This is a genomic window from Vibrio sp. TRT 21S02 (assembly GCF_050113675.1).
Taxonomy (GTDB): Bacteria; Pseudomonadota; Gammaproteobacteria; order Enterobacterales; family Vibrionaceae; genus Vibrio.
Window position 1 is genome coordinate 230,686 of sequence record NZ_JBNJOI010000004.1, and the last position, 57,671, is coordinate 288,356.

General features: G+C 43.4%; 52 protein-coding genes (2 of these 52 only partly in view). 16 read left to right on the forward strand and 36 right to left on the reverse strand.

What is annotated here, in order from left to right:
* The 7 genes from hrpA to ACQEXU_RS07110 all read right to left on the reverse strand — a co-directional run.
* Positions 1-507: the start of an ATP-dependent RNA helicase HrpA gene (gene hrpA, locus ACQEXU_RS07080; RefSeq protein ID WP_427010230.1), read on the reverse strand. Its footprint begins 3,423 nt before the window's first position; only the first 507 of its 3,930 coding nucleotides appear in the window; the start codon lies at positions 505-507; its stop codon lies off the left edge, out of view.
* A 141-nt stretch (positions 508-648) separates the two neighbouring features.
* Positions 649-1,146, reverse strand: a complete 498-nt coding sequence (locus ACQEXU_RS07085) for a 4Fe-4S binding protein (RefSeq protein WP_427010231.1) — start codon at positions 1,144-1,146, stop codon at positions 649-651.
* Positions 1,133-1,744 carry a TorD/DmsD family molecular chaperone gene (locus ACQEXU_RS07090; RefSeq protein ID WP_427010232.1) on the reverse strand — a complete coding sequence of 204 codons (612 nt, stop codon included), beginning with the start codon at positions 1,742-1,744 and terminating at the stop codon, positions 1,133-1,135. The genes ACQEXU_RS07085 and ACQEXU_RS07090 overlap by 14 nt, the downstream gene beginning before the upstream one ends.
* A 130-nt stretch (positions 1,745-1,874) precedes the next feature.
* On the reverse strand, positions 1,875-2,726 hold the full coding sequence (locus tag ACQEXU_RS07095; protein ID WP_427010233.1) for a dimethyl sulfoxide reductase anchor subunit family protein: 852 nt from the start codon (positions 2,724-2,726) through the stop codon (positions 1,875-1,877).
* Complete coding sequence (locus tag ACQEXU_RS07100) at positions 2,726-3,355, reverse strand: DMSO/selenate family reductase complex B subunit (RefSeq protein WP_005483443.1); 630 nt, start codon at positions 3,353-3,355, stop codon at positions 2,726-2,728. The genes ACQEXU_RS07095 and ACQEXU_RS07100 overlap by 1 nt, the downstream gene beginning before the upstream one ends.
* Complete coding sequence (locus ACQEXU_RS07105; protein WP_427010234.1) at positions 3,355-5,802, reverse strand: DmsA/YnfE/YnfF family dimethyl sulfoxide reductase; 2,448 nt, start codon at positions 5,800-5,802, stop codon at positions 3,355-3,357. Before ACQEXU_RS07105 ends, ACQEXU_RS07100 begins: the two co-directional genes overlap by 1 nt.
* A gap of 427 nt (positions 5,803-6,229) precedes the next feature.
* The gene (locus ACQEXU_RS07110; protein ID WP_427010235.1) at positions 6,230-7,561 is read right to left on the reverse strand and encodes a MipA/OmpV family protein; all 1,332 of its coding nucleotides are present in this window, start codon (positions 7,559-7,561) and stop codon (positions 6,230-6,232) included.
* Positions 7,562-7,681: 120 nt separating this feature from the next.
* On the opposite strand from ACQEXU_RS07110, the gene ACQEXU_RS07115 reads away from it, so the two are divergent.
* Positions 7,682-8,050, forward strand: coding sequence for a hypothetical protein (locus tag ACQEXU_RS07115; RefSeq protein ID WP_427010236.1), 369 nt, complete (start codon positions 7,682-7,684; stop codon positions 8,048-8,050).
* On the forward strand, positions 8,050-9,960 hold the full coding sequence (locus ACQEXU_RS07120) for an alkaline phosphatase D family protein (RefSeq protein WP_427010237.1): 1,911 nt from the start codon (positions 8,050-8,052) through the stop codon (positions 9,958-9,960). The genes ACQEXU_RS07115 and ACQEXU_RS07120 overlap by 1 nt, the downstream gene beginning before the upstream one ends.
* 22 nt (positions 9,961-9,982) lie before the next feature.
* On the opposite strand, the gene manA is transcribed toward ACQEXU_RS07120, so the two are convergent.
* Genes manA through ACQEXU_RS07140 form a run of 4 tightly spaced genes read right to left on the reverse strand, consistent with a single transcriptional unit; the run spans position 9,983 to position 15,410 of the window.
* Complete coding sequence (gene manA, locus ACQEXU_RS07125) at positions 9,983-11,170, reverse strand: mannose-6-phosphate isomerase, class I (protein WP_427010238.1); 1,188 nt, start codon at positions 11,168-11,170, stop codon at positions 9,983-9,985.
* Positions 11,171-11,172: 2 nt separating this feature from the next.
* A complete protein-coding gene (locus ACQEXU_RS07130) occupies positions 11,173-12,165 on the reverse strand; it encodes a Gfo/Idh/MocA family protein (RefSeq protein WP_427010239.1) in 993 nt (330 codons plus the stop codon).
* Positions 12,166-12,179: 14 nt separating this feature from the next.
* Positions 12,180-13,082 carry a glycyl-radical enzyme activating protein gene (locus tag ACQEXU_RS07135; protein WP_427010240.1) on the reverse strand — a complete coding sequence of 301 codons (903 nt, stop codon included), beginning with the start codon at positions 13,080-13,082 and terminating at the stop codon, positions 12,180-12,182.
* Positions 13,083-13,118: 36 nt separating this feature from the next.
* Positions 13,119-15,410 carry a pyruvate formate lyase family protein gene (locus tag ACQEXU_RS07140; protein ID WP_427010241.1) on the reverse strand — a complete coding sequence of 764 codons (2,292 nt, stop codon included), beginning with the start codon at positions 15,408-15,410 and terminating at the stop codon, positions 13,119-13,121.
* A gap of 240 nt (positions 15,411-15,650) precedes the next feature.
* On the opposite strand from ACQEXU_RS07140, the gene ACQEXU_RS07145 reads away from it, so the two are divergent.
* Positions 15,651-16,337, forward strand: coding sequence for a GntR family transcriptional regulator (locus ACQEXU_RS07145; RefSeq protein WP_367988820.1), 687 nt, complete (start codon positions 15,651-15,653; stop codon positions 16,335-16,337).
* A 53-nt stretch (positions 16,338-16,390) separates the two neighbouring features.
* Here ACQEXU_RS07145 and ACQEXU_RS07150 read toward each other — a convergent pair whose 3' ends face one another.
* Positions 16,391-17,173 carry a phytanoyl-CoA dioxygenase family protein gene (locus ACQEXU_RS07150; protein ID WP_427010242.1) on the reverse strand — a complete coding sequence of 261 codons (783 nt, stop codon included), beginning with the start codon at positions 17,171-17,173 and terminating at the stop codon, positions 16,391-16,393.
* Positions 17,174-17,286: 113 nt separating this feature from the next.
* Here ACQEXU_RS07150 and ACQEXU_RS07155 point away from each other — a divergent pair, with 113 nt between their 5' ends.
* From ACQEXU_RS07155 to ACQEXU_RS07165, 3 genes are all read left to right on the forward strand, one after another.
* Positions 17,287-18,345, forward strand: coding sequence for a hypothetical protein (locus ACQEXU_RS07155; protein WP_427010243.1), 1,059 nt, complete (start codon positions 17,287-17,289; stop codon positions 18,343-18,345).
* A gap of 190 nt (positions 18,346-18,535) precedes the next feature.
* Positions 18,536-20,458 (forward strand): PTS fructose transporter subunit IIABC, encoded by a 1,923-nt coding sequence (locus tag ACQEXU_RS07160; RefSeq protein WP_427010244.1) that lies wholly within the window; start codon positions 18,536-18,538, stop codon positions 20,456-20,458.
* 172 nt (positions 20,459-20,630) lie between these two features.
* Positions 20,631-21,083 carry a TerB family tellurite resistance protein gene (locus ACQEXU_RS07165; RefSeq protein WP_427010245.1) on the forward strand — a complete coding sequence of 151 codons (453 nt, stop codon included), beginning with the start codon at positions 20,631-20,633 and terminating at the stop codon, positions 21,081-21,083.
* 39 nt (positions 21,084-21,122) lie between these two features.
* Here ACQEXU_RS07165 and ACQEXU_RS07170 read toward each other — a convergent pair whose 3' ends face one another.
* Positions 21,123-21,653, reverse strand: coding sequence for an exonuclease domain-containing protein (locus ACQEXU_RS07170; protein ID WP_367988815.1), 531 nt, complete (start codon positions 21,651-21,653; stop codon positions 21,123-21,125).
* Between the two features lie 88 nt (positions 21,654-21,741).
* Complete coding sequence (locus ACQEXU_RS07175; protein WP_427010246.1) at positions 21,742-23,271, reverse strand: sensor domain-containing diguanylate cyclase; 1,530 nt, start codon at positions 23,269-23,271, stop codon at positions 21,742-21,744.
* A 302-nt stretch (positions 23,272-23,573) separates the two neighbouring features.
* Here ACQEXU_RS07175 and ACQEXU_RS07180 point away from each other — a divergent pair, with 302 nt between their 5' ends.
* The 5 genes from ACQEXU_RS07180 (at position 23,574) to ACQEXU_RS07200 (ending at position 30,226) form a co-directional block, all read left to right on the forward strand.
* A complete protein-coding gene (locus ACQEXU_RS07180) occupies positions 23,574-24,206 on the forward strand; it encodes a DUF2760 domain-containing protein (RefSeq protein ID WP_427010247.1) in 633 nt (210 codons plus the stop codon).
* The gene (locus ACQEXU_RS07185) at positions 24,206-26,170 is read left to right on the forward strand and encodes an Hsp70 family protein (protein WP_427010248.1); all 1,965 of its coding nucleotides are present in this window, start codon (positions 24,206-24,208) and stop codon (positions 26,168-26,170) included. Before ACQEXU_RS07180 ends, ACQEXU_RS07185 begins: the two co-directional genes overlap by 1 nt.
* Before the next feature lie 56 nt (positions 26,171-26,226).
* Complete coding sequence (locus ACQEXU_RS07190) at positions 26,227-29,037, forward strand: Hsp70 family protein (RefSeq protein WP_427010249.1); 2,811 nt, start codon at positions 26,227-26,229, stop codon at positions 29,035-29,037.
* 164 nt (positions 29,038-29,201) lie between these two features.
* Positions 29,202-29,540, forward strand: a complete 339-nt coding sequence (locus ACQEXU_RS07195) for a hypothetical protein (RefSeq protein ID WP_427010250.1) — start codon at positions 29,202-29,204, stop codon at positions 29,538-29,540.
* Between the two features lie 86 nt (positions 29,541-29,626).
* Positions 29,627-30,226 (forward strand): thiol:disulfide interchange protein DsbA/DsbL, encoded by a 600-nt coding sequence (locus ACQEXU_RS07200; RefSeq protein WP_427010251.1) that lies wholly within the window; start codon positions 29,627-29,629, stop codon positions 30,224-30,226.
* A 37-nt stretch (positions 30,227-30,263) separates the two neighbouring features.
* On the opposite strand, the gene ACQEXU_RS07205 is transcribed toward ACQEXU_RS07200, so the two are convergent.
* Positions 30,264-30,437, reverse strand: a complete 174-nt coding sequence (locus tag ACQEXU_RS07205) for a hypothetical protein (RefSeq protein WP_427010252.1) — start codon at positions 30,435-30,437, stop codon at positions 30,264-30,266.
* Between the two features lie 109 nt (positions 30,438-30,546).
* Here ACQEXU_RS07205 and ACQEXU_RS07210 point away from each other — a divergent pair, with 109 nt between their 5' ends.
* Positions 30,547-31,233, forward strand: a complete 687-nt coding sequence (locus ACQEXU_RS07210; RefSeq protein ID WP_427010253.1) for a DNA-3-methyladenine glycosylase I — start codon at positions 30,547-30,549, stop codon at positions 31,231-31,233.
* Positions 31,234-31,290: 57 nt separating this feature from the next.
* Here ACQEXU_RS07210 and ACQEXU_RS07215 read toward each other — a convergent pair whose 3' ends face one another.
* The 4 genes from ACQEXU_RS07215 to ACQEXU_RS07230 form a co-directional block, all read right to left on the reverse strand.
* A complete protein-coding gene (locus ACQEXU_RS07215; protein ID WP_367988806.1) occupies positions 31,291-31,659 on the reverse strand; it encodes a ribbon-helix-helix domain-containing protein in 369 nt (122 codons plus the stop codon).
* 21 nt (positions 31,660-31,680) lie between these two features.
* Complete coding sequence (locus ACQEXU_RS07220; protein WP_367988805.1) at positions 31,681-32,238, reverse strand: DJ-1/PfpI family protein; 558 nt, start codon at positions 32,236-32,238, stop codon at positions 31,681-31,683.
* Positions 32,239-33,095: 857 nt separating this feature from the next.
* A complete protein-coding gene (locus ACQEXU_RS07225) occupies positions 33,096-34,421 on the reverse strand; it encodes a diguanylate cyclase (protein ID WP_427010254.1) in 1,326 nt (441 codons plus the stop codon).
* Entirely contained in the window at positions 34,418-35,416 is a 999-nt protein-coding gene (locus ACQEXU_RS07230; RefSeq protein ID WP_427010255.1) for an ABC transporter substrate-binding protein, read from the reverse strand. The genes ACQEXU_RS07225 and ACQEXU_RS07230 overlap by 4 nt, the downstream gene beginning before the upstream one ends.
* Positions 35,417-36,112: 696 nt before the next feature.
* On the opposite strand from ACQEXU_RS07230, the gene ACQEXU_RS07235 reads away from it, so the two are divergent.
* A complete protein-coding gene (locus ACQEXU_RS07235; protein ID WP_427010338.1) occupies positions 36,113-37,648 on the forward strand; it encodes an alanine/glycine:cation symporter family protein in 1,536 nt (511 codons plus the stop codon).
* Between the two features lie 90 nt (positions 37,649-37,738).
* Here ACQEXU_RS07235 and ACQEXU_RS07240 read toward each other — a convergent pair whose 3' ends face one another.
* Complete coding sequence (locus tag ACQEXU_RS07240) at positions 37,739-38,503, reverse strand: nuclear transport factor 2 family protein (RefSeq protein WP_427010256.1); 765 nt, start codon at positions 38,501-38,503, stop codon at positions 37,739-37,741.
* A 224-nt stretch (positions 38,504-38,727) separates the two neighbouring features.
* Here ACQEXU_RS07240 and ACQEXU_RS07245 point away from each other — a divergent pair, with 224 nt between their 5' ends.
* Positions 38,728-39,093: a winged helix-turn-helix transcriptional regulator gene (locus ACQEXU_RS07245; RefSeq protein WP_427010257.1), complete on the forward strand. Its 366-nt coding sequence runs from the start codon at positions 38,728-38,730 to the stop codon at positions 39,091-39,093.
* A gap of 51 nt (positions 39,094-39,144) precedes the next feature.
* On the opposite strand, the gene ACQEXU_RS07250 is transcribed toward ACQEXU_RS07245, so the two are convergent.
* From ACQEXU_RS07250 to ACQEXU_RS07265, 4 genes are all read right to left on the reverse strand, one after another.
* Positions 39,145-40,563 carry a basic amino acid/polyamine antiporter gene (locus tag ACQEXU_RS07250; protein ID WP_367988800.1) on the reverse strand — a complete coding sequence of 473 codons (1,419 nt, stop codon included), beginning with the start codon at positions 40,561-40,563 and terminating at the stop codon, positions 39,145-39,147.
* A 458-nt stretch (positions 40,564-41,021) separates the two neighbouring features.
* Positions 41,022-41,243 carry a hypothetical protein gene (locus ACQEXU_RS07255; RefSeq protein WP_427010258.1) on the reverse strand — a complete coding sequence of 74 codons (222 nt, stop codon included), beginning with the start codon at positions 41,241-41,243 and terminating at the stop codon, positions 41,022-41,024.
* A gap of 84 nt (positions 41,244-41,327) precedes the next feature.
* Positions 41,328-41,804, reverse strand: a complete 477-nt coding sequence (locus ACQEXU_RS07260; protein ID WP_367988798.1) for a Dps family protein — start codon at positions 41,802-41,804, stop codon at positions 41,328-41,330.
* 121 nt (positions 41,805-41,925) lie between these two features.
* Positions 41,926-43,071, reverse strand: a complete 1,146-nt coding sequence (locus ACQEXU_RS07265; protein ID WP_427010259.1) for an HD domain-containing phosphohydrolase — start codon at positions 43,069-43,071, stop codon at positions 41,926-41,928.
* Between the two features lie 232 nt (positions 43,072-43,303).
* On the opposite strand from ACQEXU_RS07265, the gene ACQEXU_RS07270 reads away from it, so the two are divergent.
* Positions 43,304-44,170: a patatin-like phospholipase family protein gene (locus ACQEXU_RS07270; RefSeq protein ID WP_427010260.1), complete on the forward strand. Its 867-nt coding sequence runs from the start codon at positions 43,304-43,306 to the stop codon at positions 44,168-44,170.
* Positions 44,171-44,203: 33 nt separating this feature from the next.
* Here the strand turns inward: ACQEXU_RS07270 and ACQEXU_RS07275 are convergent, their stop codons facing one another.
* The 9 genes from ACQEXU_RS07275 to ACQEXU_RS07315 all read right to left on the reverse strand — a co-directional run bounded on the left by ACQEXU_RS07275 (position 44,204) and on the right by ACQEXU_RS07315 (position 54,342).
* Positions 44,204-44,806 carry a 2OG-Fe(II) oxygenase gene (locus ACQEXU_RS07275; protein ID WP_427010261.1) on the reverse strand — a complete coding sequence of 201 codons (603 nt, stop codon included), beginning with the start codon at positions 44,804-44,806 and terminating at the stop codon, positions 44,204-44,206.
* Between the two features lie 88 nt (positions 44,807-44,894).
* Positions 44,895-45,236, reverse strand: coding sequence for a DOPA 4,5-dioxygenase family protein (locus ACQEXU_RS07280; RefSeq protein ID WP_427010262.1), 342 nt, complete (start codon positions 45,234-45,236; stop codon positions 44,895-44,897).
* Between the two features lie 86 nt (positions 45,237-45,322).
* A complete protein-coding gene (locus tag ACQEXU_RS07285) occupies positions 45,323-48,070 on the reverse strand; it encodes a bifunctional diguanylate cyclase/phosphodiesterase (RefSeq protein ID WP_427010263.1) in 2,748 nt (915 codons plus the stop codon).
* A 390-nt stretch (positions 48,071-48,460) separates the two neighbouring features.
* A complete protein-coding gene (locus ACQEXU_RS07290) occupies positions 48,461-49,099 on the reverse strand; it encodes a response regulator (RefSeq protein ID WP_427010264.1) in 639 nt (212 codons plus the stop codon).
* Positions 49,092-50,447 (reverse strand): cache domain-containing protein, encoded by a 1,356-nt coding sequence (locus ACQEXU_RS07295; RefSeq protein ID WP_427010265.1) that lies wholly within the window; start codon positions 50,445-50,447, stop codon positions 49,092-49,094. The genes ACQEXU_RS07290 and ACQEXU_RS07295 overlap by 8 nt, the downstream gene beginning before the upstream one ends.
* Positions 50,448-50,534: 87 nt before the next feature.
* Positions 50,535-51,818 (reverse strand): TRAP transporter large permease, encoded by a 1,284-nt coding sequence (locus ACQEXU_RS07300; protein WP_427010266.1) that lies wholly within the window; start codon positions 51,816-51,818, stop codon positions 50,535-50,537.
* Between the two features lie 12 nt (positions 51,819-51,830).
* Entirely contained in the window at positions 51,831-52,370 is a 540-nt protein-coding gene (locus ACQEXU_RS07305; RefSeq protein ID WP_367988789.1) for a TRAP transporter small permease subunit, read from the reverse strand.
* 124 nt (positions 52,371-52,494) lie between these two features.
* Positions 52,495-53,586, reverse strand: coding sequence for a TRAP transporter substrate-binding protein (locus tag ACQEXU_RS07310; RefSeq protein ID WP_427010267.1), 1,092 nt, complete (start codon positions 53,584-53,586; stop codon positions 52,495-52,497).
* A 381-nt stretch (positions 53,587-53,967) separates the two neighbouring features.
* Positions 53,968-54,342, reverse strand: coding sequence for a MarR family transcriptional regulator (locus ACQEXU_RS07315; RefSeq protein ID WP_367988786.1), 375 nt, complete (start codon positions 54,340-54,342; stop codon positions 53,968-53,970).
* A 218-nt stretch (positions 54,343-54,560) separates the two neighbouring features.
* Between ACQEXU_RS07315 and ACQEXU_RS07320 the strand changes: the two genes are divergently transcribed.
* Positions 54,561-55,241 carry a DUF2982 domain-containing protein gene (locus ACQEXU_RS07320; protein WP_367988785.1) on the forward strand — a complete coding sequence of 227 codons (681 nt, stop codon included), beginning with the start codon at positions 54,561-54,563 and terminating at the stop codon, positions 55,239-55,241.
* 49 nt (positions 55,242-55,290) lie between these two features.
* Here the strand turns inward: ACQEXU_RS07320 and ACQEXU_RS07325 are convergent, their stop codons facing one another.
* The 3 genes from ACQEXU_RS07325 to ACQEXU_RS07335 form a co-directional block, all read right to left on the reverse strand.
* Complete coding sequence (locus ACQEXU_RS07325; RefSeq protein WP_427010268.1) at positions 55,291-55,947, reverse strand: MBL fold metallo-hydrolase; 657 nt, start codon at positions 55,945-55,947, stop codon at positions 55,291-55,293.
* A 71-nt stretch (positions 55,948-56,018) separates the two neighbouring features.
* A complete protein-coding gene (locus tag ACQEXU_RS07330) occupies positions 56,019-56,561 on the reverse strand; it encodes a DUF882 domain-containing protein (protein WP_427010269.1) in 543 nt (180 codons plus the stop codon).
* 181 nt (positions 56,562-56,742) lie between these two features.
* A protein-coding gene (locus ACQEXU_RS07335; RefSeq protein WP_427010270.1) for a L,D-transpeptidase family protein crosses the window boundary here: on the reverse strand, positions 56,743-57,671 show its 3' portion. It continues 625 nt past the right edge of the window; only the last 929 of its 1,554 coding nucleotides appear in the window; its start codon lies beyond the right edge, outside the window — the gene reads right to left on this strand; its stop codon occupies positions 56,743-56,745.

The following is a 57,671-nucleotide window of genomic DNA, read 5'->3' on the forward strand; positions in this document are numbered from 1 at the left end:
CTTGTAACCAACAAATTCACCAAGCTTGGTTTCCATCTCTTCGGCAATACGGTTCGCAACCGAACGCGCCGCAAGACGACGAGGCTGAGTATGACCAATCAGACCGAACTTACCACGACCAAGCTCAGCACAGATTTTTGGCAGCTGAGTGGTTTTACCCGAACCAGTCTCACCCGCAACGATAACTACTTGGTTTTCTTCAATTGCTTTGGCAATGTCGTCGCGTTTCTGGCTGACTGGCAGGATTTCTGGGTATTCAATCGTTGGTTGTTGGCTGCCACGTTGCTCGGCAACCATCATAGATTTGGCAATATCCAGTGCAATTTCATCGAACACAACGTTACGCGCTGCATCTTTCTTAATTTTGTTCGCACCGGAAATACGTTTGCTTAAGCGGAAGCGGTCACGCATCATGCACTGATTCAGTGCCTTGCGTAGTGATGCCGCACTATTCGCTTGAGCTTTCTGTTCTGTTTCGACAGATTTATTGGGCTGTGACGAAGTCAAAGCGTTTCCTATTTCTTTTCATTACATAAAACTGCGCGGATTGTATCACAGCTCTATGACTCCAAGTAACTTAGGGAAACGTAATATTAAAGGCGAGAATCACAAGGTAGATGCCTTCAAACAGGCTTCTAACACAATGAGCTAGCTTCGAAGTTTGAAGTGGATGGTTCCTGTATAACAAGCACTGGCACATTGCCCGCAACCTTTGCATTTGGCAGCGTCAATTTTAGGTTTGGCGTCGTCTTGCCATTGCAAAGCATCGTATGGGCAGCTGTCCTCGCAACTGCCGCAATAACCGTATAAGTTTTCGCAGCTGTTTGAGATAGTTGCAATCAAGCCTGTAGACTCTGTTTGGTTAGAAAGCGCCAATGTAGGACACGCCGACTTACATGCGCCGCATAAATCGCATGCCGAGTAACTAATGTCTAACGCGGCAACGCCATCAACCATTTCTATGATTTGGTTCGGACATGCAGAAGCGCACGTTCCACATCCATCACATAGCCTTGTAAACATCGACTCTTCCACCGCATACGGCGGTCTCGCTTTTACACGAGGCTCTTGAGCTTGCTCTACTGGCGCGCGACGAAACGAAAACAGACGTCGCTTACTTAGATCAACCGATTCAGACTGGCGCATCCGAGTAATCTCTCTTTGTTGGCACAACGACTTGGTATTGCTCACTCAAGGATTGAAGCAATTCTTCAGTAAGGTTCGACAGTTTTGAGTAAGGTGTGAGAGTCACCGCTTTTTTGAAGCGCTTGTTGAAAAAACCAAACCACGTCATCAAGTGCTCGCGCAGCATTTCAGCCGCCAGTTTTTGTTGATCAGTTTCTATCAACATGCCTAACACCATCAGCATCAAGCCGATCTGGTCTTCTGGTTCACGTTGGTCCGATTCCAAAGCAAAGCCACAATGCTGCAAGAAGTAACGATATTCAATAGTTGATTCACCAAACAACACCGCTTCTTTATCTAGATAAGCCGAGCCCCAAGGTGGCGCTGGCATCTCACCAATACCGGCAAACATGCGATCGTGCTCCATTTGCAATGCCTCTTCGCTCTCGTTTTGAAAGCTGTGCAGCATGTCATTAAGCGCTTCGATTGGTGTATCTGTATTGCTCAGCAACGTATCGAGATTTGCCGCTGGGTAATCTTTTGGCTGGTAGTAAAACAGTGCACCAAACAGCTTAAGAACGATGCTGGTATCTTGTGGTTCAAGTTGAGAAATTTGCATGAAGTACCTTTGATGACTGGTGTTTTTATTCTTCGATTAAATGAAACGGAATAGAGGTGGGACGAACACTCGCCCCACTCTGCTAATTGTTATCAGTACAAATAATGGTTATCAGTACAAATAACGATTATTAGTACAAACCAGATGTAAAGTGCATGCCGTAGAACACGTTGCGACCTAGAATCTCTGCAACGAACAAGGCAACGAATGCCACGATAACCAGCAAATTCTTCTGACGACCTTCTATGGTAAACAACTCAGCGAATACCCAAAGAGCAGCAGCAACCACAAGCAACAACACATGACCAGCAACATAGCCAGATAACATGGTGATTTGATCCAAGCCACTGTGAATCGCCGTTGAGATGCCTGCGAAGTGAATCGTATGCATTACTGAGAATGCTAGGTTCAGTGCAATCAAGCTCACACCAGCCCACATTAGGCGACGATTGGTTTTCTCAGCCGTCACGTCCAATACGTTGATCAGCGTGTAACCAAACATCAGACCCGAAGTCACGACCGTGAACCAAAACGCAACCGTTGTCATTGGTGAGTACCATGCTGGCACTGTCTCGATTTGGTAAACATTCGCCATCGCGAACATGAAAATCACGCCAACCGCGATAGACAGCCAGTTCACGATTTTACGAACGCCTTCGCTGCCCATTTTTAGAATCGTTAGCAACCAGTACAAACCCGCTAGAGACAGAAAGCTTGCACCCGTTAAGATCTCGTTAGATAGCGCTGCACTACCAACACGGTTCAATGCGTTGAAGGCACGAAGCGGGCTACCTAAGTGAGTGGTTGAGAACAAGAAACCCAATCCCATTACAACCAAAATAGCGAAACGAGCGATGTTCATACGAGGTTCTGTCACGCGTGGTGGCTTACCGAATTTCTCGAACGCGTTAACCGTTAAGTGCGCGCCAACCGCGGTTTGAGCAAGAACCGTAAAGGCAACTAATGGTGCTTCGTATAACATTATTTCACCTCTCTTGGATTCTGTAGGAAACCAGTGCGGTCATTGGTTGGACGACCATTTGGATTTAGCTTCACGATCAGGTTCGGGCTGGTAATGCGAGAATCTGGCAGTGGTGCCACATCCGCATTTGAACCGTATTTCGCGCGTAGCTCATCAATTGGACCAAACTCAATCGCACGCAATGGACAGCTGTCCACACAGATTGGCATTAAACCCTCTGCGACACGTTCGTAACAGCCATCACACTTGGTCATGTGACCTTTTTCTTCACTGTATTGAGGTGCGCCGTAAGGGCATGCCATGTGACAAGATTTACAGCCGATACACACGCTTTCATCAACAACAACAAAGCCGTCTTCTTCACGCTTGTGCATGGCACCTGATGGACAAACCTTGGTACACGCTGGGTTAGTACAGTGGTTACAAGAGATTGATAGGTAGTACGCGAACACGTTTTGACGGAACGCACCGTTTTCTTCAGTCCAGTTGCCGCCTACGTATTCGTAAACACGACGGAAGTTACGGTCGATACCCAGATCTTTGTTGTCTTTACAAGAGAGCTGACATGTTTTGCAGCCAGTACATTTGCTTGAATCAATGTAAAAGCCATACTGCTTCGCTGTGCTCATTATTTAGCCCCCATTTTCTTAATTAGCGTCACTTCAACGAGGTTGGTATGGCTCGGGTTTGATTTTGCCAACGGGCTTGGACGTTGTGTTGTCAGCACGTTGATTGAACCCGCTTGGTCAACACCTTTACCATTTGGTGAGTACCATGCGCCCTCACCTAAACCAACCACATGCGGCATGATGCGTGGAGTCACTTTTACGCGAACGTTCATTTCACCGAACTTGCTGCGCACGCTGACCAAATCACCGTTATCAATGTTGCGAGAAGCGGCATCGACTGGGTTGATCCAAAGCTCTTGTGGTGCCGCTGCTTTTAGGATGTCGACGTTGCCGTACGTAGAGTGCGCACGTGCTTTGTAGTGGAAACCCGTCAACTGAAGCGGGAACTCTTTACGATCTGGTGAATCCCATCCGTTGAACGTCGAAACGTATTCAGGCAATGGCTTGATGGATTCATCTTCATCCAACTCCCATTCTTCGTTGATCTTCGCTAACGTCTCTGAGTAGATCTCAATCTTACCTGACGGTGAAGGCAACGGATTCGCTTCTGGGTCACGACGGAAATCTTCAAACGCCACATATGGACGGTCGAATTGCTTCTTGTAGATGCCCTGCTTTCTCATCTCATCGTAAGACGGTAGGTTTGGATCGTTGTTTTGTTTAACGGTCTCAGCATACATCCACTGTAGCCACTCTTCTTGAGTGCGACCTTCAGTAAATTCATCAAACACGCCCATGCGCTTCGCCACACCAGACATGATGTCGTAGATTGGCTTACATTCGAAACGAGGTTGAATCGCTTGGCTTGCAAAGATGAAGTAAGGCATTGATGCAGCAGCACCATCCATACAGAAATCCGATTGCTCTGACGTTGTACAGTCTGGCAGTACGATATCGGCATACTTCGCAGAAGACGTCATGTGGTTATCGATCACGACAATCATTTCGCACGCTTTTTCATCTTGAAGAATTTCGTGTGTGCGGTTGATGTCTGAGTGTTGGTTAATCAGACAGTTACCTGCGTAGTTCCAGATAAACTTGATGTTGTTTTGTAGCTTTTGAACGCCTTTAATGCCGTCGGTCAGGTCTGTCATTTCCGTACCGCGGTAAATCGCGTCAGTCCAAAGGAACATAGGAATTGAAGCACTGATCGGGTTTGGCACTTTCGGGAAGCGTTGGAATGGGTAAGAATGGTTACCCTCACGAGCACCAGTACCACCACCTTGTAGACCAACCTGACCACGAAGCAGAGACAGCATCATGATCGCTTTACACGCTTGCTCACCATTTGCTGAGCGTTGTAGACCCCAACCTTGGGTGATGTAAATGCGTTTTGCATCGCCGATTTCACGCGCAAGTTTCAAAATCACATCAGCCGGAATACCTGTGATTGGCTGTGCCCACTCTGGTGTTTTCTCGATACCATCTGGACCTGTGCCCATGATGTAATCTTTGTAGCTGCCGTTTTCTGGCGCTGACGCAGGCAGTGTTTTGCGATCGTAACCCACACAGTAACGGTCGAGGAAGTCTTGGTCGACTTTATCTTCGCTGATCAATACATGTGCGATAGCAGCGATCAGTGCAGCGTCAGTACCATGCTTGATTGGTACCCATTGGTCTTCACGACCCGCGGCAGTATCGGTGTAACGAGGGTCGATACAGATCGTACGTGTGTGGCTGATGTTTTTTGCGTCCACGTAGTTGTGAACCTGACCACCGCCCGACATACGAGTTTCTGCAGGGTTGTTACCAAACATCAGACATAGGTCTGCGTTTTGAACATCGTCAATCGAGTTGTTGTCTACCCAAGTGCCGTAGAAGTACTCAGACATACATTCAATGTTCGCTGCTGAGTAGTCACCATAGTGGTTCAGGTAGCCACCACACAGGTTCATCATCCGGGCAACCAACGTCGCGCTTGGATCCCAACTCTTAGTTACCGTACCACCCAAGGTACCCGTACCGTAGTTTAGGTAAACCGCGTCATTACCGTAGTCTTTAATGATGCGTTTTAAATTGTCACCAATGAGGTCAAAGGCTTCATCCCAAGTGATGCGTTTGAACTTACCTTCACCACGTTTACCAACACGAAGAAGTGGGTATTTCAAACGGTCTGGCGAGTAAACACGGCGACGCATAGAGCGACCACGCAAACAAGCACGTACTTGATGGTTGTGGTTATACACATCATCACCCGTGTTATCGGTTTCTACCCATTTGATTTCACCGTCGACCACGTGCATACGAAGCGGACAACGCGAACCACAGTTAACGGTACATGCCGACCAGACAATTTTTTCATTTGGTTTCGCTGGCGTTTCTTTGGCAACCGCTTTAGTTGAAAAAGGCAGAGAAAGTGAACTTCCTGCTACCGCAAGTGCGCCCAGTGCAGACCCACCCTTTAATGCATCTCTTCGGGTGAGATTAAATTTACCATTTTTATTCATGGCTTATTCCTAATATTCAGTCACTACTAGTAAATAAGTAATAGCGACGACTTACCAAGGGGTTAATAAAAGCGATACGGATAGATAAAAATTATTTTTAATTGCTCAATATTAAATTCAAAGCAATGCTCAATGGACAACAAGACGAAGAGTAAAGCTAAGCCGCATCAACGGTGCGGCTTATCCTTGATGATCTTGTAGAGATTAAAATTGACGTTTATCAATTAATGGCAAGAGTTTTTGCAACCTTATATTCCAAAATAAATTTCATTATTGAAATAATAATTAAATTATAAATAAAAGCTAAATATATAGGTCACAGCAAAAGAATAACGAAAGAAATATATAATCAGGAAATATTGAATAATAGAAAGATAAATCGTTATCATTTAGCCCTGAATGGTTTCAGGGCTAAATTTAATAATAATTAGAAGTCAAACTGGACGTAAATCGTGTTGTAGTTACTGCCACCTTTGATCCGGCCATACTGAGAGGATTTCTCAAAGATAGCGCTTCGGTGATGGAGTGAATAACCAAACCAAACATGCTTAAAATCACTGTTATTGAACAGATCTCCAGCATTAACATCAAAGGAGAAGTCGAGGTAATTTAAGAGATTACTCGGCGTATAACCTTTTTCATCCATCTCGGTTTGTTCGATATAGGTAATGTTATCAACGTAAGACATTCCTTCCGCAACCCCGAAGCGCCATGTTGTTGGCCAATTGAAAGTGTAATAGGCCTTAATTGCTGCCACGTATTCGGTACTTGAGGATTGAACGTTCGAGCGCCAATGGTGAACAACCCCTGGCGTTAAATAAATATCGAGCGGTAAACCAAACAACTCATCAGTCAAAGGGTGTCCATAAAAGAAAGAGGTCAGTTGGTTATTATGCGGATCTTTTTCCGTGTTGAACTTCATGATATCGCCAATATTCGATGGCGTTGCCCAGCCGTGTGCCACCCGAAGGTAACGTTTGTGGCTTAGTTCAGATTTGCGTGGTTTAGATTGGTCATTAAAAAAGCCGAAACCTAAAAAGACCTCACCTTGGTAGCGATCCTCGATTGCACTAGCGCTATAGGCATTTTCGTCCAATCGAGTGACGCTCGCACCACCTAGTAGATATAAGTTCGACATCACGTGATATCGAGCATCCAAGCCGATGGTCGCATCAATCCCAGCCCCTATTTTCTGGCCGCTATAATCAGAAAGCGCGTAATACTGGCTGTTAAAGTCCGCATCTTTGTAACGTAGAGTCACTCTTGGCTTTAGTTGCCAATCTTCCATCTCCACTTCACCTCCCAGCGTGAGGTTAGCGTGGAAACGAAACTTCTTGTCACTCATGATTTCGCCATCTAAATGCCAAGAGTCATCAAGTCGATATCTCAATCGCCCACCAAAGTCTGCCGAATCCCCCTGATTTGCATTTTGTGATGATGCGGGGATATCAACAAAACGTAAGCGGGTTAACGCACTCAATTCAAACTGCTTGTCCTCTGTCGAATACAGGTAAGCACCACCTTCTAGCCCATCAATGAACACATGCTCATTTTCAAAAAACATCATCGGGACAAAGGTACTCACTGACTGGTCGCCATCCCCTGTAGCAAACGGAATAGACGCAACACGAGCAACGGCTGCAATGCCCCACTCTTGCTCTTGTACTACACGCTTAATGGCTTCCTCTGCGAATACTGAACTAGAGAATCCTGCTCCTACTAAACCACTTAATAGGATTAACTTATTGTTTGTTATCATTTTATGCTCTGAAAATATCGGCAACGCGCTCACTTTATAAATAAATGAGTCACTAATACTTAGGTTTCAGGTCGATTCGCCGTTACAATAAAAAGATATAAATACTCTTACTGAATGATCGTGAAAGCGTCTGAACTTAAAAATATCTTAAATACTTTGCCTGAAGGTATAGACCCGAACATTGTAACAGGTGATGAATGGTTACCGGAACTATTAGTTCACACACGCCTTGAGGATGAACATCTGTTTCTGGAGTTTGATAATGCACCAGAAGACATTCAAGGTGACAATGAAGGTCGGGGCTTCGTCTCACATGAAGTGGAGATGATCCGTCATCGTTTTGAACAAATTCTGGATGACTCCAGTGATACGAAAACTAAAGCAGACGCCATGCTTGCGCTTTTTTTGATGGGTCATGAGCTTTCCAGCTCTGAAATCATTGAGATTCTAGAAGACCCTGCCGTTCCAGAAGATCCAGCAGAGGAATGATGACCACCGACTCGAGCTTACCGCTATTTTTGGCAGGGCCTATTCTACGTAAAACCACAACGACAGAGCTGGTGTTCTGGGGTGTCACCTCAGAACCGATAGACGGTGCGTTTCACCTTTACCTAGAACCTGACATGGGTGAAGTTTTCTGCCAAGAGTTGGGCAACTCAGAGCCGTTTCAAGTTGGTAAGAAGGCGTATCTTTACCTATGGCAGTTTCATGGACACTTTCCAGAATACACTGCACTGAGTTACGAGTTTGTCACTCAGCGCGGCCCGTTATCTGCGCTCATCCCCTCTCTTTGTTATCAAGGGGAAAATCGACCTACTTTTGTCATCTCTTCGAAAGCTGATTACATTTTGCATGGCTCATGTCGAAATCCACATCACTCCAGTCCAGATGCTCTTGCTGCCGCAGATAAAAAAGTGGCTCAGCAACCCTTGGAGCAACGGCCTGATTTACTGATGATGAGTGGTGACCAGATCTACGCCGATCACGTCGCGCTGCCTATGTTAGATGCCATTCAGCAAGTGATTGAGTTGTTGGGATTACCAGAAGAAGCCTTTACCCAAGCTCCGATTGAAAACAGCCAAGCGCTGTATCAGCATAAACATAACTATGCAGGACGAGAGCAGCTACTGCCTCACTATGTAGATGAAGACGGTTTATTGGCAAAGCTTTTGCCAAAACGTGGTATCCCGATTTTTAGCTCACGTGACTGTGAAAACCATCTGATCACCTTCGCCGAATTCTTTGCGATGTACTTGTTAAACTGGTCACCTGAATTGTGGCACTGCATTCAAAGAGAACGCTTACTCGAACAACAGTTTACTCACGCAGAACACACGCTATCACCGAAATGGCAGCAGCAGTGGCGTGAAGAGAAGGTCAATATCGATCAGTTTGTCGAGGATTTACCTAACGTTCGCCGATTGATGGCTCATATCCCGACTTACATGATTTTTGATGATCATGACATTACGGATGACTGGAACCTCACTGTGGGCTGGGAAAAAGCTGCTTACACCAACCCGTTTTCTAAGCGAATTATTGGTAATGGACTGATCGCCTATTGGCTCTGCCAAGGTTGGGGTAATGAGCCAGCACATTTTCCTGGTGAGTTAAAAGACTTAACCGCACGTTACCTAAAGGATCCTGAGCCACAACATCAAGATGAGCTAATCCAGTATTTATTTACCTTTGAGCGTTGGCATTACACCATTCAAACCACCCCTAAGGTGGTCGTGTTGGACACGCGAACCCGTCGATGGCGCTCCGAATCCCGAATGAATAAACCTTCTGGGTTAATGGACTGGGAAGCTCTGATCGAATTTCAGCAGGAATTAATGCACCAAGATAAAGTGATCGTGGTTTCTGCTGCTCCTATGTTCGGCGTCAAATTTATAGAAGCACTACAACGGGGAATGACTTGGCTTGGCTATCCACTGCTGATTGATGCGGAAAACTGGATGGCGCATCCGGGAAGTGCAAACACCTTGATCAGTATTTTTACTCACACCAAAACGCCCACTAATTTTGTGATTCTCTCAGGTGATGTGCACTACTCTTTCGCCTACGATATCAAGCTGCGATTTCGTCGCAACAGTCCGAATATCTATCAAATCACCTGCAGTGGATTTAAGAACCAATTTCCAGAGCCCTTACTCACGCTGTGCGATTTTATGGACCGATGGCTCTATTCTCCACGCTCCCCACTGAATTTCTTCACCAAACGGAAGCGATTAAAGATTTATAAGCGCGATCCCGATTCTCCCGGGCACAAGCGACTTGTAAATAGCAGTGCCATTGGCGAACTCACATTGGATTCTCAAGGCAAACCAAAGCAGATTTCTATTCTTACTGGGCATGGTGAGACGATAGAGTTTATGCCGATTAAACAAATCGAGTAAGTGAACGTCACCAAAGACTAGGTTAGTTATAGGCGCGTGCCAAGGTTCCTGAACCGAAGTACTGATACGCTTTCGAGTCGTTTGCGACAAATACAGACTCTCCGGATGTGAGCGTCAATTGCTTTTGCCTGTCTGTTATCGTCACTTCACCTTCAACACAAAAAACAATTTCGGCGCCGCGAACATACTGTGTTTTGGGGTCTACCTCAGAAAACAGAATATCAAAACCAAAGTCATCGACGGGTATGGGGTAAGACAGTTTGCCATCCTTCATTGTGGGAGAGAGTTTCAACGTTTCTGGCGCAATGGATTTAAAAAGGGTGTTGTTGATCAACTCTGAAACGTCGATGTATTTAGGCGTCAGGCCAGCACGTAATACATTATCGGAATTAGCCATAATTTCTAAAGCTGTCCCATAAACATACGCATGAGGCGTTTCAGCATGGAGGTACATCGCTTCTCCCGGCGCTAATTCTATGGTGTTGAGCAGCAAAGGAGCAAACAGTCCAATATCGTCCTTGTAGTACGTTCGAAAGTCTGCACTATAAGCTAGCGCTTCACGGCCGATAAAAGTTTTCGCTGGACGCCCATATGCAGCATATAGCTCATTTAATGCCGCCTCTTTACGCTTCCCTTCCAGCGACATAATCGTTTTAAAAAACGTCTGCAAGCTCTGGCTGGTTTGTTCTGATTCTAATAAAGCGACGTCTATCGCTAAGGTGGGGATATCAATCTCTTTGAACAAAGCGACAATCTGCTCTATTGGGCGAAAACCGTTCATCGCCTTGAAAAACGTAAGCGCATAGACCATTTCAGGCTTATGATTTGCATCTTTGTAGTTGCGATTTGACGCGTTTAACTCAATTCCTTGATCATTTTCGCGCGCATAACCCACTTCCGATTTACGTTTATTTGGATGGACCTGAATCGACAGCGGCGTTTGAGCAGAAAGCACTTTAAATAAGTATGGCAAGTCCCCAAAACGGTAAGCCGTATATTCACCTAATAACCTTTCTATATCTTGTTGAATCAGCTCTGATAGTAGTTGACCTGATTCTGCCACTTTTGAACAGCCATTTGGATGAACTCCCATCCAAATTTCAGCTTGAGGTTCATTGTTTGGATTAGCGATACCAAACAATGAACCAATTGAGCTGTTGCTGCCCCAAGCGTAGTTTTGAATAACGTTATCAAGTTTATACAGTGTCATGTTTATTCCTTGCTGAGATTCGCCTTCGCATCAGCTGGATAGATAACCCCATTACTCCTGCGTATTTCAGTCAGGAGCCTTGAGACAATTAGAGCCCGCCGATTGTCATAATTTTTCTGTTCAATAATGTGTTCAGCAAAAGCTTTCGCTTCATAAAACATCGAGTTGTCAGATTGAGGCAGTTCGTGCTCTTCAATCAAGCCATTGCGATAGTGAACGGTAAACCGATTGAGCTCCGCGATATGGTCGATCAAGATGGCACCTTCTTCACCTTGAATTTCACTTGGCGCATAGCCGTTAGAGACTTTCGAATGAGAGACCTCAACTGAAAAGTCTGGGTACTCAAACGACGCGGAGCCATGCCCATCAACGCCCGATTCCAACAAGGTTGCCCGAGAGGAAAAACTTAAGGGCTGGCCAAACAAGGAAACCATCGCCGAGACACAATAAAACCCAATATCTACCAATGAGCCGTTAGAAAACTCAGGATTAAAAGTGTTCGGATTCTCCCCATCAAGATAGCGTTGATAACGCGATGAATACTGGCAGTATGTGAGATGCACCTTATGAATTTTTCCGATGCTATCTAATGCCTGCTTCAACACAGTGAAATTTGGCAAGTACTGTGTTTTGTAGGCTTCAAAGAGAATGACGTTATTTTCTTGTGCAACTTGGAACATTTGTTTTGCTTCATCCAAGTTAGACGCAATTGGCTTTTCACAGATGACGTGCTTACCATGAGACATCATTAAGATAGATTGAGCACAGTGGAATGAGTTTGGCGAAGCGATGTAGATAGCTTGTATATCCTTGCGCTGCGCAAGGCTGGTTAAGTCCGTTTCAATCGAATCAATATTGAATTTCTCTGCAAACTCTTGCGCTGACGTTGCCGCCCGCGAATAAACGGCGGCGAGCTTCATTAAACCAGTCTCCTGCGCCGCTTCAACGAACTTTTCCGTAATCCAGTTTGTACCTATCACTGCAAAATTAATCATGTTCCGAGCCTCTCTCAACTTAAACTAACGTCAATTACACCATAAGAGCGAACTCGTTCAAGCCATTCATTGATATCTTCTTCATCAGGCACCTTGGCATTCACGGCATAGTCTTCACCTATTGCTTCCGCCTTGCCTTTGCCAAAGTTGTGATAAGGCAAGAGTTCGACTTTTTGGATACTTGGCATCGAATGACTCAGTTGCGCAATCGCTTCTAAGTGCGTGTTGGAGAGGTTGTAACCGGGAATAATAGGACACCGAAGAATGATCTTGGCACCGACATCATTCAACACAGCCAGATTCTGCAACACGAAATGTTGTGAAAGCCCGGTAAGTTGCTTGTGTTTCTTTTCACCGGTGGCTTTGTAGTCAAAGAGAAATAAATCTACATACGGCGCAATCTCGCGGTAATGGTGCGGCTTGGATGCACCATTCGTTTCTACACAGACATGAATACCATGTGCTTTGCATTTTTTTGCTAGTGCCAAAGAGAAGTTAAACTGCTTCAGTGCTTCCCCTCCCGAAAGCGTGATCCCACCGCCGGACTTATCAAAGTAGATCTTATCCTTTATCACTTCAGCAAAAACCTCATCGACGCTTTGCTCTTTCCCATAAATCTTAAGCGCATTCTGAATGCACGCATCAACACACTGTCCGCAAGCATCACACAGAGAAAAATCGACCTGATGAAGACCTTGCTGATCGAAGGTGTGTACCCCATTGGGACACACCCTTTCACATTCACGACACCCAATGCACTTATCTTTCGAGAAAGAGAGCTGTGGCTTCACACTCAGTGATTCTGGGTTATGGCACCACACACATTTCATTTGACAGCCTTTTAAAAAAACGGCCGTCCGAACACCGGGTCCATCATTCACACTGAATTTTTGAATGTCAAAAACAATGCCGTTCATATGCTTCACTGATATGCGATAAGAAGTCGAGCAGCTTTAATCATTTAGCGTTCGATTGAGGATTTCTAGCTGAACGTCTTTATCTAAGTTGACAAACCGTGCGCTAAATCCACCCACTCGAACTACTAAGTTCGGATACTTCTCCGGGTTGTGGTAAGCATCTTCAAGCTCACCTTTACCCACAACGCTCACCATGATCTGTGGGCCACCCTGTTCAAAATAGCCATCAAGCAATGCTTCAATAATCAAGCGCTTCTCTCGGTACATGTTCTTGCTGAACTTCATATTCTGTACTGACCCGGCATGAACCTCTGCTTTTAACTTCGCCAATGAATTCAACATGGCGGTTGGGCCATTCTTATCTGCACCACTCTGTGGGTTGTTAGCATTGCTCATGTAAACACCTTGATGGCGGCCATCAGCAGACGCGCTCGTCGCTCGTCCCCATTCGGTATTCACTTGGTTATTGATGATCACAACCAGATAGCTGTCTAAACCGACCTTTGCTGCTGAATCCTTGATACCATTACAAATGTACTCATGCATCTCTATGGCAATGTCGTCGACGAAAGGGTCATCATTGCCAAATTTTGGTGCCTGAATGAGGTCATATTTCATTCTGTCGTAACCATTGAAATCGACCTGCAACGCAGCAATCAACTCTTGATAGCTGTATTTCTTCTCTTCAAAAATCACACGTTTAATGGCAGCAAGTGAATCATAGGCGTTGGTATTACCATAGGTCTCATTAGTGCCACCTAACTTGTAAACTCCGCCATCCAGCAAAGCCTTATTTCGACCAATACAGTCATCCGTTAGCATACTGGTGAACAGAAAACCCACTTCTTGATTCATCACTTCATAAGAGAAAGCTTGCGCTTTGGAGGTTATGTCAATGTAGTAATCCAAAAGATCACGATAATTTTGCATCACCTCTTCAAACGTCGTTATGTGCTCTGGTTGAATTAAAGCAATTCCACCGCTTTTGTCCTTACCGTCCCAAAAGTCTGTGCCACCTGTCAGTGATATATTCAAAATCTTCAGAATGTTAATGCATGTATTTGGCGTTCCGACACTCTTGCCTGATAACACAAACTCACCACAGCCAAATGGCACATAGTGCTTAGCATCTTCTTCGGAGATCTGCATCGACTTCATTACGGCAGGAATGTTCACGTCATCGTTATAGAGAATGGGGTAAGTCAATCCTTCACCGATGGCATCCAAAGCCTCTTGATAGACATCGTTATTCATCCCTTTGAAAAATCGCAGGGTAAACTGTGGTTCTGTATCTTGGTTCTCACGAACCGCTTGGATAGCTAAACGGCAATAAACATCGGCCGTCTCTGGATTACGGCGACCTTTCCCACCAACCACTACACGGCCATTAACCGTCGTTTTTCGAGCTTCAATCAACCGATAATGTGAGCGGATATAATCAATCGCTTGGCGTTTGGTGATGCGGCCAGTTTCTAAATCAGCAGCCAAAAGATCACCGAGGTAATCATCCATACGGCCATAGTTCACTACACCAGCACAAAGGCTAAACAGCCAAGATAACTGTATTCCTTGAAGAAAGGTTTGCGGTTTATCTCTACGAATCGCGGTTAAAGCATCGATCAGAGTGTTCATTTGGTGCTTGCGAGTTAAGCTCGTGGCAGCGCTTAACGTTTTAGCGCACAACGCAATATGGTGATCAATCACGTTTTCTAAAATATCAAGACAGCCTAAAAAAGCCTTGTGTAATGACTGTGCTTTTACATCACCAGCAGCTTTTGCGTTGACCAGCTTATCGGCAATCATGACGCGCATGCCTTGAATACCATGATCAATCAACTTGTTGTAATCAAGGTACATTCCGCTCAAACGAGCGGTGGCAATCGCTGGATAATTGACATCCACAAACTTACCTAACGTTGCATCATTTAATGTTTGGCGAAAATAAATAGAGCGCGTGTCATGAACTTTCCAGTAATCAAGAAGCACATCAACGCGCTGATGTTCGGGTGCTTCAAGCTCATGTTTAAATGCCGCGAGTTTATCAAAATTGCAGTAGTGACCAACACCGCCGACTGAAGTCACGCTACCAAAGCCAATCGCCAACGCATCTACACGCCCAACAACACAATCTTCTTCTTCAATTTGTCTAAACAAAACTGGACACAACTGCTCCAAACACTTCACTTCACGAAGATAAATGTCCTCTTCGGATTGATGTGCTTGTGTGTATGCTTCCATGATAGCTAACTGGGTTAGACTATCTTTTTCACAAGGTATTTTCTTGTTTACATCCACTTGGCTTGGGTTGTTGTCGATTTTTGATGACATAGTTAGTTCCTCTCGAGGCGATAAAGCAAAACTAAACCCACAACAAAAATATGTAAATACAAATTAACCACAAGAAAGTAAATTGATGATCTTGATCATAAATCAAGCAGTATCATGATTTGTCTACTTTATACTGAGTAACTCTGTTAGCATGTACTCAACCTAACGAGGCTTAATTTAGTTTTTCGTACAGAATATGTGTTAACAGCTTCTAGATTGAGATAAGAAAGAACATTTGATATGAAATATGTAGAGGTTTACCAAGCGATTAAATCCGATATCGTCAATAATACCTACCCTGCGTGGTCGCAATTAGACGGTGAACATGCACTTGCAAATAAGTTCGGAGTTAGTAGGCCCACACTTCGCAAGGCAATCGAGAAACTCAAGCAAGAATCGTTTGTCCATTCTCGCCAAGGTTCAGGGATGTTTGTTAATCCTCCAGAATTTTATCAAGACAATAATCTCACGAGTATTTCTGAGCGGATCAACAAAGAAACCGATCTCAAGAGTATCGTATTGGAATTTTCTCAGGTACCAGCAACAGCGGCACTGGCAGATAAATTTAAACTTGAAGTTGGTGCTGCTCTTCACCATTACAAGCGCATGCGTATTATCAATGGTGAACCTGCAATGCTTGAAGAAACGTGGATGCCTGTCAGCCTATTTCCTGACTTCAACGCGACGCATTGTGAACATTCGGTGCTGAATTATATTGAAAACGTAGCCGGGCAAAATATCAGTCACGATGCGAAAACCATATCCGGTAAGACTCTCAGTGAAAAGGAAGCGTTCTTACTAAGAACCGAGCCAAATCACGTCACATTGGTGATTGCACATAACGTATATTTGCTTCACTCCGTTCTAGCGCAATACACAATTGAAACTTTAGCCTCTAACGAGATCACAACCGTTTCTATTCGCTAACTGATCCAAATGGCTTGATGCCTCATCAAGCCACTTCTACATTCACATTTTTGCTAGAACTTTGGTGGCAAAATAACTTTATTTTTCGCCACATTCTCACCACGTAAATGATATAAACGATGCGTGTGATTGTCTGGATGATCTGGGTTGATTTTGCAGTCTAACGAAACATAACGCATGGTATAGCCACATCGCCTCAATTCACTATGATTCGGTAGAGCGCCGTGAAAAATACGACCATCGTGAATCGAGCAATGATTGGGTTCCAATTCAAAATAAACCGCATCATCCTCGTTATAGTAACGACTGTGTAGCTCGGTGGCGAAAGTATGTGACGCCTTATCCACCGCCACATATTCAAAATCTTCTTCGATAAGGTGCGTTCCCGGAATGACCCGCATGCAACCGTTCTCTTTTTTCGAGGGATCTATCGCCAGCCAAATCGTCGCAAGCTTATCCATACGATCAATACGCCCTTCCCAATATTTTGAATCTTCATGCCACGGTGTTTTTCGGCCAATATAGGGTTCTTTACAGATGAAGTGGCTACTCCAAAGACCAATATTAGGACCAATGATAGACTCCACCAACGCCAGAACTGGCTCAGCCGTCAGGAACTTAAACAGCCTCGGATCGTCGTAGTGTGGCCGGTTAAGCTCATCGGCTCGCATATCGCCTTTATTTTCTAGCAAGGATTCGAAAATACCTTTTAACTCAGCAAAGTCAGACGATTGGAATAACGGTGCTTTAGGCAGTACATAACCGTCTTTACGATATTGTTCATAGAGACGCTGTCTCTCCAGCTCTGAAATCTGCTCTAAGTTTGAAATAATCATTGAACCATCCCTTTCTTTATTTATTTGTATTTACAAATTAATGAAATTAGTGACATTATGCAAACATAGAATCATTTCATTGTGGAAAGTGTTGTCGTCAAAAGAGAGGATTTATGACAGAAGAAAAAGCTTACACAACGAATCTCACCATAAACAGAGATTGGGCACAGGTTCCGGAACACATACGAATAGAGAATTGTCATGAACTCGTCCGTAGTAAAGACGGCCGAGTTTTCCTATCAGTAGATCACCCAGCCAATAACATCCTCGTATTTTCCTCAAATGGTGAATTCATCACAGATTGGACCCTCGGCTACGACGGCTGTCACGGGTTAACCCTGTTTGAACATGATGGTGTTGAATACTTATTGATCACCCAAACGGGTGTGACTGAACATAATGGAATAGTGAAAAAAGGCCTTGGGGAAGTGGTTAAGGCCACGTTAGATGGAGAGGTACTGCACACCTTTTCCAATCCATTTGAATTAGGACTTTATCGTGACCCACTGACTTATAACCCAACCGAAACCTGTGTGGCGCCGAATGGCAATATCTATGTTGCAGATGGCTACGGTGCTAGCTACATCCATTGCTTTACCCAAGACGGGACATACCAATTTTCGTTCGGTGGAAGCGAAAACGCACCAAGTGATTCTTCACTTATCAATCCACATGGTATCGCAATCGACCCCAGGTTTACGGATACCAAGGGCGATCCGCTTCTAGTCATTTCATCTCGTAAACAGTCCCGATTTAAACACTTTACGTTGAGTGGTGAATTCGTTGATGAAACATATTTGCCGGGGATATACCCTTGCAGAGCAGCTATTTTAGGGGAGTACTTATACGCAGGCGTATGTTGGTCTGGCCCCGTTGTCAGCAATGACGCAATGACAAACTATGTTAACCGTTTAGATGAAAGTGGTTTTGTCATCATACTGAATAAGCAAGGAGAAGTCGTAACCACCATTGGCTCGGCGATGCCTGAATATACCAACAAAGACTTGCATCCAAAACAAGCTCAAGCTGACTCATTGTTTATTCACGTCCATGATGTATTACCGATTGATGAAAAAACACTTCTCATTAGCCAATGGCGTGCACATCAAAGTCTTCCATATCAAATAAAATGCCACTCAAAGAAATTTGACATAACAAAAAAAGAAAACTAGTGCTTAAGTTTTCAAACTCCTCAGCGTTACCAAACTCACACTTTAATTAAAATTGAGTAAATTATAATCTACGACAATAGAAAAATATGATTAATGTCAATTTAAGACAGAATTGGAGCACATAAGATGGATTGGAATTTGTAAATACATATAAACAATACACCCTACATATAACGATGAGATCTGCATTATGATAAAAGAGATCCTAAATGAGCAATTAATCAAACTTGATTTAGCTGCCAAAGATAAAGAGTCTGCGTTCGACGAACTTGCTGAAGTCCTAGTATCAGCAGGTAAAGTGTCAGACAAAGAACAATTCATTCAAGATTTATGGGAACGTGAACAAACGGGCAACACTGGATTTGAAGACGGTGTTGCTCTTCCTCATGCGAAAAGTTCTGCCGTTATATCACCAGCGATTGCTGTCGGAATTAGTAAGTCCGGTATTGATTATGGTGCCGAAGATGGCAAACCTTCTGAAGTGTTCTTCATGATTGCCTCTCCAGAGCAAGCTTCTGATTTTCATATTGAGGTGCTCGCAAGTCTTTCTTCAAAACTCATCGAACCCGCTTTTCTTGACAATTTGAAATCTGCGAAGACCACCGAAGCAGCACTGGCTTTAATTTCAAAAGAGAATAAAGAAGTACCCACCGAGCATGCGACCAAGAAAGGGTTTATTATCGGTGTGACTGGGTGCCCAACTGGTGTCGCTCACACTTACCTCGCAGCAGAAGCCATCGAAAAAGCCGCAACAGAGATGGGGTATGAACACTGCGTCGAAACCAACGGTTCTATAGGCGTACGCAACACCCCAACAGAAGCGGATATCGAGCGCGCAGATGCAATTGTGGTTGCTTGTGATAAACAAGTGGATCTCAATAGATTCGCGGGTAAAAAAGTCGTCATTACGGGTGTGAAAGCAGCCATCAAAGAAGCCGATAAACTGATCGAGCAAGCCTTGAATGCGCCTATTTTCGAAGGTGATAATAAACCCGCATCACAAACGGCAAGCGTTACTGGTCCGGGTGGCTCTGGAAAAGATTTATATAAGTACCTAATGAATGGTGTATCCCACATGATCCCGTTTGTGGTTGTGGGCGGTATTCTCATCGCACTTGCGCTTGCCATTGGTGGGGAACCTACACCGGGTGGCTTAGCGATTCCTGAAGGTAGTCTCTGGAATAAGATTCTTGATGTTGGTGTGGTTGGCTTTACGCTGATGATTCCAGTTTTAGCTGGTTACATTGCCTATGCAATCGCTGACCGACCAGGGTTAGCTCCGGGTTTAATTGGCGGTTGGATTGCCAACAACGGTTCGTTCTACGACGCTGGCGCTGGTACAGGTTTCATCGGTGCTATCATCGCGGGTTTGCTTGTGGGTTACTTCGTTAAATGGATTGTGAGTTTCAACTATTCGAAGATGATTCAACCACTTGTACCAATCATGATCGCTCCCATTGCTGGTTCACTTTTTATTGCCGCCGTCTTCATCTTCATCATTGGTGCCCCTATCGCCGGCATCATGGAAACCATGAATGAGGTGCTTGCAAACCTTTCTACAGGCAATGTAATTATTATTGGTATTGTTATCGGCTTGATGCAAGGCTTTGACATGGGTGGGCCTTTTGGCAAGGTCGCATTCCTCTTCAGTGTTGGGTTGATTGCAGAAGGTCAGACTCAATTTATGGGTGCACAAGCTGCTGCCATTCCTGTAGCGCCACTCGGTATGGCTCTCGCCGCCTTCATAGGCAGTAAAATGAACCTATTTGAAGGAGAAGAAGTAGAGAACGCTAAAGCAGCCACAGCGATGGGAATGGTCGGCATATCTGAAGGTGCGATTCCATTTGCCGCTCGCGACCCATTTGCAGTGATCCCAGCCAACATGATCGGCTCTGCCGTTGCGTGTGTATTAGGCTTCACATTTGGCTTAACATGTAATGTGGCTCACGGTGGTCCGATCGTTGTACTACTTGGTGCATTCAACAAACCACTGCTCGCTTTACTTGCCATGGCAATTGGCGCAATCACTACAGCCGCAATCGCTATTGCATTGAAGAAGATGCGTCTAAATCGTATCGCAGCAGCACAACAAGGACAGGTAACCGCACAATAGTAACCCGCCCACTCTTGAATTTATTAGGGGTATTAACTGATACCCCTAATTCATTGTGACCATCACACTGCAATCATTTACTCTTTCAAATCAAATTAGAAACCAAACTTGTTATTTCTCGACTTCGCCACCATCTTAATCGTATTGACTCGATTAGAGGAGAAACGTGACGATGTTTAATTCGATCACCTCTTTGTTCAAACAATTACTGGAAGGCAACGATCTTTCCCAGCAAAATACAAACGATGCTAACCTTGCTATCGCTTCATTACTTTGCGAAGTGGCAGGAGCCGATCATCAAATTGATGTGAAAGAAAAGGAAGCTAAGCATCAGTTGCTCGTCCGTCTTTTAGGCTTAACAGAAGAAGAATCAGACCGGCTATTGCAACGGGCTGAGCTACGAGTCAAAGACTCCGCTTCCCTTTACGACTTTACTTCTCAGTTACGAGAGCTTTCTCAGGAAACACGCTTTGAGCTTATCAAGGCAATGTGGGAAGTCGCACATGCCGATGGTGAGATTGATCCTCTAGAAGATGCGGTCATTCGTAAGGCGGCAGAACTACTCTATGTGGATCATAGTGAATTTATACGGGCAAAACTGTCAGTCACTGACGGCAAGCCCTAGAAACAACACGGGGGAGCATTTCGCTCCCCCCGTTGTTCTTTACAGCATAGTTAACGCTAGCTTAGCTAGGTTATAGGCATCAACATAGCCAGAATGTTGTCGCCCTTCCCATTCAATGCCCTTCGCTTCTTGAGCAGCACGATGACCGATGCGCTTATCTTTAAGGCGGTTCTGAATTCGATATAAGGTTGCTAAGTTAATGAACTCACGAAATGGCGCATCGATGCCTTTCTGCTGACACTCTTTCATCAAGACTAAGTCATCACGCCCCCAAGCCGCATAGATCTTATTGGAGCCACCAAAGTTTTTGATCATCGACTGAATAACTGACGCAAGTGGCCGTCCCTGCTTTTCAATTTTCCGAGGTGTGATTCCGGTAAGTTCAGCACAAAACAATGAAACTTCATCATGCTCAGGCTTCACATAATATTGAGCGCGCTTTACGATTTCACCTTTGGCAATATCGATCTCAGCCAAGCCAACTTCGATAATTTCTCCAGTTGTCCCTACGCCATCTTTGTTCCAGCAGCACATTTCCAAATCGAAACAAACTATGCGGTTGTGGTTCATCGCTCGCCTTTAGTGTGAAAGTCGTTAAAGCGCTGAATTTTACCCTAGCTAGAGGAAAAACTCGACTCATGCAAAGTCGTTTGCTGAGTTAATCAGCAATTGAACAGCAGTTTCGGCCTGCTTTCTTGCTTAGATACAGTTGGCTATCCGCAGCTTGTATTAATGATTCTTCATTGTGGTTATCCCGAACAACGGCACCAATACTCAATGTGCAAGATATTTGGTGCTCTGCAAACGGGTATTCAGACTGTTCAACGGCAATTCGAATTTCTTCTAGATACTCTTTCAGCAAAATAGGATTTACAACTTCGGTCAGAATACTGAATTCATCACCTCCCATCCGAACAAACATGTCACCACGCTTCAGTTTGTTGCTAATAACTTTGGAAACATGGATCAACATTTCATCACCAGCGACATGGCCGTGTTCATCATTGATTAATTTAAAGTTATCGATGTCAAAACCGATTAAGGTAAATTTTCGACCACGTGCAATGTAGTCAGCAAGCGCACTATTAAATGCACGCCGATTGTACAGCCCTGTCAAAGCATCATGACTTACAAGGAACTGTAACTCTTTGGTTCGTTCGTCGAGTAGTACTGACAATTGCTCTTTTGCACGTACCATCATAAACACGATATAGCTCACTAAGAGTGCAATCACGAGCCCCGCTATAGCAACGCCTTTCAAGACCATCCGCTCAATAGTCGACGTACTTTTCTCAAGCTTAAACTCCACCATCCATTCTCTATTTGGCAGCACCACTTTTTTAACGCTGCCCATACCTTCAATTGCATTCCATTCAGGGCTTTGAAATAAAATAGGATCGTCTTCAGCATCAAATCCTAAATCGGTTACTTTTACCAATAACCTTTGCTCTGTTGCCGTTCTTACCATCAATTGTTCAAAGTAGCGCGTAGTTCGGATCACCCCAACAACCACGCCAATCATCTGTTGATCATCAAAAAGATCAAACACTGGGTGGTAAACAAGCATCCCTTCTTTTTTCAGACTTTGATCCAGCCCATCTTGAAGCAACCGGACTTTATCCGAAACATTGGGTTTATGCGTGATGCGCATGGCATCAAGAACAAGCTGGAATCTGACACGAGATGAATAAAAACCAAGAAGATCGAGGTTGGCTTTAGTACGTGGATAGATATCGGATGCGACGAAAATAGGTTGGTCATCTTGCATGATATAACCCATGGTTTTAGGGCCATCTTTAGGAATGGTATAGATCTCAAAAGAAGGGAAGGTTTTACGTACCTCTTCTATATGCGCATCGAGATCTTGCTTCTCTACTTTTTGCATCCACTGCAAACCAATCAGCGTGTCACTGCCATCAATAAGCCGCTTAGCAAAAACATCAAACTGATCCCAGTCTTCAGGAAACGTAGCGTAGAAAAAATTAGCACCGGAGCCAATATAACTTAAGTCATGTTCAACATATTCTTGTAGCGTTTGAACCTGTCGCTGAGCAAGGTTATCCAACAATGAAGTTAAATAGCGCTGCTGTGCTGAGTAGGAAAAAAAGACGAAGAACATCGTCACTATCATCGTAAAAACGAATGCAGCCAAAGGAAGTAAGAATTTCTTATTGAAAATAAGATACATAGTCCGAATTGCTTAAGTTTAATCGATGTCATTCTAACTCTAGCAATCCCAACTCAGAAAGCACAATTATGAATTACAACTAAAAATACAACCTAGAGCACGTGCAAAAATCCATTAGGGCAAAAAAAGCGAACAAAAAGAGAGCAACTAAACCTCTTAAGCATGAGTGAGACTCGATTTGTACAAGCTGAGTCGCTTGAATATGGTACTATTCGCCCCAATTTACCGACTATTACTTGGCAATAAGCCACGGGTTACCCAAGAGTATTCCCGATACAACAACTATCTAAAGAGAATTCATCATGAACTTCGATTTACAAATGATTCCTCAAACTTTTGACATGCTGCATGCAGGCTTAACAGCTTCAAGTATTCTGCTACTTCTAGTTGCGGTATCTCGCAAATCCAAAGTCATTGAAAAAGTGGTTGAGAAACCAGTTGAAAAAATCGTCGAGGTTGAGAAGCCTGTCGAGAAGATTGTTGAAGTAGAAAAAGTAGTGGAAGTTGAGAAAGTCGTAGAACGTGTTGTAGAAGTTGAATCGAAACTTGCAACGGCATCTACAGACTCTGCAATGCAGCTACTTTCTATCATGCAGCAAGAAGCTCGTCTGATTGACTTCTTGAAAGAAGACCTAACGTCATTCTCTGATGAAGAAGTAGGCGCAGCCGCTCGCGTAATCCACACTGGTGGTCAGAAAGTGCTGAACGACTACGTGACGCTAGCGCACGTTCGTAACGAAGACGAAGAAACTCGCATTACGGTTGAAGAAGGCTTCAACCCACAAGAAATCCGCCTAACTGGCAACGTAACAGGCAGCGCGCCATTCAACGGCACGCTCGTTCACAAAGGTTGGAAAGCAACATCAATGACGTTGCCTAAACTGGCTGACAACTACGATGCATCTGTGATCGCTCCAGCTGAGGTTGAGCTGTAATGGAACACATGAACCAAGAAAACCATTCTCAAGAAGCGTCTGTTGAAACTCAACAGACGCCTAAATTCAGTGTTGGTATCGACTTAGGTACAACACACTGTGTGATGTCTTTTGTTGATACACACGACGAAGATGCTCGCGTTGAAGTTATGCCTATCCCGCAGTTGACTGCGCCGGGTACGGTAGAGACTCGCAGCCAGTTAGGCTCCTTCCTATACCAGCCGCACGAGCACGAAATGAACCCGCAATCACGCGTTCTTCCGTGGTCGAGCGAACCAAAAGCACTGGTTGGTGCGATTGCACGTAACCTAGGTTCAAAAACACCAATTCGTCTTGTTGCAAGTGCGAAATCTTGGCTTTGCCACGCAGGTGTGAACCGTCGTGATGCCTTCCTACCAGCGGGTAGCCCAGAAGAAGTGGAAAAAGTATCCCCTATTCGCGCGACAGAGCTTTACCTAGAGCATCTAAAAGACGCTTGGAATCACGCGAATCCAAATCACAACCTTGCCGATCAAGACGTAACTATTACAGTTCCTGCTTCTTTTGATCCTGCTGCTCGCGATCTAACAGCAGAAGCAGCACGCAACGTTGGTTTTGTGCACCTAACGCTTCTAGAAGAGCCACAAGCTGCGCTTTACAACTGGATCGACAACAGTAACGACAAATGGCGCGACGAAGTTGAAGTTGGCGACATCGTACTTGTAGTCGATATCGGTGGTGGTACAACCGACCTTTCTTTGGTTGAAGTAACTGAAGACGACGGCAACCTAACTCTGAACCGCATCGCGGTAGGTGAACACATCCTACTTGGCGGTGACAACATGGACCTTGCACTTGCGTACCGCTTGAAGATGAAACTAGCGCAAGAAGGCAAAGAGCTACAGCCATGGCAAGTTCAGGCAATGACGCACGCATGTCGTGACGCGAAAGAAGCGTTATTGAACGACAGCGAACTTCAGTCAGTGCCAATCGTAGTACCAAGCCGTGGTTCTAAACTGCTTGGCGCAACGCTGAAAACAGAACTGACTCAAGAAGAAGTACAACAAACACTGGTTGACGGCTTCTTCCCTCAAGTTGCGATTACTGATCACCCTGTTCAACGTAACCGTGGTGCACTTACGCAAATGGGTCTGCCTTACGCACAAGATGCAGGCATTACTCGTCACATTGCTGCGTTCTTGTCTAAGCAAGCCAATGCTCTTTCTACTTCAGGAAATGGCGCAGAAGCAGCAGCTCAAAATTTCACCCCATTCGCTAACATGCCTGGTATGCCAGGTGCGGATGCAGCGCAATCGGCTGACTTCATCAAGCCAACCGCAATCCTATTCAACGGTGGTGTTCTGAAATCGAAACTTCTAGCAACTCGTCTAGAAGACACGATCAACGAATGGCTAATTGAAGCAGATGCAGAAATGGCGAAACGCCTAACAGGTGTGGATCTAGACCTTGCAGTTGCTAGCGGTGCAGCTTACTACGGCTCTGTACGTCGTGGTCAAGGCGTTCGTATCCGTGGTGGTATTGCTTCGGCGTACTACGTGGGTATCGAAAGTGCGATGCCAGCGATTCCGGGCATGGCGCCTCCAATGGAAGCATTGTGTGTAGCACCATTTGGTATGGAAGAAGGCTCAAGTGTTGACGTACCAAGCCAAGAGTTTGGTTTGATCATCGGTCAGCCAGTTAACTTCCAGTTCTTTGGCTCAACTGTTCGTCGTGATGACCTAGCAGGTACTCACCTAGACTACTGGGCACCAGAAGAGCTTGAAGAGCTACCAGAAATCCAAGTAACGCTGCCAGTATCTGAAGGTCGTCGTGAAGGTGAAGTGGTTCCAGTAACTCTAGCCTCTCGCGTGACAGAGCTTGGTACGCTTTATTTAGAAGCCATTGCCGCTGATAACGGTCAAAAGTGGCATGTTGAGTTCGATGTGCGCGAAGACGCGAAAAGCGACTCAAACGAAGAAGAATAAATAGAAAATCAAACGGCATCCAATCGGGTGCCGTTTTTAAATACACGAAGGTTTGTATGGCATCTCCTCGTTTTCTTGTTGGTATTGACCTTGGCACCACTAACACTGTGGTGGCGTACTGTGAAATCACCGACAACCTTGAACAATCCGAAGTATCCCTATTCGACATCGACCAATTGATTGGTCCGGGTGAAGTGGTTCGTAAACCATTACTGCCCTCTTTCCGCTATCACCCTGCGGTTGGTCAAATCTCCCCTTCTGACCTAACACTCCCTTGGGAAAACGAACTTGTCTCTGGCGACATTAGTAATGTGATCGTGGGTGAATGGGCTCGTGAACTAGGCGCCAAGGTGGAAGGACGTCAGGTATCCAGTGCTAAGAGCTGGCTATCGCACCAAGCAGTGGATCGTAGCTCAGACATTCTTCCTTGGGCTGGTGCACAAGATGTAGATAAAGTCTCTCCCGTTATTGCCAGCGCAAGCTACCTCAACCACATTCGCCAAGCATGGAACTACCGTCATCCTAGCAATAAGTTAGAAGACCAAGATGTGGTTGTGACCGTTCCAGCTTCGTTCGATGAAACCGCTCGTAAACTCACGCTTGAAGCGGCTGAGCTGGCAGGTTTAAAGAAAATCGTCCTGCTCGAAGAGCCACAAGCCGTGTGTTACGACTGGTACGCGCGTCACCAGCAAACCGCAGCTGATGAGCTCAAAGAGTTGCCACTGATCCTAGTGTGCGATGTGGGTGGTGGTACCACCGACTTGAGCTTGATTGAAGCAAGTTTCTCTTCTCAAGATGAGTTAGCCCTTGATCGTATTGGTGTTGGCGAGCACTTGATGCTTGGTGGTGATAACCTCGACTTAGCATTAGCACATCTTGCAGAGAGCCGCTTCAACCAAAGTAAGAAGCTCACTGCAGCAAGCCTGACTAAGCTGATTCAGCAAACTCGCAAGGCGAAAGAAAACCTACTTTCAGCGAGTGCACCTGAAGAAGTGAAAATCACCATGCTGGGCAGCGGCTCTAAACTTCTTGGCGGAACAAAGAGTATTGGGCTGAGCAAACAAGAAGTGCACCAAATCGCTTTGGATGGCTTCTTCCCGCTTTCTGATTTCAGTGAAGTACCAGACAAACGTCGCAGCGCCGTTGTCGAGTTTGGTCTTCCATACGTTGCCGACCCGGCAGTGAGCAAACACGTTGCCGAGTTCTTAACTCAGCACCAGCAAGTTGCTCGAGCCGCTCTTGGCATTGAAGACGACAAACAAAATGCCATTCCAGTCGGTTTGCTACTCAACGGTGGTGTGTTCAACAGTGAACTTGTGACTGAGCGTGTCACTACCCTACTTTCCGATTGGCGCGGCGCACCGGTTACGGTATTAGACAACCCACATCCAGATTGGTCTGTTGCACTGGGTGCTGTTGCGTTTGGTAAAGCACGTCGTGGTGCGCAGCTTAAAATTGGTGGCGGTGCAGCGCGTTCTTACTTCTTGCACCTTCAAGAAAAGAACAAGATGGGCAAAGCGCTCTGTTTGCTTGCAAAAGGTACAGAAGAAGGTCACGAGATCCGCTTAAGTGGTCGTCGTTTCTCGCTTACCCTAGGTGAACCCGTTCGCTTTAACCTGCTGACTTCTACCCACGACACCTTAACCAATAACACTGCCATTCAAAACGGTGTGATGGTTGATGTTGATCCTGACTTGTTTGCTCCTCTGCCGCCTTATATCACTACCCTTGAAGGTGAAGGCGCTGAGCTACAAGCCAACCAGAAAGAGCGCGTAGAAGTACAACTGGCGTGTCAGTTGACTGAAGTCGGCACGATTAAGATGGAATGTGTCAGCGCAGAAGACGACAACAAACGTTGGGAGCTGGAGTTCGAAGTTCGTAACAAGCAAACTGATGACAGTGAGCAAGTTAAGCTTCATCCTAAACTGAACGAATGTAAGGAGCTGATCGCACGCCTTTACAGCGGTAATAAGAAAAGCGCAGAAAGCAAAGAGATCAAAACCTTAGCCAAAGATCTTGAGAAGAAACTTGGCAAGCGCGATGAATGGGATTTCACTACCCTACGTCAACTGTTCGATACCTTTGCACAAGGTCGTAAGCGTCGTCGCCGTTCTGAACAACACGAGAAAAACTGGCTTCGTTTAGCTGGCTTTGCACTGCGTCCGGGCTTTGGCGATCCAACCGACTCATGGCGCATTGAGCAAGTTTGGGGTCTCTACCAACAAAACATTCAGTTCAAGAACCATCAAGGTTGGACTGACTGGTGGGTATTCTGGCGTCGTATTGCCGGTGGCTTGAGCCAAGAGCAGCAAGAGACCATCTTGGCAGACATCGCGAAATACCTACACCCTGGCGCGATGAAAAACCCACAATCAGCCAAAGCGGCACAAGACATGGGTTACGAGTCAATGGTTCGATTAGCGGCATCACTTGAACACCTAGAAGTCGAAGACAAAGTTCTATTGGCAACGTGGTTCTTGAGCAAAGCCATCAACCACAATCAGTTCGAACAAGCGCACTGGTGGGCAATGGGTCGCTTGGCATCACGTACCCCTTTGTATGGCAGCCAGCACAATGTCATTCCTCGTGAACAAGCAGAACAATGGTTACCTAAGCTTTTAGAGCAGAACTGGCAGAAAGAACCAATGATCGCTTTCGCAGCTGTAATGATTTGTCGTAAAACGGGTGACCGCCTATTTGATATCTCAGACGACTACCGTGAACAAGTGCTGGCTAAGTTGAAGCAAAGCAAGGTGCCTGAATCTTGGGTATCACTGGTTGAAGAAGTTAAAGCACTATCTGAAAGCGAATCGAAGAGTATCTTTGGTGACGCATTGCCAGCAGGCCTCACTTTAGTCAATCAGTAGAGTACATTAGCCGAAGTTTACTTTCCGTAGACAAACTTCGGCTAATACTCCATGCCACGCTTTATTTAATACACTGGTACCACCTTCTCACTTCTTTGTAGTACCTCTTTGTATTAAAAAGAAAATCCAGTAAGCTGAGCACGTTTTATTGTGGGGCTGTTATCTTGCTAAACCGAACTTTTATACTCACGCTATTTGCTGTCACCGCACTGTTTTTTTCCAGTGTGGCGGTGAGTGTTCAAGCGGGTCAAGAAACCTTTTCCCACTCAGCAGCCGGTGATTTTAAGTGGCAAGTTCATCCAGTAGAGTGCCCGAAATCGGAGCATCAAAATGAAATAAACAATCATCATTGCTGCGCTTCTGTTTGCTTACTGAAAATCCCTTGCAGTCAGAACGTCAATATCATCAGTAAACTATCTGTGGCTCGTGCCTCCATCCACCCCAATAAGATTGGCGAAGCCATCAGCCGAATTCAAACCTTATTCCGCCCTCCAATCGTTTAGATTCCATTCACAAATCTATCTATCACACTGTCGTCTCGTACGAACCAGTGTGTTCACTGAATAATGAATTTATAGGAATCTAAGCCATGAAAAAACTGGTTACTTTCGTTACTACACTACTTATCGCGTTTGGCGTACAAGCTGCCCAATTTGAAGAAGGGACACATTACAAAGTACTGGATGTTGAAAAATCTAACTCTCAAAAAGTGACTGAATTTTTCTCATTCTATTGCCCACACTGCTACAAATTTGAGCCCGTCATCAACAACCTAAAAGCATCATTACCTAAAGATGCAAAATTTGAAAAAGTTCATGTGGCTTTTATGGGAAATAACATGGCAGTACCAATGGCTAAATCCTACGCAACAATGGTCGCATTAGATGTGGAGAAAACACTCGTCCCTGCCATGTTCAAACAAATACATGAACTAAAATCAGCACCGAAAAATGAGGAGGCATTGCGCCAAATATTTATAGATAATGGTGTGGATGGGAAGAAATTTGATTCTGCTTATAACAGCTTTGTTGTTAGCTCTATGCAACGTGCATTTGACAAACAGTTTGAGAAGAGCACGCTAACTGGCGTTCCAGGCGTATTGGTTAACGACAAATACATTGTGAAACCAGAGAAGATAAAAAGCTTCGAAGAATATAATCAGCTAGTCAATTACTTGCTGACACTGTAAAACTAAAAAGGCCAGAGCTAAACTCTGGCCTTTCTTGTTAACATCTGCCTTTTTTCGCTTGACCCGGTGGACAAAACTCTCCGTCAGAACCAGATTTTGAGTCTTTATTACTCACTTTCACTTCAACGTCTTTGTATTCGCCTTCTAAGCTATTGATCTGACAACCAGCTAAAAGTCCGCACATACAAAGTGCTAGATAAATTTGCTTCATCTGATGATACCCTCATGTTTGTCGCAGATTTTACGTTTCTTACATTCTAGAATGTCATTAATTAGTCAATTTGCAATTTACGGTGTCAATTCAGCCTACGGAGTAGATTTTGAAACTCGAGAAATTTGAAGACATTTACTACCGCGCAGCAGAACGCAAAGGTGGCAATGAAAACTTGGAGACATTGCTGTCTTCACCATTAACGTCTCAAGAAATCGCACAGATACCCAATGATCGGTGGCTATCTGTATTTAGTATGAAGATCTTTCAAAGTGGTATCTCTTGGAATGTCGTTCGTAATAAATGGCCAAACTTTGAAGAGGTATTCTTTGGCTTTAATATTGGCCCATTACTGATGCTCTCAGACGAGCAGTGGGACAACAAAGCCTCAGATGTTCGTATCATTCGCCACCATGCTAAAGTCAAATCAATACAAGCTAACGCTCAAATGATCCATGAAGCTTCTCTTCAACATGGTTCGTTTGGAAATATGATCGCACAGTGGCCAAAAAGCGAAATCACAGGCTTATGGGGCTTTTTAAAGAAACACGGTAGCAGACTCGGTGGAAATACGGGCCCCTATAGCTTGCGGCAAATGGGAGTAGATACATTCATTCTGTCTGGGGATGTAGAGTCTTACTTGCGAAATAGTAAGATCATTGAGGGAGGAAAAGATACCAAACGCTCTCTACTTGCCATCAATAAAGCGTTCGCAGAATGGCAAACCCAAAGCGGCCGTAGCCTCAGCGAAATCAGTCAGACTATAGCATTCAGCACTGGCGATAATCGACTTTAATCACTCAGAAAACCAAAATAGAAAAGCCAGTCTACACTGGCTTTTCGGTAACTGAATTCAATATATCGTGGTTCTTAGCACTTCTCGATGTCGCTCTTCAGCAAGAATACATTCCACATCGACCTCACTTAATGGTGAGTTTCTATCTCTAGAAATCGCGCCATCGGCTATCAGCGACAAATAACGCCCGCAGCACACACGAAGAAAAGAAGTAAAATTACTGATGTCATGCTGTGCTTCTAGGGATTCACGGTATAAACGAGTGATCATTTGGTTCACAGTCAAGCTATCTCTTTCTGCAATTTCTTCTAAAGTTTCCCAAAAAAAACACTCTAAACGGATGGAAGTGACCACGCCATCAATTCTCAGCGAACGTGTTTTGCTGGTCCATAAATCTTGTTCTGCCTGTATAAACAACTGACACATGGTCACTCCTCCTGAGTATTGTTATAGCAACGCCGTAAACTGCTGAAGTAACGCTGGATGAGCAGGCCAAGCAGGTGCTGTTACCAACTTACCGTCAGTAATTGCCTGATCCATTTCTAGCGCGACATACTCGCCTCCAGCCATTGTCACTTCAGGAGCACACGCAGGATAAGCAGAAACTTTCTTGCCTTTCACAACATCCGCAGCTGTAAGTAATTGTGCACCATGACAAATGGCTGCGACTGGTTTACCTGTATTAATAAATGATTGAACTAACTCGATCACTTCTGGGTTTAATCTTAGGTATTCCGGAGCCCTACCCCCTGGAATATATAACGCATCGTATTGAGCGAACTCAATCTCATCAAAAGTAGCATTGAGTGTAAAGTTGTGTCCCTTTTTTTCTGTATAGGTCTGATCACCTTCAAAATCATGGATCGCTGTTGCAATAGAATCACCGATTTTTTTGCACGGGCACACGGCATCAACGTCATGTCCCATTGCTAGCAGTGCTTGAAATGGCACCATATTTTCATAGTCTTCAACGAAATCACCAGTGATCATCAGTACTTTAGCCATCTTGTTTCTCCATTTATTAACTCTGTTCCACCTAGTGTGCGCTTCAAGGTTTAGCATGGTCAGGTGAATGACAGGTAGTAATTGATTACTACGCTTGTTATCTGGTTCTAAAAAAAACAAAAGTTCATTACTACATCCAAGATATTCGGTTCGATGTAAAAAAAACTCCGATATATCGGAGCTAAAAGGGCGAATAGAACTTTGTAATTTACTTTTATAAAATAATGGCTATTTTGATAAAGCATAAAAAATTTACCATTATTTTAATCATAAGATATTCTTTATTTAAGAATGTAGATAATAAAATATTGCCTAATTAATTCTATATAGTTTCTTAAGTAATCATACTAACTAATAGATAAAACCTATATTAATGCATTGATAGATACATAAATCAACTTCTAAACTTGTCGGATATTTTAAGCATCTATTCTTAGCAAACAACCCATCAAAAAACGCCAAATATTAGTCACTTATTTTTGACGATCAAAAACACCAATGTTCAAACAAAATAAGAGAGCCATCCATTATCACATCCTTTATGGTTGAAAAGTAATAACCATTTAATATAAGCCTGTATGTTCTAGAATATTATTATCATTACAAGCCAAGTTTTACACCACAAAATAGCCAAGAAGAAGTTACTCAGCATATTTAATGAAATTACCTTAACAGATTTTTAAATTTTTACACTATAACCAATGCCGCATTTAATTATGAAAACAATGAAATTAAAACAGGCAAATCAACAATAAATACAAAATATGTATATCTTTAATCACTCAGATAATTGATTACATATATATCATAGCGTTATATTTTTTATTGTTATAACCTATAACTATTCTTTTTATTCACTATCCTGCAATTTTATTGGAGGTGGGATTGTCTAACCAATACGAAAAAACATGATTTTCATTATTTCGTTTAGCTTGATACATCGCCTCATCAGCTAGTTTGATCAGTGTATTCATATCTTTTCCTTCGCCGGGGAAACAGCTGACTCCAATACTGGCCCCTACTGAAAGCAATTGTCCCTCATAATCAATTGGTTGTTTTAGATACTCCACAAACTCGTCAGCTTTTTGCATCACCCCATCGTAGTTTTCCAGCAGATCCAAACACACAACAAACTCGTCACCGCCCCAACGACCCGCAAAGTCGGTAGAACGGAAACTTCGCTCAATGCGAAACGCAAACTGTCTTAAGATTTCATCACCAGCATCATGCCCATAATTATCATTGATCTCTTTAAAACGGTCTAAATCAATAAAAAATAAGGCAATTTTCAAACCAGTTCGATTCGCTTTCATTATCGCTTGCTCTGAAGCGCGAAGAAACGCTCTGCGATTGCGTAAACCAGTCAAAGGATCACGCTCTGAGAGAAATACCAGTTGTTCTTTTTGCAATTCAAGGGTCGATGTTTTTCGCTTAATCTCTTGTTCTAACTCTTCTTTAGTAATAATGCTGTTTTGGAGGCTTTGCTTCATATGGTTGAAGTACTTTGCCAGCTCAACAAACTCATCATTGGGGAGTGGACATTGCATGCGACTAACAAGATTACCGCGACCTAACTCATCAATAGCCTGACGTATAAAATGCACACCTTGGCGAAAGCGCTTGAGGATCATAAAAGCAATACCACAAACAATGATGGAAAACAGAAGTAGTTGAACAGCGCTTGAGGTTAAGGCAAAGGCCTGCCTTTCTGCACTCTGTTTAAGAATGTACTGTTCTAAATAAGAGAGCTCTTCGGTCATATTTTGTACAACCATGTTATACCGTGAGTGAAGTAATGCTTTTGCTTCAGCGAAGTGTTGTCTTCCCTGTTTACTTTCCACCAGCGAACGCTCTTGCTCGATCAGTACAGCAAGGCTCTTATTGAGTTTATCTAAGTTTGTTATGTAATCATGATAAGATGTCGATTCACTAAGCTTTTCAGACAATCTTTGTTGAGCAATGTATACCTGCTCAAGGCTATTGCTATCCTCATATTGCAAAAATACCCATAGCTGGCTTCGCAACATGTTTACCCGTGATTGGATCTGAATCACTGCCTGAATATTCTGTTGAATACGCTTTTGCTCGTAATGCAATTTTCCCAAAGAATAGGTAATCAATACGATAAGAAACGCCGTTGATATAAATAACACTGTTAGCTTACGCGAAATGGATTCAATCACTTGACGGCTACCTCTAACTTTATCGCTTCTTCTAAGGCTTCAATCGCCATTAAAGAACGGAACTCCGGTATTTTTCCCTGAGTTAAGTTTGCGTCAACCGCCCATCTTGCCTGCATTTGTAAATTTGAAAGCAACGCATTGCTCAGTGAAAGTCGGAACACGTAGTCTTTCCAAGACCACAACAACTGTTCTTCCGGTACATTGAGTTTTTTGGCGATTAAGGTGCGAGCTTTTTCTTGATTGGTATTTATCCAATCGACTGATTCAGCAAGTGTTTGGAGTAGTCGCACTGTTTGCTCATGGTTTTGTTGATAGGTTGTGTTAAGAGATAAAAGGTTAAATGAAAGATGATAGATCCCGGGTAAACTTAAATTAATAATGTCTTCGTTAGCATCAGCTTGGAGCATATAACCATAAGGCTCCCAGACAGAGATTGCATCGACATCACCTTTAACAAGCTTTTCGTTCAGTTCAGTAGGCTTCAAGTACACTCGTTCTAAATCAAGCCCTTTAAGACTATTTGCAATCAACATGGAATCAAAATAAAACTCGCTGGCACTCGCTTTTATGATCCCGACGCGCTTATTTTGCAAATCTGAAATACGCTCTACGCCACGACTCTCCAGTGTCAGTAATTTAAGGTCATTGGCAGATTCAACAAAACTGGTAAGTACGACAAAATCATCACGTTCAAAGCTTTTAAACATAACTACAGATTCTGATGCCGTCGCAAAATCAGCCTCACCAGTGAACATTTTCTGACTGCACACAACACCACCCGTGCAGGCTAAAAAGCGCAAGTTTAAGTTGTACTTTTCATCTAAACGTAAATGTTCAAGAGCGATAAAAGGCGCAGACAAGGGAGTTTGAGAAACGGCAATCGTTAAAGGCTTTGCTGAAGGCTCTTCATTTTTTATCGGAGAAACAAACGCTGCTAATAAAACGCTCGAAGAAACAGCAATAATGAGTAGCGTAAACCTTTTCCATGGTTCCATATTCCACAACCCTACCTAGCACTTTAGAATTAACAGCATTTAATTGTTAGTCTAGTCAGCAAATATCACTTCTGTTAGCAACATTAGTGCTTTTTACCGTATTTAACCTCGCTTCTTTGATATTAAGCAATAAAACTCATAACAATGTGCTCTAGCCTGCCGCTTAGCAGTGGCTCAATAAGCTCCCTTCAATTACGGTTGCCACTTACTTTAACTGTATCGATTTGTAGTCTTGCCCATGATTCATACCACGCGTTATTAAACAGTGATATTAACCTCTTCACTTCTTTCAAACAGGTAAAACAACCACATATAAATTGAAATGCATATTTCAATCACTGCCCTTTTGCAATTGAACACTTTTTAGTCAAATTGCCCATATTAAATGCTAAGCAGACCGCAAAGTTGTAGATCTTTAGAAAAAACGCTTTTACAGAACAAACCACTACACAAACCGCTAATCGTCATAACTTAGCCACTACCAAAGACGCTATTGAGCAGAATATTACTGCTGAATGGGACATATGTAGCGTAAATCACAAAATGCATGATGGATCATAAAACAGGTTAAAGATGTTGCGTGATTGTTTAAAACAGGAATAATTGCGAATGTTACATACATGTAACCGCATAACATAACAAATTACTAAAACCACCATTCTTATAACTATAAAATTTAATAAGACAGGACAGATGATGAAGAAAAACGTGTTGCTGGCACTGGCAGGGGGATTTTTTACCTCAAATGCCGTTGCGTCCAGCTTAGATGAAAAAATTAATGAAGTAGTTGCACCTATCGTAAACCCTTTTGTTGGAATGATCTTTTCGACTATTCCATTCCCATTTTCTGACGTACAGGTGCCTTGGATCGTATTATGGTTAGTCGTTGCCGCTATCTTTTTCACAGCTTACCTTGGGTTTATTAACGTCCGAGGTTTTAAGCATGCTATCGAATTAGTTTCAGGCAAATACAGCGATCCGAAAGCAAAGCAAGATGGTGAAGTCACCCATTTTCAAGCACTAACAACTGCTCTTTCCGGTACTGTCGGTTTGGGTAATATTGCCGGTGTTGCTGTTGCTGTTTCGATTGGTGGTGCTGGAGCGACCTTCTGGATGATCCTTGCAGGCTTATTGGGTATGTCCAGTAAGTTTGTGGAGTGTGCGCTGGGTGTTAAATACCGAAACACAAACCCTGATGGGACAGTTTCTGGTGGCCCAATGTACTACTTGAGTAAAGGCTTAGCAGCACGTGGCAATGCCGCTCTTGGACGCACTCTTGCTGTACTATTTTCGGTGTGTGCTATCGGTGGTGCTTTAGGCGGCGGTAACATGTTCCAAGCCAACCAAGCATTTAAGCAAGTGGTTAGCGTGACAGGTGGTGATGCCTCTTTCCTTGCTGATAAAGGCTGGTTATTTGGCCTTATCCTTGCTGTGATTGTAGGTATCGTGATTATTGGTGGTATCAAATCAATTGCAAAAGTAACCGAAAAAGTCGTACCGTTCATGGCGCTCGTCTATGTGGGTACTGCTTTGATCATCATCGGTATTAACTATGACCGTATCGACGATGCATTTGGTGCTATTTTCCACGGTGCATTTACCGGTGAAGGCATTGCCGGTGGTGTGATTGGTGTACTAATCCAAGGTTTCAAGCGAGCAGCGTTTTCGAACGAAGCGGGTGTTGGTTCTGCGGCAATTGCTCACGCAGCAGTAAAGACGAAAGAGCCAATGTCAGAAGGCTTTGTCTCTCTACTTGAACCATTTATCGATACTGTTGTGATTTGTACGATGACAGCTTTGGTCATCATTATCACAGGTTACTTAGATACGGATACTGGTTTAGCCGGCGTTGAACTAACTTCAGCTGCATTTGGTAGTGCAATTAGCTGGTTCCCGCATATTCTAGCTATCGCAGTCGTTCTCTTTGCATTTTCGACGATGATTTCGTGGTCTTACTATGGCTTAAAAGCTTGGACTTACCTATTTGGTGAAAGTAAAACAGCTGAAATCATCTTTAAAGTGAAGTTCTGTGTCTTCGTTGTGATTGGCGCTGCAATGAACTTAGGCCCAGTTATCGACTTCTCTGATGCTATGATCTTCTCTATGGCACTGGTGAACATTGTCGGTCTATATATTCTGGTTCCTGAGATTAAACGTGACCTTGCAGATTATCTTGTACGCCTAGAAGCACGTAAACAAGGTAAGCTTGAAGCGGCTTCTCAAGAGTCTTAATCCAGAATTGTAGATTCAAATCACGAACAATATAAAAGCCACACAGATTAACCTGTGTGGCTTTTTTGTTTCTAGTCGTTCGGTTTAGCCTTAAAACATGCCATTGCCATGAGCCATTTGTGCCGGAATTTCTTGGATGATATCCCAGTGCTCAACTATCTTGCCGTTCTCGACACGAAATAGGTCATAAAACGCCTGAGGCTTGCCATTCCAACGGCCTTCACTTTGAGTCAATACAAAATTACCCTCACCCAAGATGCGGTGAGTCTTATGGTATTCAAACAAGTTATTTTGTGACGCTAGGTATTTAAGAGCTTCTTGCAAGCCGTCTAATCCATCTTTAACCATAGGGTTATGCTGGTCATACTGCTCTAAGCTTACATAGTCAGTGATCTTTTCTGGTGCATTACCAAAAAGAACATCTTCAACAAATTTTGTCACCAATTCTTTGTTTTGTGCCGTTTTATCTAAATCTTTAACGATAGTCGGGCCATCAAATTGCGAACGTCCACTTGCTGTATTTTTAACAATCGGAGAAATTGCATCCCAATGCTCTGCCACTTGGCCGTTTTCCATTCGCCAAACGTCAAATGTGACCACCTCCTTAGCGCCGAAAGCTTCAGCATTGTCATAGGTGTTGTGCATAATGATGAAATCCCCATCTTGCAGTAAACGGTGATTCTTATATGTTGTTCCCGCCACTTTTAATGTAGGCAACATCTCTAGCATTGGGGCTAAGCCTGTTGGAACGTGTGGGTTATGCTGAATGTAATCTTCACGAAAATATTTTCTTATTTCAGCAGCATCATAATCTTTAAAAAGTGCATTTTGAGCATTCATTGCAGTTTGTTTCATCGAAGTATTCTCCTTTGAATTCGTAGTATCAACAGAACGAGCGGAGCAACCACCCAGAACCGCCATACTCACTAACATTGCCGACACAAAACATATGGACTTTATATTCATATTTATTACTCCAAGTATCTATTTGCGTGCTGAATGTTATCATTGGGTAGCAATGCGTCAATTAGTTACCTTTAGGTAACCCATTGAATAAGAAGAATAAAAAGAGGTTCATTATGCATAAAGTGACAGTTCTGGATAAAAAAGATGCAATAAATTGCCCAATACGCAACGTCATCGATCGAATTGGTGACAAGTGGAGCTTAATCGTTTTAGTGATACTTTCAGAACAACCCACCCGATTTAATGAGTTAAAAAGAACGGTGGGCGACATCTCTCAAAAAGTATTAACTCAGGTACTCAAAAATTTAGAGCAAGATGGTTACATAAATAGAACGGAATACCATGAAAACCAGCTAAAGGTAGTATACGAGCTTACCGAGATGGGATTAAGTATCTTAGATCCGATTGGAGAGTTAATTCATTGGGCAGAACAGAATCATTCCAAGATATTGAAAAACCGTGAGAAGTACTCAAGCTAAAGGTCATAAAAAAGCCTTTCCTTTCCCGGAAAGGCTTTCTATATAAAAATCTTACATTGAAAGGCTTAGTATGCCTTGTGAAATCATACCGACTGCAGTAATCGCAACAATACTTAAGCCGCACGCACCCCATTTTTCTTTACCTTGAAACGGATGAATACCCTGCTCTCGTTTTGCTTGCATGTAAAAGTACAATCCCGGTAGGTATAAAATCGCCGATAGCAGTAAATAATTTAACCCTGAAGCATACAGTAACCACAAACCATAGACACTAGCGCCTAATCCAATCGCTAATAAGCTTCCTTTATCACGCTTCTCGATTGCCAGTTTTAATGTAAACGCACCCACGAGGAAGTAAGGAACCAATATCATTTCTGATGCTATCACGAGCAACGTGTCGTACGTACTGCCAGCAAACATCACCACTATCAGCGAGATTTGTATCCACACATTTGTTAAAAGTAATGGACGGAAGGGACTACCTGCTTTGTTCACCTCAGCGTACTTCTTAGGGAACATGTTTTCTTTAGCGCATAAATAAGGAGCTTCGGAAGCCAGCACTGTCCAGCTCAAAAAGGCACCACAGACTGAGATAAGAAGGCCAACGCTTACAATTACCTGCCCCCAAGGACCAAGGATTGTAGTGAGAACTTTCGCCATTGACGGATTGTGGTATTGGGCAAGCTCAACAGGTTTAATTACCCCCATAGAAAGGAGTGTAACAAAGACATAAATAGCCAAAGCGGTTAGCAAGCCAAGGATTGTGGCTCGTCCAATGTCTTTTCGGTTTCGTGCTCGGCTAGAAACAACAACAGCACCTTCAATACCAATGAAAACCCAGACCGTCACTAACATCGTACTTTTGACTTGAGATAGCAAGTCATGCTCAGCACCAAAGTGTACCCCTGTAAAATCTAATGTGAAGGTATCTAAATTGAAGGCAAATAAAGCGCAGATAATAAAAATGATCAGCGGAACTAATTTGGCATACGTGGTCACCATATTAATTAATGCTGCTGTTTGCACACCGCGCAAAACTAGCGCATGCACCATCCAAAGTAAGCAAGACGCCCCAACAATAGAAACCCAAGTATTGCCCTGACCAAAAATCACATTGGTCGGAGTATCAAATAAGAGGCCTAAGGTACTAAATACGATCACCAGATAAGAAACGTTGGCAAGCATCGCGCTCAACCAATACCCCCAAGCCGAGCAAAAACCGACAAAATCACCAAAGCCTTCTTTTGCATAACCAAACACCCCACTTTCTACGTGTGGTTTAGCTGTAGCAAGTTTTTGGAATGACAAAGCAAGAAAGATCATTCCGACACCGGTGATCAGCCAACCTAACATGACTGCAGCTGGGCTAGCTACAGAAGCCATATTTTGTGGCAGACTAAAGACTCCAGCTCCTATCATTGAACCAATGACGATTGCAGTTAGTGAGCCAAGTCCAAGTTTATTATCCATCGTAAAATCCGATATATGCAGCAATGCGTTAAGAGCTCGCTATTCTACGTGCAATGTTCAATTTAAGGCAGATCCGTTGTGATAAAAGTCGCAAACTTTCTCGCTAAATAGCGCACTTCATTGTGATTGATCAAAACGACAAGAGAACAGCAGAATAAAACACCGACAATTAAAGTGAAATTGAAACATTAATACAAAAAATAACCGCCAAACAATCACCTTAACTAACTAAGTGACATTATTGAAAAACATAAGTCTAGGTAAGCTCCGCAATCAATCGCTCTCATTATCTTCGTAAAAAACCAAAGGGGAAAAATTGTGCTACATTTTAAACACAGTATCCATTACTTCCTTTGAGCCACGATGATGTGGCTTCTTTTTTGTCTTTAATTTCTCTCGAACTGACGACCTGAATATAAAAAAAGCAGCCGATTCGGCTGCTTTTTGTTGATGGAAGATTAATGCTGTGTGCCAGTTTGATTTGGACCAAACTCCACTTCGTGGTAGATATCAGCAAGGCTTTTCGCTTTTTTCACTTTTTTGCGCGTCTTGGTCGGTTCACTAGGTTCCAACTCATGTTGCAATGCTTTTTCGTGTGCTTTTGCCGACTCGACAAACTCTGGACTTGCTAAGGCTTCTTGGCGGAGTCGGTTCACTCTTTCTAAGGTTTCCCAAATCATACTCACCTCCAGATGTTCACTGTTTCTATATACAGTATAGTTCTTCCATCATAGTGATCAAGTTTTACTGTTTATTTAAACAGGTTATTGTAGATATGCGTTTAACATCCACATAAGTTTCTCTTGTTCACGAATGTAGTCACCCATCAATGCAGCAGTACCTTCATCATCCGCTTCAGCTGCGTATTGCAAGATCACACGTTGTTTTGCAATCAATTGACTAAAACCATCAACTAACCCTTGAACACACGCTTTTCCTGTTGTCGCATTTTGATGCTCTTTAATTGCACTGCGCTCAAGGTAACGACTAAAGCTATGATCAGGAGTAAAACCAAGAGTCAATATACGCTCAGCTAGTTCGTCAATTTTTGTTTGCAGATCCGTGTAAATCTCTTCAAATTTCACGTGTAATTCGAAAAACTGCTGGCCTTTGATATTCCAGTGATACCCGCGAGAGTTCATGTATTGAAGTTGATAATGCGCTAACAGATCATTTAGTTGTTCAGATAGTGTTTGTGACTGTTCTTGGTCAAGGCCGATTAAGCTAATTTGGTGAGACATATGCATTTTCCTCTCATAATCAAAAACGAATAGAGGCTGAATTACCTCTTTATGGGAAAAGTATACGTATTCACATTAGATAGATAAAATCTTCACTATCTATAAGTTCGATAGATAAAAACTATTGATAGAAGCCATCTTTGGGGTCGAACTCTGGAAAATCTGATGCGTGCTCTGCCAATATGCTCTGGCTTTCTCTTAGTGCTTCGACACAATGTTTATCGAGCTTACCCTGATGAACCATTTTCTCTAACTCTAAAATGGCATGCATAGCCGAACAGGCTTGGCGATAGGGTTTATGTGCAGTCATCGCATCATAGATGTTAGCGACGGATACAATCCGTGCCGCAATAGGTATTTCTTCACCTATCAGCCCATCTGGATACCCTGAACCATCTAAAAATTCATGGTGATGCGCCATAATTTGGCTTAGTAATAAAACACTTGGGTGATGAGGGTACCCCAGCGCTTCTAGTATCTCATCAATAATGTCCATGCCATGTTGAATATGCTTTCTGATTTGGATGAGTTCTTTGCTAGTTAGTGGTGCCATTTTACATAACAAAGTAACGGGGAGACGGGTTTTGCCTAAGTCATGAAACTGAGCGAACAAAGAGATATTCTCAACCGTTTCATCATCAAAGCCGTACATGTCTGCTAAATTAGCGGCGATAATACGGGCATAAAACGCAATACGCTCTTTGTGCGCTTGCGATTCACGATGATATACAGGCGAATGCCTCTGCACTTGTTCTGCACACTCGATAATGGCATGCACCAGTTGATACTCAGAAAACACCGCGAACTGAATCATATCAATATACGGTTTGAGCCTAGTAATGATGGAAAGGTCGAATGCAGCTTTGGTAAATGAGTTAAGAAACGCGAAGCCAATGAAATCTCCACTTTGATATAACGGTATCGCCGCCGAAGAACGATAACCACACTCAATAAGCATGGTGATATGAGGCGATGGCGTCATGTCTGTTAAATCGTTCAACACCCGTGGCACCCCGGACTCCATGCATTGTTTTAAAGCTGGTAGGCGAGAAATCGATGCTTCATAGTGCGCTTTTTGCAGCGATAACAAGGAGCTGTCCGCGTACGTCCTAAGCGTTTGCTCATGCTCATCGAAAAGGGCAAATGAAATTCTGTCTAAGTGAGGTATGTGACTACTCATACGACTTTTAATGGATTGTAACTGCGCATTCAGTGAATCAGCATATTCAAAATAGCAAATTGGCTGATAACGATGTAAATGTTCCATGACGTTCCTGCCCTTTAGATTTCCTTTCCATTAGCATCAACTAAAGTTTAGACGGTTAGATACCCTGTATACCATTCCATAACCAATAAATCCGTTGTTCTGTTGACCTATGATAATTTCTTCATCATCCCATCGTTAAAACCTATTCAAATGATAAATATTTTCTATTATCCGTCTTACGTTGCCATCGGTATGCTTGATCACATTGATAGTCAGACTTAGGAACAGGAAGATGAAGGCTCTAGTGGTTGAAGGTGGTGCGATGAGAGGCATTTTTGCTAGTGGCGTTTTAGATGCATTTATGCGCAAACATTACAACCCTTATCATTTTTCTATCGGTGTGTCTGCGGGTGTATCTAACTTAGTGGGCTACCTCGCCCATCAACCAAAACGGAGTTACCATGTCATCACGAAACTTGCGACTGACAAACGCTTTTTAAATCCCGCCAGATTTGTGAAGGGTGGGCATTTAGTCGATGTAAAGTGGCTTATCGAAGAATCTAACCATCGCTACCCTCTTGATATTGAAAAGGTGCGACATGCAAACCCAATGCTTGCAACTACAACCAATATCAATACCGGAAATGCCGATTATTACCAACTAGATTTAGACAATCTGGAGCGTATTCTCGAAGCAACTTGTGCACTTCCGATCGCTTATAAAACCGTTCCTTGTTTTTCAGGAGGATGTTATACCGATGGCGGGGTTGCCGATTCAATTCCTGTAAAAGAAGCGTATCGCCGAGGTGCAAAAGACATTACGGTTATTCTATCTCACCCGATAAGTTATGAGATGCCTGCACCAAAATTCGGTTGGTTAATGCAAAAGGTATTGGCAGATTACCCTCATGTAGCAAGTGCATTAGCAAAACGCGCGGAGAATTATAATCAATCACTGGAGTTTATCCGCTATCCTCCAACAGACGCGATCGTGCGTGTCATCGCTCCACCCGAACAGTTTGCGGTACAAAGGCTAACTAAAAATAAACGTATTCTAGAGCATGGCTACCAAATGGGGCTTGAGGCTGGAGAACAGCATCTACAAATACAACAAGGCATTCACGGTTTAACCGATGAAAATTGTCATTTCTGTATCTAACTAAAAAGGTCGCCGATACAGCGACCTTTTTCTCTAGTTTGCAATATCGAGCGTATTCCCTTGCACTCCGTTTACCCGGAACCAACCCGCAATACTGTAGCGTTCCGCATTTGTTGGTAATACTTCATGAGGAAATTGTTCAGACAAAAAGACAAATAACCGCCCCGCTTTAGGAGGGATGGTAGCAATATGATTATCTTTCAAATCATACACTTTAAGCTCACCGGCATCCTCGTCATTCCAATGCTCATTCATATAAAACACCGTGGTTAAACGGCGATTTTCATTGCCTTTGAAACAATCCAGATGTTTTTGGTAGAAGTCACCTTTTTCATATTTCGCAAAATGGGCTTCATATTCAAACAAACCAAGAAAAAAGTGTCGGTTCGCCTCAAGACGGATCTGTTCCATCTTCTCAAGAAAACTTGCTACAGCGGCACCCATATTACGGCTGAGCCATTGGATCTTATCGCTGCGTATCGTCACTTCTCTTGACGTTTCTTCATTGCGTCCAATGCGAGCTTTTTTCCATTCATCCGGAATAGAATTTCTTAATTCAGCTACTTGCTCAGGAGAAATAAAATCGTCCCAAATGTAATAACCTTGGGTTGCTAGTGCATCGATTAACTTGTTCATTCAAACGCTCGGAAAGAAATTCGGGCGCTTTATATATGCCAAGATAGGCAAACGAACAATTCACGTTAGTAATCGACACGACAAATGACTACTGAAACAAAGCAAGTTTAAGGGGGATGGGATGACCCAACCAATAAGCGAATTCGGTATGATCTAATAAGTCATCCCCTGTGACTGCATGAACTAAAACAGAATGCCCCGCTCTTCTTTGTTCCAACCAAGGAATAAAGCGCTCAAACTCTTGTCGCTTAAAGTGCACCTCAAAGCTCCATTTCGTATGAGGGCCGACTGGTTGGCAATTAAAATTACCCACCTTTAAATTGAGCTCTGAAAAGATGCTTTCTCTTAGCGCTTTTGCAAACTCACTACTTTCTTCACAAAAATACACATGGGCATGATAGAAATCATGACGGTTTTGAGGGTAAGACATAACGGGATGATCTGTTGAGGTTTAAAAAACCATCATAACAACAGCCTTTAAAAATATCCCCGAGACTTACATTCCTTACACTTCGTTTAATCTTTATCAATAATCAAAGACTTAGCGTCCCCTTCTCCCATGGGTTTATAGAAATAAAATCCTTGAACTTCATCTATATTCCAAACTTTCAGTTTTTTGTATTGGGAGGAAGTTTCAACCCCTTCTGCCACAATAGTTAACCCCAATTCATGTGACATAGAAGCAATGCTTCGAACTAACGTTCGAGCCTTTTCATTGTGTTCTAGTTGATCGATGTATGAGCGGTCAAGTTTCACAACATCTAAAGGGAACGTACACAATGTACTGAATGAAGAGTAGCCCGTACCAAAATCATCGAGCGCTAAGTGAACACCGAGTTGCTTGATAAGCGCCATTCTCTCAATGACGTCGCTTTCCCCAACCATCAGCATGCTTTCTGTAATTTCGAGTGTCAGCTGGCCACTTTTTATCGAATATTTTTCGATTAACGATGCTAAGTAACTAACCAGAGACGTATGGTAGAAATGAGGGCTTGATAGGTTAACGTGCACCGTCAGCGGTTTTGCGGTCACACCATTTGTCTTGTTATTGATCTCGGAGATAAATTGACATGCTTGCTCCAATATTTGCTCGCCGATTTCAACAATCAGTTTTTGTTTTTCAGCTAGTGGAATAAAGACAGCAGGAGAAATATTTCCAAGCACAGGGTGGACCCAACGGGCTAACGCTTCGAAGCCATTGATCTCTTGGCTACTGCAATCAACAATAGGTTGGAAATGGGCAAAAAACTCATTCCGTTGTACGGCACCCAGAAGATCACGAGTAATTGCTTGGGCATTCTGAGCCTCACGCAGTAAAGCAGAATCAACTGACTGCAGCTTTTTCCCACCAAAATGCTGCGATCGGTTGGTGACATATTGTGCTAGTTGTAAAAGTGACTCAAAGTTTGCCCCCACGTATTCGTTATCAACCATCACTGCTTTCATACCCAGCTCAAGTTCAATACCACCGATAGCAGCCCGATTTCCGTACCGCTCCACCAGCGTTTCACCGATTTGCCATAGCGCGTCGGTATTACAGTGGTTATTAGCAATAATAAGGAACTCGTGCTCGCTGACGCGGCCAATTTGGTTGCAATCAACATTAGACTTAATGCTTTCAACTAAGTGCTTCACAACACGATCATAAAAGGCTAACCCATAGACTTCCGCCGTTTCACTTAGGCGTGAAAAGGTAATATAGAGCACAGCGAAAGTACCTGTTTGTTCATTCTCAACGAGGTTGTGTTCAATATGCTGGATAGTGGCAGGCTTATTCAAAAAGCCAGAGATTGTATCTTTTGTCGTGAGTGTTTGAATTAATTCTTGCTGTTGTTTTTGCTCACTTAAGTCTTTAACTGATAACATTAATGACTGTCCAGACTGTAGCTCAATCACTGAGATTTCAATGTGACATGGTGTTAACTCACCATTTTTGCAGTTTAATTCAGCCTCAAACTCTCGCTGCCCCTGCTCTATCGCTGCATACATATCTTCCACTTTGCAATGATGCGGTGCTTGAGCAGCACATAAGTTTTCAAGTGACATTGATTGTAACTCATGCTTTTTGTAACCAAGCATCTGTTCAACAGCCAAGTTGGAATCCACGATGACCTTATCAACAACCAGCATCATTCCCATATTTTGGCTTTGATATAACGCTTCAAACTTTTGTAGCGTTTCTGAAAGCTTGTCTTCATTGACACTTGAAGATTGCGCAAGGTGTGAAACTAGCTCAGTAATTCGTTCAAATTCATCTTTAGTTTTTCGCTCCGGCAATTCATTTCCATCAAAAAGCCGAGTGATCCCGTGTTCTAGGTGTTTAAACCGGTTTCCGACTTGGATTCGAAATAAAAATACCGTGACGGTAGTGATGGCAATCGCGACAGCCAGTACAATGATGATAAGGCGCAAGAATAAGCGATTTCCTTTTGAATAGAACGCTCTTGGCACCTCAGTATGTAAGATTGCAAGGGTTTCACCACCTAGACCGACAAGTGGAGAATGAGCAGAGAGAATTTGGTCATCTTTATGAACGAATATTCCTGAATCTAACAACCAATGCTCATCCGTCGACTTAATATCATGTTGCTGGTCGTACAATATTTCATTTTCAGCAGAAAGAATGCCGCTGTATTCATGTGGAAAGCGGTATGACAGATGCTGTCCCCATATTTGCCAACCCACCATTTCAGATTCACCTTCACTATCGCGCACCGGTGTCAATGAAATGATCCACAGTTCACCATTCCCTTTGATGATTCCTGAGATACCGTGTTTCTCTCCATCCAAAACCGTTTTCATTCTTGCAATATGAGCGTTCATTCCTTTTGAACGCAAGAAGGCTTCCAAGAGCAGCTCAAAACCTTTTCCATCCATGTTCCGATAAAGTGACTCTGTCACCGTAAAGTCGGTTTGCAAGTACGCAATCAGATCTAAACCAAGTGTATCCAATGTCGATAGACCTAAATTTCGATCGTAATACCCTGGGTCCCCTTGTTTTAACAACAAATACGACTCATCCCAATGGGCCCAGTCATAAGCTCGTTCGTTTTGTGCTTCAACAATGCGCTCTATAACGGACTCTGCCTGACGGTTAGCCTTGACGATCTGATCCAGTTCAAGCTGGTCAATACTCAATAAGAAAAAATAGCGTGTAATAAAGAGGCTGCTCAGCAATATACTGAGCAATCCAGTAGCAAAGAGAAGTGCTGTTTTCGTCTTCAGTGTTAGAACACCAAAACGAGATATGCTTCGAATAGACATAGTGTAATTATAGTGTTTTTTATATATATACTGCGATTTTAGATGACTCAACACTATAGTTTGTTTGATATAAATCGGAATTTATTAAACTTTATGACTAAAAACTGTTTTCAATGCGTCTAATCTATTCATTCAGTCACAGATCCTCAACAAAAGTGAGTGATGGATCCGGTTTATAGTTAGAAATAGCCATACCGATAAAAATAATCACAAAACCCACCAACGAACTAACAGCAACAGACTCTGAAGATAAAACATTAAAAGGGGTCTCGTTGCCACAGGCATCATATTGATAAAAGACGATGCCTCTACAAATCCAGTTTCATTGGACGGCTATGTAAAAATAAGGGAGGAATAATCAGCCATTGAGGTTAAGTGACACTACCGAGGTTAATCAATCAAGCCTTTCTCAATGGCATACTTTGCTAATTCAGCCGTGCTATGTAAATCAAGCTTGTGCTTGATGTTTTGTCGATGTGTTTCTACCGTGCGTGCGCTGATATCAAGCATGGTTCCTATTTTCTTGCTACTACAACCTTGCGCAACCAGTTTCAACACCGCTTCCTCTCTGCGACTCAATGGATTGGGCTTTTGTGCTGCCGGGGTGATCTCTTGAGTAAATAAGGTTTGAGCGACAGATTCACAAAAGTAGGTTGAGCCTTGATTCACCGTTTTGATCGCCTGAACCATTTTATCAGCCGAAATTTCTTTCAACATATAACCCACCGCACCACTCTGCATCACTTTCATGATGTACTCACGGTTGTCATGCATGGTTAACATTAAAACCTTCGCATCAGCCAGTTCCTCTTTGATAACTCTTGTTGCATCTATGCCATTCATCAACGGCATGCTTACGTCCATCAGAATCACATCTGGCAGTAAACGCTTCACAACATCTAATGCTTCTATGCCGTTACTGGCTGTACCAACGACATCAATATCCGGTTCCATCTCTAATCGAGCGATGAAGCCATCTAATACGACTTGATGATCATCAACAATCACCACTTTGATCGGTTTATCCATATACAAGTCCATCTAACTGCAACAACACGGTGATTTCAGTACCAAATCCAGGTTCACTAGAAAGCTCTATTTCGCCACCTAAAAACTCTACGCGCTCACGCATATTACGCAGGCCAATCCCTCTCTGCCTTAATGCGTCATTAACATGAAAACCGACACCATCATCGCGGATCATCAACTGCAACATATTACCTAGCTGCTGCAAGATCACAGTGACTGTCGTGGCATGGGCATGCTTTTCAATGTTAGTTAATGACTCTTGCGCAACTCGATACAAGGTTGTCGCTACTTCAGATTTTAGCTTACCCGGCTGAGTATCGAATAAGGTTTCAATGTCTACACCGGAATGCGCTTTAAAGTCTTGCAGTAGTGTATTTAAAGCGGCCTCTAAACCGATATCATCCAGTGCGCTTGGTCGGAGTTTATGCGAGATATGTCTGACTTCATTAATTGCAGTCATCAGCGAGTTTTGTGATTTGGCTAAATGCTGCCGTTGAGATTCTTCCTGAAGTTTGTGGCTTAGCAGCTCAAGGTGGCATTTACTCGATACTAAAAGTTGGTTTATACCATCGTGTAACTCTCGGGCTAGGTGCTTTTTTTCGTCTTCTTGAAACATTACTGTTTTGTGGGCCAGCTCTTTTAGGCTTCTATCGGCAATACGATGTTCGTGCAAATTAATCGCTAATGTCAGAACGACAATAACCGCTACCGTCACTACCACAATCACGATAAGAGAGAAAAATGTGGTTTCGATGTTTTTGTTGATCTCTGACTGCATATTCGCCACTTCCAAGCTGACATCTTCAATATACAATCCTGTTCCAATCATCCATTGCCATTTTTCCAACCAAGCTGCGTAGCTTAGCTTAGGGACCGTTTCTCCTGTCGAGGGTTTTTGCCATAGATACTGATGAAACCCACCACCACTTTGGGCCTGTTGCAACAGCGCTTCAATAAGGTGATCACCATTTTCATCTTGGATATGCAGTAGGTTCTGGCCCACCAGTTCCGGTAAGATCGGGTGGACTAAATTGGTGCCGTTGCGATCGTAGGCAAAGAAATAACCGTCTTTTCCGTAACGTAATTTGGTGAGAATGGCTCTGACTTCCGCTTTGGCACGTACTTCATCAAGAGTGGGATCATTATAAACATGGGAGATCGCGTCAAAAGCCAGATCAACGCTGTCTTTTAACGCAGATTCTTTAGATTTGATCAAGCTCGCTCTGAAGATCTCAATCTCTCGATCGCCCAGCGTTTTTGCTTGATACACCGATATCCAACTGATACTGGCAGTCACGATCAACAGTGGTATCAGTGTGAGCAAGATAAGTTTTGCTTTTAGAGGCATTCCTTCTCCTCAATAAAAAACTGCTCGCACCATGTTGGCGAGCAGTTCAACTGTACCATTTGTTGTTATCCAGATGTAATGGAAATATCACATTCCATAAAATCCTGGGAAAGCCAACAAGCTGGCAAGAACCGCAATCTGAATTGCGATAAAAGGCATCACGCCACGATAAATATCACGCGTTGTTACGCCACGTGGCGCCACGCCTTTTAAATAAAACAGGCTAAAGCCAAACGGTGGTGTTAGGAATGATGTTTGTAGGTTCATGGCAACTAAGATAGCAAACCATGTCATATTGATCCCCATCAGCTCAGCCACTGGCGCTAAGATAGGCACAATAATGAAACAGATTTCGACGAAATCGATAAAGAAGCCTAAAACCAAAATCACCAGCATGGTTATGATGAGGAAACCCCATTTTTCTCCCGGCAATTGCATCATCCACTCTTCAACCAGATAATCACCTCCGGTGTAAGTAAACGCCATCGAAAACGCAGTTGCACCCAGCAAGATGGCAAATACCATAGCCGTTACTTTCACTGTTTCTTTTGCGGCCTCATAAACCATGTTCCAGCTAAATTGCTTGTATAGCAGAGCAAGCACAATTGCGCCTGCGCCACCTAACGCTGCGGACTCTGTTGGCGTTGCAACCCCAGCAAAGATTGAGCCTAAAACGACAACAATAAGCGCTAGTGGTGGAACCACTGCTTTAAGCGCTGCAATCACCTCTTCTCGGCGGCTAACAGAGTCATCGCTTGGAATCGGCTGCGCCGCTTCAGGGTTAAGCTTGGCGTAAATCAAAATGTATATAACATACGCCCCAACTAGCACCAAACCCGGCCATACAGCGGCTTGGAATAAGTCCCCAACAGGAACGCCGAGTACATCTCCCAATAGAATCAACACAATCGATGGTGGAATGATCTGACCCAATGTACCAGACGCGCAAATCGTGCCGCAGGCCAAGCCTTTGTCATAGTTGTACTTAAGCATCACAGGCAATGAGATAAGCCCCATTGCAACCACTGACGCTCCAACTACCCCCGTTGAAGCTGCGAGCAGCGCACCAACCAAAACCGTTGAGATAGCAATACCACCTCGAACACCGCCAAATAAGCGCCCCATTGATTCAAGTAGCTGCTCTGCTAAGCGTGTTTTCTGAAGGACTAACCCCATGAAAACAAACAAAGGAACAGCCATTAGCACCGTATTTTCCATAATGGATTGAATTCGATATGGCATGAAAGCAAACATGTCCATACCTTCAGCCCAAACACCAAATATCAACGCGATACCACCAAAGGTAAACGCCACCGGGAACCCTAACAACAATGCAAACAGGGCGACAAAAAACATCACAATACCGATCATTTTCAGTGCTCCTTACTGCTTACCAGTTAGATTGGCGTGAACCAAATGAGGATTAAAAATCTTGTTCAAAGAATGGAGAAGTAAGCCAACACCGCTGATCGCCATAAATAAGAATGAAAGTGGAATCATACCCTTAATAATCCAGCGATAAGGCAAGCCTCCCGGATCGCCTGACGTTTCTCCCAGAGCATAACTTTCTTTTGCGAAATCAATGCCATACCAGGCAACCAACAAACAAAACGGGAATAGGAACAACAAGGTTCCGAGTAAATCGATAATGGCTTGAGCTTTGTGGGATAAACGCTCATAGAACAGGTCAACTCGAACATGACCACCAGACTTAATGGCGTAAGGCACTCCGAGTAGAAATACCGCAGAGAACAGGTGCCATTCCATCTCTTGAAATGCAATGGACACATCATTAAACACGTAACGCATCACCACGTCATAGACAACGTTAGCGAGCAGCAGGATGAAGAGGATGCTTGATAACCATCCAAGAAAATCTCCGAAACGGTTAAATAATCGCTCAATATAGATAAGACTTCTCATTCCTTACTCCATGGAACTTAGAAAGGTGCTCCGCTTAGCAGTGCTAGCGGAGCTTTTTTATAGTGATACCCACAAGGGATGAGTCAAATGGGTATCTTTCTTGGGCTTCCCGCTATTGGGACCGTTATTGTTGCGCCTGACTGTTTAGGTAAGCGCGGTGGGAAATATCAGTCCATGAACGGACTTGTTTCAGGTAATCAGCTTGAGATTTTTGAATTTCTTTTGCTAGATCATCTTTCTCTGCGTGTTTAGCTAGCAAACGGTCATTGGCAGCTTTTAGCTCTTTCATGACAGCAGGTGGAAAGTCTTTAACCTGCACGTCTGGGTATTCTGATTTGATTGACACCCAGTTTTTCCCACTTTCGTGCGTTGCTTGCGTGTACATATCGTACGCAGCTGTGCGCATTGCTACGCGTAGGATTTCTTGCAGATCTTCAGGAAGACGATTCCAAGTACGTTTATTCACTAAGAACTGAAGCTCTGAACCCGGCTCATGCCAGCCCGTGTAATAGTACGGAGCAATTTTGTGGAAGCCCATTCGTAAATCAAGCGAAGGTCCCACCCACTCCAATGCATCGATGGTACGACGCTCTAGCGAGGTATAGAGCTCACCCGGAGCAATGTTGGTTGGTTTAGCGCCAAGCTCTGCAAGAATTTCACCTGCGAAACCTGGAATACGCATTTTCAGGCCTTTCAGGTCATCCACAGAGTTAATCTCTTTTTGAAACCATCCGCCCATCTGAATATCTGTGTTACCACCAGGGAATGAAAGCAAATTGTGTGGCGAGTAAACTTTTTCCATCAACTCCATACCACCCCCATGGTAAAACCATGCGTACTGTTCGGCCGGTGTCATACCAAACGGCATTGATGTGAAATAGAGTGTGTTCGGGACCTTACCTTTCCAATAGTAAGAGCCAGAATGACCAAGATCATACTGACCCGACTTGACCATATCGAAGATACCTAAAGGCGCCTTGTGCTTATTCGCTGAGTCGATTCGAATTTGCAAGCGACCATTGGACATCTTCTCTGCCATTGCAGCCATATTCTTTGTCGCATCACCAAATACTGGGAAGTTAGGTCCCCATGTTTCAGCAAGCTTTAAGCGATATACTTTGTCTGCCGCTGTCGCTGATGTTGCCATTAATGCAAATGCAGCGGCGACGATGGTTCCTTTCATTACTTGTTTTAATGATTTTTGGATAAGACTCATTGTTCACGTCCTTTGTTAGCTAACCGTACCTTTCCAGATACTTTCAGTTTCACCTAAAGAATGCGCCATTAATGAACAGCACGAAATCAGCGAGAACACGCAAACAAAAATATGGCTGTCATTAATCACAATGAATGAAATACGTATTTTTACGTAGCATTTTTACCATTAACAAAATAAATAATTAACAAATAAGGAATTTTTAAAGTTACGGCATCTAACCAAGCGGAAAGTTACGTAGTGATTAGTGCGATAGGAAGTATTAACAGAAGATTGTAGAAATGTGACAAGGCATAGAAAAAGTGGCTTAATACATTGTTCTGGTTGCATAAAAAAGCCCCGATAAAATCGGGGCTTTTTTAACTAACTGTCTAATGGCAATTAAACTGCTTTATAGATAACTTTATTGCCAGCTAGTTGCTCTTTCACTACTAAGTTTTCTTCAAGTAGCTTTTTAAGAGCGCCTGTTGCCCAAGAAGCTGCTTTCGACTCTTCTTGACCCGCAACTAAACCAATACCTTTCGGATTGATGCCTTCAGCGTTACCGACAACGATATCCAGTACTTGTTGCTGCTTTGGAGTTAGCGCAACATCAACTGCTTTTTTCGCCGCAACTACTTTCTCTGCTACCGGCTTTGCAGCTACTTTCTTCTCAACTACAGGCTTAGCTTTCTTTGTTGCTTCAACATTTGCAACTGTCGCTTTAATGCGCTTTTGCAGTTTAAGCTGCACTTTACGCTTATGAGCAAGTCTCATCGAGTATTTCTCCATTTCACTGCATACGGAGCAGTGGTGAAAATTTGAAGCGCGTTTTATACCAAAATTTTGCTTCCATTTACAGAGTACAAGGGGGTTTCTGATGCAAAAATGCGCAATTTTGCTGTGTAAGACTACAATTTAATCAATAGAGGGTGGTTTTGTTTTGTCACCACTGAATATATAAGCGGACCATCTATCACAGTTATTGGTGAGCTATGGAGACCATACACTTAACCAATCATCCCTTAGAATGGCGTTCCCCAACGACTAGAATTCTTCTGGCTTTTATCGTTGCTGGAATGCTTTTTCTGTTTTTCTTTGCCCCTGGTTGGCAACAGTTCATCTTGTCTCTGTTTGCTTTAGCTTGCTTACTCGGCTTTGGTTATCTGTTGATCATTACCAGCATTGTTCGCTTCACCTTAACCGCCACCCATTTCCAACAACACCTGTTCAAAGGTGGTTGGGTTGTTAAATGGAGCAACATTAGCAAAATTGGGCTCTGTTATTACGATAATGATGGTTGGCAGCAACCAATGCCATGGATAGGAATAAAGCTAAAACACTACTCACCGTATATCACGAGCATTTGTCCTCGCATTGCCACAGATGTGCTGCTGAGCCAACGAGCTCTGCTCTACTTAGGAGCTAAACAAGTCAAACAAACCACTCATTTTGAAGATATCGTTTTAGACTCTAGCCCTTACGTAAACTCGCAAGGAAATGAGTTTTCTGGATTACATGCCATGCTCGCCAACCGAATGCGCTACCAAAGGCAATATTATGATTATGATGTGTTTATCTCGACCAATGATTTAGATAGGCCAGCAGAAGAATTTGTAGGATTGGCAAGGCGCTACCTTGCTGCTGCGAAATCAGAAGAAGACGAACGGATATGAAAACAGCGGCGAAGGAAAATCGCCACTGTTGATACATTAAGAATAGGCGTTAGTAGAGAGGCATCTCGTCAGCAACAAATGGGTTTGTCGCACGTTCATGACCAAATGTCGATTCAGGGCCATGACCCGGAACAAATCGAACGTCTTTGCCTAATGGCCAAAGTTTGGTTTTAATTGAATCAATCAAGGTATTGAAGTCCCCTTTAGGGAAATCAGTACGCCCTACACTGCCGTTAAAAAGAACATCGCCGACAAAGGCCAGCTTTGCCTCGTCGCTGAACAAAACAACGTGGCCTGGTGTGTGGCCTGGCGTATGTAGTACTTGCAGGGTCTGGTTGCCAAATGTCACCGTGTCGCCATCATCTAGCCACTGATTTGGCTCAAATGGCTGAGTCAGCGGAAAACCAAACATTTGGCTTTGGCCTTCCAAACCTTGTAGCCAAAAATTATCGTCCTTATGTGGGCCAACAATCTCAGTACCACCCAGAGCTTCAGACAATGGCTCTGTTCCGCCAACATGATCTAAGTGACCATGTGTTAAAACTAAACTAACAACCTTTACACCTAACTCTTCAATCAGCATCGCAAGCTGTTTGACGTCACCACCTGGATCAATAACGATGCCCTGCATGGTTTCATCACACCATACAATTGAACAGTTTTGAGAAAACGAAGTCACAGGGACGACCTGATATTTAAGTGCCATTGTTAAACCTTTATTCATATCGAAACTGGCAGAACTATGACACTAGCGCCATGCCTTTGCAACCAGTGAGGTTATGCCCAGTTACGTACTGGCCCAGTATCAATATGAATGAAGTTACTACTCGGGTAATATCCAACACCACCAGCCTTAAGACTAATCGCCGCTTCACGAACCTGTTTTAGGTTCACGCCGTCTAAACGAAAGTCCATTGCTTGACCCAGCATGTGGTAGCTCTTCTTAGCCACACCACTTGATTGATTTCTGAGTTTTTCATTGGTTGCTGGAGAACGGTAGCCGGAAATAACCTGAACTTCCGCCTGTGTTCCTAACAAAGATTGGATTTTGGAAATCTGGTCGAAAAGTCGTTTGTCCATTGGGTAGACTTCATTTCGACGAAAGTCACGACACAGATGATTAAGTCTGGCGAGTTCTTTACCGACGTAATTACGACCATCAAAATAACACGTTTCTAATGCCTCTCCAGTATGGAGATTGTTCAATGCTAATGAGCGAGGTTTTACTGAACTAGCTGCCATTGCCATGCTTGGTGTACATGCGGCTACAACTAACCCGCTCCCTGCTAACTTAATAAATTCTCGACGCGATACCTGCACTATATAAACCTTCACAAAAACGAATCAAAACGTGCCGAATTGCCGACACTACCTAACTTAGTTATGAAGTTCAAATGCATAAATCGTGCTAAAAAAACAGGCGCTAACAATTTATTTTGTTAGCGCCTGACTTTACTGACTTTTTCACCAATTATTGGATTTTTTCATTCTTGAATGCAGTTCACCCTTTTGTGTAACTGAATTTGTCAAAGCGGTAAATGTCATCCCTGTAGTGGACAACCCCTTCCTCGAACCATGCCGTCTGATAAATAATGTGCACAGGAATACGTCTCTTCAAAGGGATCGCTTTATTAGGCGCGCCTTCTGATTGTGACAAACGATGTGGATCTAACCCCTGACTTTGTAGCAAACGAGAGGCAAACTGATCTGCGTGCTCTACACGAATACATCCAGAACTAAAGGCACGACGTGAGTTGTTGAACAAGTATTTGCTCGGCGTGTCATGAAGGTAAATAGCTCGTGCATTAGGAGTATTAAACTTGTATAAACCCAACGCATTGTAGTTACCTGACATCTGACGCATCTTGTAAGGGAAGTTACGAGGCTCCAAGGTAGACCAATCAATCTCCTGCGGATCAATCGAGTCATACGAGTTCCATTTAGGAATAATTTGGTAATTGTGTTTAGCCAAATACTCACTGTCTTTTTTCACTTTCGGTAAGATGTCTTCAACCATAATCTTACGTGGAACATTCCATGTCGGATTAAGGATCAGTGAGTCAAGGTTCGTTGTCATGACGGGAGTTTGACGACTTGTACGCCCAACAACTACTTTGGATTCAAATACTTCTTCACCTAAATACCAATACTTCATCTCAAAACTAGGAACGTTCACCATGATCAACGCATCTCGTTGCATTGGCCATAGTCGTAATCGCTCGGCATTCAAAGCTAATGTCGACAAACGAGATTCCGGTGGCATGTTGAGCCATTTGAGTGTTGATGGACCAATGATGCCATCTGCCGTAAGCCCATGGATGCTCTGAAAACGCTTCACCGCTTTTTCCAACTCATTGTCATACCAAGATGTGTGCTGCGGCGTTTTGGAAAGATCGATATCGACAACTTCTAGACGAGCCAATAAAGCCC

What these genes read in the sequence shown, in the direction of transcription:
- ACQEXU_RS07085 (WP_427010231.1), bottom strand. Translation starts at nt 1,146, where the DNA reads ATGCGCCAGTCTGAATCGGTTGATCTAAGTAAGCGACGTCTGTTTTCG.
- ACQEXU_RS07090 (WP_427010232.1), bottom strand. Translation starts at nt 1,744, where the DNA reads ATGCAAATTTCTCAACTTGAACCACAAGATACCAGCATCGTTCTTAAG.
- ACQEXU_RS07095 (WP_427010233.1), bottom strand. Translation starts at nt 2,726, where the DNA reads ATGTTATACGAAGCACCATTAGTTGCCTTTACGGTTCTTGCTCAAACC.
- ACQEXU_RS07100 (WP_005483443.1), bottom strand. Translation starts at nt 3,355, where the DNA reads ATGAGCACAGCGAAGCAGTATGGCTTTTACATTGATTCAAGCAAATGT.
- ACQEXU_RS07105 (WP_427010234.1), bottom strand. Translation starts at nt 5,802, where the DNA reads ATGAATAAAAATGGTAAATTTAATCTCACCCGAAGAGATGCATTAAAG.
- ACQEXU_RS07110 (WP_427010235.1), bottom strand. Translation starts at nt 7,561, where the DNA reads ATGATAACAAACAATAAGTTAATCCTATTAAGTGGTTTAGTAGGAGCA.
- ACQEXU_RS07120 (WP_427010237.1), top strand. Translation starts at nt 8,050, where the DNA reads ATGACCACCGACTCGAGCTTACCGCTATTTTTGGCAGGGCCTATTCTA.
- manA (WP_427010238.1), bottom strand. Translation starts at nt 11,170, where the DNA reads ATGACACTGTATAAACTTGATAACGTTATTCAAAACTACGCTTGGGGC.
- ACQEXU_RS07130 (WP_427010239.1), bottom strand. Translation starts at nt 12,165, where the DNA reads ATGATTAATTTTGCAGTGATAGGTACAAACTGGATTACGGAAAAGTTC.
- ACQEXU_RS07135 (WP_427010240.1), bottom strand. Translation starts at nt 13,082, where the DNA reads ATGAACGGCATTGTTTTTGACATTCAAAAATTCAGTGTGAATGATGGA.
- ACQEXU_RS07140 (WP_427010241.1), bottom strand. Translation starts at nt 15,410, where the DNA reads ATGTCATCAAAAATCGACAACAACCCAAGCCAAGTGGATGTAAACAAG.
- ACQEXU_RS07145 (WP_367988820.1), top strand. Translation starts at nt 15,651, where the DNA reads ATGAAATATGTAGAGGTTTACCAAGCGATTAAATCCGATATCGTCAAT.
- ACQEXU_RS07150 (WP_427010242.1), bottom strand. Translation starts at nt 17,173, where the DNA reads ATGATTATTTCAAACTTAGAGCAGATTTCAGAGCTGGAGAGACAGCGT.
- ACQEXU_RS07155 (WP_427010243.1), top strand. Translation starts at nt 17,287, where the DNA reads ATGACAGAAGAAAAAGCTTACACAACGAATCTCACCATAAACAGAGAT.
- ACQEXU_RS07160 (WP_427010244.1), top strand. Translation starts at nt 18,536, where the DNA reads ATGATAAAAGAGATCCTAAATGAGCAATTAATCAAACTTGATTTAGCT.
- ACQEXU_RS07165 (WP_427010245.1), top strand. Translation starts at nt 20,631, where the DNA reads ATGTTTAATTCGATCACCTCTTTGTTCAAACAATTACTGGAAGGCAAC.
- ACQEXU_RS07170 (WP_367988815.1), bottom strand. Translation starts at nt 21,653, where the DNA reads ATGAACCACAACCGCATAGTTTGTTTCGATTTGGAAATGTGCTGCTGG.
- ACQEXU_RS07175 (WP_427010246.1), bottom strand. Translation starts at nt 23,271, where the DNA reads ATGTATCTTATTTTCAATAAGAAATTCTTACTTCCTTTGGCTGCATTC.
- ACQEXU_RS07180 (WP_427010247.1), top strand. Translation starts at nt 23,574, where the DNA reads ATGAACTTCGATTTACAAATGATTCCTCAAACTTTTGACATGCTGCAT.
- ACQEXU_RS07185 (WP_427010248.1), top strand. Translation starts at nt 24,206, where the DNA reads ATGGAACACATGAACCAAGAAAACCATTCTCAAGAAGCGTCTGTTGAA.
- ACQEXU_RS07190 (WP_427010249.1), top strand. Translation starts at nt 26,227, where the DNA reads ATGGCATCTCCTCGTTTTCTTGTTGGTATTGACCTTGGCACCACTAAC.
- ACQEXU_RS07200 (WP_427010251.1), top strand. Translation starts at nt 29,627, where the DNA reads ATGAAAAAACTGGTTACTTTCGTTACTACACTACTTATCGCGTTTGGC.
- ACQEXU_RS07205 (WP_427010252.1), bottom strand. Translation starts at nt 30,437, where the DNA reads ATGAAGCAAATTTATCTAGCACTTTGTATGTGCGGACTTTTAGCTGGT.
- ACQEXU_RS07215 (WP_367988806.1), bottom strand. Translation starts at nt 31,659, where the DNA reads ATGTGTCAGTTGTTTATACAGGCAGAACAAGATTTATGGACCAGCAAA.
- ACQEXU_RS07220 (WP_367988805.1), bottom strand. Translation starts at nt 32,238, where the DNA reads ATGGCTAAAGTACTGATGATCACTGGTGATTTCGTTGAAGACTATGAA.
- ACQEXU_RS07230 (WP_427010255.1), bottom strand. Translation starts at nt 35,416, where the DNA reads ATGGAACCATGGAAAAGGTTTACGCTACTCATTATTGCTGTTTCTTCG.
- ACQEXU_RS07235 (WP_427010338.1), top strand. Translation starts at nt 36,113, where the DNA reads ATGAAGAAAAACGTGTTGCTGGCACTGGCAGGGGGATTTTTTACCTCA.
- ACQEXU_RS07240 (WP_427010256.1), bottom strand. Translation starts at nt 38,503, where the DNA reads ATGAAACAAACTGCAATGAATGCTCAAAATGCACTTTTTAAAGATTAT.
- ACQEXU_RS07245 (WP_427010257.1), top strand. Translation starts at nt 38,728, where the DNA reads ATGCATAAAGTGACAGTTCTGGATAAAAAAGATGCAATAAATTGCCCA.
- ACQEXU_RS07250 (WP_367988800.1), bottom strand. Translation starts at nt 40,563, where the DNA reads ATGGATAATAAACTTGGACTTGGCTCACTAACTGCAATCGTCATTGGT.
- ACQEXU_RS07255 (WP_427010258.1), bottom strand. Translation starts at nt 41,243, where the DNA reads ATGATTTGGGAAACCTTAGAAAGAGTGAACCGACTCCGCCAAGAAGCC.
- ACQEXU_RS07260 (WP_367988798.1), bottom strand. Translation starts at nt 41,804, where the DNA reads ATGTCTCACCAAATTAGCTTAATCGGCCTTGACCAAGAACAGTCACAA.
- ACQEXU_RS07265 (WP_427010259.1), bottom strand. Translation starts at nt 43,071, where the DNA reads ATGGAACATTTACATCGTTATCAGCCAATTTGCTATTTTGAATATGCT.
- ACQEXU_RS07270 (WP_427010260.1), top strand. Translation starts at nt 43,304, where the DNA reads ATGAAGGCTCTAGTGGTTGAAGGTGGTGCGATGAGAGGCATTTTTGCT.
- ACQEXU_RS07275 (WP_427010261.1), bottom strand. Translation starts at nt 44,806, where the DNA reads ATGAACAAGTTAATCGATGCACTAGCAACCCAAGGTTATTACATTTGG.
- ACQEXU_RS07280 (WP_427010262.1), bottom strand. Translation starts at nt 45,236, where the DNA reads ATGTCTTACCCTCAAAACCGTCATGATTTCTATCATGCCCATGTGTAT.
- ACQEXU_RS07285 (WP_427010263.1), bottom strand. Translation starts at nt 48,070, where the DNA reads ATGTCTATTCGAAGCATATCTCGTTTTGGTGTTCTAACACTGAAGACG.
- ACQEXU_RS07290 (WP_427010264.1), bottom strand. Translation starts at nt 49,099, where the DNA reads ATGGATAAACCGATCAAAGTGGTGATTGTTGATGATCATCAAGTCGTA.
- ACQEXU_RS07295 (WP_427010265.1), bottom strand. Translation starts at nt 50,447, where the DNA reads ATGCCTCTAAAAGCAAAACTTATCTTGCTCACACTGATACCACTGTTG.
- ACQEXU_RS07300 (WP_427010266.1), bottom strand. Translation starts at nt 51,818, where the DNA reads ATGATCGGTATTGTGATGTTTTTTGTCGCCCTGTTTGCATTGTTGTTA.
- ACQEXU_RS07305 (WP_367988789.1), bottom strand. Translation starts at nt 52,370, where the DNA reads ATGAGAAGTCTTATCTATATTGAGCGATTATTTAACCGTTTCGGAGAT.
- ACQEXU_RS07310 (WP_427010267.1), bottom strand. Translation starts at nt 53,586, where the DNA reads ATGAGTCTTATCCAAAAATCATTAAAACAAGTAATGAAAGGAACCATC.
- ACQEXU_RS07315 (WP_367988786.1), bottom strand. Translation starts at nt 54,342, where the DNA reads ATGAGACTTGCTCATAAGCGTAAAGTGCAGCTTAAACTGCAAAAGCGC.
- ACQEXU_RS07320 (WP_367988785.1), top strand. Translation starts at nt 54,561, where the DNA reads ATGGAGACCATACACTTAACCAATCATCCCTTAGAATGGCGTTCCCCA.
- ACQEXU_RS07325 (WP_427010268.1), bottom strand. Translation starts at nt 55,947, where the DNA reads ATGGCACTTAAATATCAGGTCGTCCCTGTGACTTCGTTTTCTCAAAAC.